This is a genomic window from Chryseobacterium sp. BGARF1, from assembly GCF_001677955.1.
Taxonomy (GTDB): domain Bacteria; phylum Bacteroidota; class Bacteroidia; order Flavobacteriales; family Weeksellaceae; genus Chryseobacterium.
Map to the genome: position 1 here is coordinate 1 of NZ_LELA01000057.1, position 57671 is coordinate 57671.

Sequence of the window (57671 nt, forward strand, 5' to 3'; positions counted from 1 at the left end):
TTAGATCATTGTCTGAATCTTTAATTTCTTTTCTTCTGTATTTATTTGGTTCCACTTCAACAAGGGCTAAATCAGCTTTATTATACACCGAAACTGTGGAGGATTTCGTCTTAAAAATAAAATAATAATTAGAAGTTTCTCCTATAAATTTATTTTCTCCGTCCCCTGTGTACATGTTATCAATTCTAATTATTTTAGAACTGTAAGTATTTTTAATATCCTTTGCTTCTTTTAATCCCCAAAAAGCATAAAATACTAAAAGCATACAAAATAACATTACATAAGACCCATTCTTCAATTCTTCAGATATAGGCTTCTGTTCTTTTTTTATTAACATTGCACATCGATAGAAAAAAGCAGGAAAAATAAGTGAAAAAATATAAAACTTTTCATTACTGAAAATTAATATTACTATAAAAAACAGAATGTAAATGGAAAATTTATAAATATCTTTATTTTTGTCAATCAAGAAATCCATATATTTTTTAAATCTGTGAAGCAAATTCCTTTCGGATAGATTTAATTTTAAAGTATTCTTGGATTTATAGATGCAACTCAAAATCAAGGAAGTAAATATTTCAAGAGCTCCCTCAATCAATCCAAAGCAAACAATTGTAAATATCAAATTTTCAATTGCAATAAAGATCACATCTGTTAATGTTATATAATATTGTATAGATATATTGAAGTATAAATAGTATGTATATTGATAAGTAAAACCCAGCAAATAAAATAATAATAAAATTGCAGGTAAATGCTCCGTGTAATCTTTAAAATATTTCTTCATGGATGTATTCATTGAAAATCTCTTCGTTTTACTAAATATTTATAATTAATCTATTGTTTTAGCGAATACTTTTTTTCTTTTCGTTCAAAGTCTGCATTAGATCTTTAATCATTTGTTTCCGTGTGATTCAAATATATCATAATAGTTCTTTAAAACTAGATAATAATTAGGATTTGATTTGTTCATACAGTGATTTTTTATTGTATTCATAAGTTCAAAATTCTTTCTAACTCTTTCGGTATTTCTGCGGTTATGAGTACAGGACATGCAGAGCTATCTAAAGACATACAATTCCAATGCAGATTGTTATTAATTTTTAAAGCTAAATTGCAATAAATTATAAACTAAGAAATTATTGATAAAAATGAATTTTGTAATTCTTGTTTAATCTGGCTCAAATGAACCAAATCATCTATAAAAGTGTTTGAAGATACGCTCGTCTTGCACTTAAGGAGACAACTATTTATTAGTTGTCTCTTTTTTTTATCCACAAACATCTCTTTGTCAAACTTTTACAGTCTGATATTTTGTGTTCGACATTTTAAATGTAAAATACTTAGTCTGTTTGGAATAAACAGTCTGAAAGCGCCACAACAGGCTTCTAATCTATAATAATTAAGTGTTCGAAATCTCCTTAATGTTAGGGCTTTTTCTTTTCTTTTGACTTATTGTAGTTTTTTGCTACTAAATATAGTAATTCTAATATATCCTTAGCTTCCTTCTCATTAACTTGAACACCATTCTTGGCTAGAATAATAATCGCTTGTTCTACTGAAACATTTCTATCAATGAAGTTCATTTTTCATATTAGTTTTTCGGTTACTCTTTTTTGAAAATATTTTTGAAAATGCTTGATTTAAATCTAAAGAAAGATCTCCTGTTTTATAATCAATATTAACTGGAGGAATAAGATTCACGACATGTGTTTTATCTGAAGTATCAAACTCTGTAAACTTTTGGAAAACCTCAACGAATGTTTTATCTATCATTTGATTCATTTTATCGATAACTCCTAATTTAAGAATAACGTCACGCTCTTCTTTTTTCAGATTCCTTGTGTTAACTTGACTTTCTTTTTTTAAATCATTATAATCATCAATTTTTAATATTCCTGCTATAAATAATTTTCTACCTCGAGAAAGAGTTAATTTTTCTTCTTTTATTTTCCTCCCTAGCAACTGTTGAGCGTACAAATAACTTGCCTTCTGAGTTCTAATATTATGATCTTCTAAAATGTTCTTAAATAATTCGATTGAACTATTTGATAGTACCAATTTTTGAAGCTTATTTTGATAGCAATTATTAAGTAAAATCGCGTCAATTCTAGTTCTGCAACCATCGTGACAATGGTAATAGGGATATCTTTTTCGCTTACCTTTTGAATAACTTCCGGTAAGTTTTCGACCACAAACAGGACAGGTTAAAAAACCTCTAAGGAAAAAGATTTCTTTTAAATCATCTCTATTAGATGTAATTTTTCTTTTTGTATTAATTATAGATTGAACCTGATAAAATAATGACTCAGAGATCAAAGGTTCGTGTAAACCTTGAATCATTTGCTCTTCTTTAGAATTTAATTTAATCGTTATGAGTCCACAATAAAGAGGATTACGTAAAATCCTGAAAAAGTATGATCGTGAACATATCAATCCTTTCTCATTAGCTATTTTACTAATCTCAGATATTCTATGATTATTCTGGGCAGCTTGATGGAATATCCATTTTATAATTTCGGCTTCAGGTTCTTTAGGTACAATTGCTTTTTTGCCGTCCATTAAGGTCACATTCGTAAAACCCATAGGTGCCTTATTAGGATATTTGCCCAACAACTTTGCACGCCGCATACCATTTGAGGTATTTTGAGCTCTCCTGGTATTTTCTGCTTCCGGAACCGCTAAATATAAAGCTAGCATAACAGCACTTTCAGGTACAGAAAAATCTATGGGTTGCTCAATAGCCATTGCGGTTGTTTTATATTTCCGGAGTTTTCGAATCATTTCATATGCACACTCTACATTACGACTGAATCTATCCCATTTTAAAAATAATATGTTTTTATCCCCTTCTCCTGATTTCTTTTTGACTTCGGAGAATAATTCTTTCCATTCAGGTCTATTGAAATTTTTTGCAGAGAAATCTTCACGATAGATCCCTTTGACCTCTATATTGTTATATTTACAATACTTTAGCAATCTATCTTCCTGTTCCGGCAAGGAGTAACCTTTTCTTTTTTGTTCTTCTGTACTTACACGAACATATAAATAAGCTGAATTCATATAATTAATGTATTTATTTGATTTACAAATTAATTATTAAAAAAACATTAAATAAAAAGCTATATATCCTATTATAATATTGAATTTATATTGCAACTGCAGACTCTAATAAATTGCTAAATACATTTTAGGAGTCAACTCAATTTGATTTCAATTACGGATTCCCATAAAAAGTTCATATAAATTAGATTTATTTTTGTGACATCAGAATGATGATCAGAAAAGAAATCAAAACGGTGTTTATACTTCCTATCCATGTCAAGGATTTTTTTGTATAATTTTCTTATGATTAATTAAACATATTAGTAATACACTTACAAGATTTCTACCATAATAAAACTTAGAATTGTAAAGAATCTACTTTTTGAGTGAATGTTGATTCCTTCAAAGTGATTGGTGAATTTGTATCAATCATACTTGATGTGGTAAAAATTAAGCTACGAAATTGCTAAATTTACTTTTTTACAGTAAAATGTATAATTCAAAATTATAGATCTAATAAAACAGTTTAATGAGAAATGCTTACAGCGGTTATACCTATCAAAAACACATGACTCAGCTTTTATTGTCCATAATGGATGTAGAGCGAAACATTTTAAAAATTGAGATTGAAGCAAAAGTTGATAATAACTTCGATGATTTATTAGTTTATATTAATAATGAAGAATATAGTTTTCAGATTAAGGATTTTGAGAACGTAAAATTAGATCAACTTGTTATTGACTATGAAAATTTAATTATTAAAGGTAAAGCTCACAAGCTTTCTAAGAGCAAAAACATTGTTTTTTTTAAGCATATCGATATTGTTCCTAATGCTAAAATTTTAGATTTTGATTGCTTGAAAAACGGCAATTTGTATATCATATCATTGAGTCGGACTGATGCGGATCTCTTTATTGATGATCTATATAGTGGGAACTTAAATAGGAAATATGAGATTGAAAATTATTTAAGCGAAACACTAGATAAAAGGATATGGCTGATTGAAAGATCTGATCTTCCCAGCTTAAAAACTTATAGTACGGATCTACAACAAGAATCGGTAAAAATTAATCATACGCTTGTTGAATTTGAAAAATTATTATTGATCGAAGGTAAACCCGGAGTTGGGAAAAGTCATTTTGTAAATTCACTTGTTGAAGAATATCCTCTAAATATATTATACCGATTTTGGGTAGGAAATCAGGAATCCGATTATCTGGAGAGATTAAAATTTCAAAACTTTGTACAAGATTTAAATGTAAAACTGTTTCACGATCTAAAATACAGGGAGATTCCTGATTTATTCAAAGAGATTAAAAGGAGAAAATTAACTTTCATCATCGATGGTTTAGATCATATTGAAAATTATAATAGCAGTGAGCTTTCTCGGTTTATAAGATTCATAGATGAACTAAAAGAGTACTGTAAAGTCATCATACTATCAAGACCATTGGTCGTTAAGCTAGATTGGCAAAAACATATTTTGGAAAACTGGAATAAAAAGCAAACTGAATTTGTTTTAGAGGAATTGTTTCATATTACAGATTACAATATTCAGAAAGAAGTTTTTTACATGACCCAGGGCTATCCCATTCTTGTAAAATATGTTTCAGAATTTTATAAACTAAATAAGAAGCTTCCGGAAACCGGTCAACTTCAAGATATTGACAGTTTTTATGAAGGTATTATAAAAAATGAAAAAGGGAAATATTCTCTTTCGATATTTTTATGTACAAATTCATACATAATGTATTCAGAATTAGATCACTTTTTGGGAGAAGCTAAATATTACGTCGAGGAGTTTATAGATGAACATCCTTATCTATTTGACATCAAGCTGAACAGAATCGCTTTATTTCATGACAGTTTCAACACCTATTTTCGTAACAAGTCGACCAGTTATAAAATTCTAAATGACAATGCTACCGACTTGGTATATGATTCAATAAGGAGCTTAGATCGAAGATTTCTTTCAAGGTTTTCTCTATTTAAACTTACTCATCAACAAACAAAAGAAATTGCAAGGAAATTTTGTAACATAACCATTTTTGAAGAAATAATAAAAGACAGCATAGATATTGAAGCCATTCGTACTTTTTATTTTGATTTAAGAGATTTGATGTCTAAATACAAGTTTGATGATTTTGAAATTTCACATTATTATGATCTCTCACTTATTATGTAAATTCCAGTGATATTGACCACCCAATTTCAATTCAAAGTGACCAGGTAATTTCGGTTTAAATTGACCACCCTTAATTTTGATAAAAACTCTTGTTTTTCATGTGTCAATTAGTATTCAAATATAATAAATAATTACTCCCTGTTAACTCCTCTCTTTTTTCTCATAGATTCCCCCTGGAGTTCCAGGCGGTGGGACTGATGGATAAGTCTGTCCAGAATAGCATCAGCAATGGTCTTTTCACCAATAATGTCATACCAGCCCTGCACCGGGATCTGCGATGTTACAATGATGGATCCGTTGTTGTGACGGTCTTCTATGATCTCCAGAAGGGTTATCCTGTTGGCACTGTCCAAAGCCTGAAGACCAAAATCATCAAGGATGATCACATCCTGTCTTTGTATTTTTGCTAGTTCGCGCAGGTATGACCCGTCTGCTTTTGCCATTTTTAATTTGGCAAACAGCTTGGAAGTATTGAAATAATTGACCTTGAAGCCTTCGATACAGGCCTGGTAGCCCAACGCAGTTCCCAGGTAACTTTTACCCACACCTGTACTTCCTGTGATCAGGATGTTCTCATTTTTCTCTACGAACTCACATCCTGCAAGACGCATTACCAGATTACGGTCGAGATTGCGGGTGTCATCGAAGTTGACACTTTCAATACTGGACTTGTAATGGAACTTTGCATTTTTGATGCTTCGCTCTATGCGCCTGTTGTGCCTCTCATCCCATTCGGCATCGATGAGCATCGATACAAACTGGTCGAGGGTATAATGGTCTGTCCTTCCGCTTTCAATGGCGGTCTTAAAGGCATTGTGCATGCCGTAAAGCTTCATTTGCTTCATTTTGCTCACTGTCGGTTCGTTCATAACTGTTGGTATTTAATGATAATATTGTTTTCCTCTGATGTTGCCGTGATCAGGCAGTTCCTGCTCCTTTTCTTCTTTTTCCGGATCGATCATCTGATCCAGATTGTTCTCCAATATCTTCTGTACGGTCTTAAAGCTGTAGATCTTAAAATCCAATGCCCGTTTACAGGCATTTATCAATCGCTCTCTTCCTACTTTTTTTTCGAAGTTCAGGATTCCCAGGCAGCTTTTGTAGGCCTGCTCGGGATGATTCCGACTGTCGATAATTTGGAGGATATATTCTCCCACTGCAGTATCAATACTGTTTGCCCAATCGATAAAGCGGGCAGCACTCCATCCGGCCACGAACTGGTGGGTGCTGGCTAAATGTTCTGTAATGGTCGTGTAGACATAAGGCTTGTAATTGCGTCTGTGCATCGCGATCCTGTTGTATTTATAGTAGATCTCCACGGTGGAAGATGTGTATAGGATCTTGATCTTCTTCTTGATATACTGGTAAGGAACACTGTAGTAGTTCTTATCCCGGCTCAACTGTACGTGCCCGTTCTGCATCACTGTTGCAAAGGATTGGTACCTGATCTCAAAACGACGCTCAGGCAGTGGGCGCAGCTGCTGCTTCTCGTCCTCTAAGAACAGCTCGTAGCGGGAGTAAGGACGTCCTGTGAGCTTGCGTTTGTTATGAGAGTCCAGCAGATCCCGGATCTCACTATTTAGTTCATCCAGGCCGCAGGATCCCTGTTGAAGGTTGGCGTAGATCCTTCTGTACAGGATCTTTACCGCGCCCTCTACCAAAGATTTATCCCTCGGTTTGTAAGCCCTGGCAGGCAAGATGGTCGTTTCATAATGTTCGGCCAGATCGGCCAGGGTCTCATTGATGGTGGGTTCAAAACGGCTGCTTTTGATCACTGCGGATTTTAAGTTATCAGGAACGATCGCTGCCGGTGTGCCTTCAAAAAAGCGGATGGCATTTTCTACAGATCGTACAAAATCTTCCTTCTGCTGGCTCATAGAGGCTTCAGCATACGTGTATTGGCTTGCTCCGAGAATAGCTACAAAAAACTGAACTTCTTTAAGCTCCCCACTTTCCTTATCTATAATGGAGAGTGTTTTTCCTGCATAATCGACATACATCTTATCACCGGATTTGTGATTCATATGCATCACCGGGTTCACACTCTTGCCCCAGATCTTGTAATGATGCCGGAACTGTGAACTCTGAAAACCATCAGGATACAGTACAAGATACTGCTCCCACATATGATTTACCGTGACACCTACCTTTTTGAGCTCACGTTCCATCTTGGGAAAAAAATCGTACAGGGATTGTAGTTTGGGGCTGATGGACTGGACGGTGGTATTGGAAAACAAAAGTTCCAGCTCGGCGTCTGTCTTGGCATTGATCGCATCAAGGTTTAAGCCCAGGATCTCATATAATGAGATGTATTTTTTTACGGTATTTCTGGAAAGGGATAAATAGCTGCTTATAAATAACTTGCTCTTTCCAGTACTGTAGAATTTTATGACTTTTCTAATCTTACTCATGTCTGTTATTTTATTTGCCATAATCCGCTTTTTTTAACGAATGTATGACGCTAACATCATGAAAAAATCAAGTCGTTTTTATCTCAAATATAACCCAGATAACAGGTGGTCATTTTGGACCGGAAAGTGGTGGTCACTTTGCTCCGAAATCAGTGGTCAATTTACTCCGAAATTAGGTGGTCAATTTGACCGTCTTTTCCACTTATTATAAATCTAATTTACAGAAATCACATTTCAACACCGTATGGCTTTCTCTACACTTATACACAATCACTATTATTTAACGGATATACGGAGGAGGACATCACTAGTTCAGGATACTTATTTGGAATGTTGTTGTATGTAAGAAGCAATAATCCAATTTTGCTATACAATAAGGTATCAAATGATAATTACTCCACCGACCATTTTCATATAAGATTGGAAGGGGATGTTAATAAAGAAGAATATTTTTTTAGCAGGAATAAAAAAGCCATTACAAAAACAAAAATCGTTAAAGCTCTGAAAGATAGACGGTATTTTAGTGATTATTTGAAATGGATCATGGAAAATCTATTCCTCCATCAAAAAAGGTATAAGGGGCTTGAAGAATTAAGTGACTCACTCGATATTTTTCTGGATGGCTTTGAATCAAAAGGTGCAATTAAATTAGCTGAGTTTTTAGATAAATATCCTGATTCTTATTATTATGCTGATTGGTATTTAAATGATGTAAAAAAGAATTTAATTGCTGCTGGTCATGAGGTGAGCAATATTGAAAAGAATGAATATAATTATCTGTCATTGGAAGAACTCATATTAAAAAATAAAGAGACAGGGAGTTTCAATTTAGGTAATAAAATTCATGAATATATTACATTAGCCTTACATCGAAAGCAGAAAATAGATTTGGCAAGTATATCGTTGTTCTGGACTAAATATTATAACAGAAAAGATTATACATTATATGGATTACCCAAAGCATTAAAGACAATTCATACAAATAATCTTTTGACACTGGAGGAATGCATTTTTACGATTACAAAAATCCAAAATATTTCTGAGAAGGGGTACCGGTATTTATTAGGGGAATTTATAGAATTGTATCAACCCTCTGAAATAATGCCTTATATTGAAAAGCTTAATCTAAGTCATCTTTCATTACAATGGTTTCTGCTTCCAAGCAAATACATTAATTCTTTTTCAGATAAACTGTATAACTTCGCTATCAATCAGTTATTAAAAGTTAATAGAAGCGGATCAATTGAAATTGATGAAATAAGAAATGGCTTGCTTTCTACTCGATTAAAAGATATTGAACTGGAATTTAGTATCATTAAAACAAAAATAAGAGTAGAAAAATCAGACAATATTATTAGAGAACTAAAAAATTCTAAAATATTGTTTCAGGTATATGTAGATAAAGAAAAAGATAGATACAAAGAAACAAGTGAGGAAAGACTTAATAAAGGCTACATTTACCCTAGTGATTTTGATTTAATTAAAGAAAGAAAAATTAGCTCCATAGATGCAGCTAAATTTGCAGATAGTGAATCATCCAGTTTGGTTTTTACAGAGCTATTTGAAATGTACGAAAAAGAAGAGGTAACTGTTAATTTTAAAGAAATATTGTATAATGCTGTGATTGGAAAAACGTGGCGGGGAGAATATAGTTTTCTGCTGTATTATACATCTGGTCATATCTTGTATATGATTGAAAAGTATCGAACTAAAGATGAATTTGAGAAAGCGGTAAAAAGTTTTAAAAAATTTATTCAATTATCTTTAATCGACATTAATTGGTATCGGTAAAAGATATTAACTGATAAAACTTAAAACTTCGACATTAATCAGGACGGAGAAAAATTCTTTAACGAAGTAAAAGATTGGTATTGAAATAATAAGAAATATAAATATCTAAAACCAAAGGAAAAATGAGAAGAAAATAAAATATATCCTTAAAAGCCTTTAACTTTAGAGATTATGTAAAAACAATAAGAATGGCTGTTTCAGATAAAACTAGAAAATTTCTATGGGCAAAATCAGGGAACAGGTGTGCTATCTGTAAAACTGAATTAATAACAGGCAAAGATGATTCAGAGGAATTCAATGTTGGTGAAGAATGTCACATAATAAGCTCAAAGAAAAATGGTCCAAGACATTTACCAAATCTTGAGGAATATGACAACTATGAAAATTTATTGCTTTTATGCAGAAATCATCATAAAGAGATTGATGAACTGATGGACACTTACTCTGAAGAAATTCTGAGGTATATGAAAGTCAATCATGAAAATTGGGTGAGAACAGTAATAGCAAATGCTATGCAGGATGATAAAGCAGAAAAACCTAAATTTTTGATGCGGATAACATCAGGAAAGGAATTATTGAATATTATTAACGAGGCGCATGGATACAATACTGACTATGATGAATTAAAAGACAGAGCCGAAGCAGAATATATTGGAGGTATTATACAAACTTTTATTGATTTTGGAGATATATGTGGAATGGTTGAAGCTTATGACAAAGTTCAAATAGGCTATGATTTGCAAAAGCTTCTTGATGAATTAGAAGAAAAAGGATATTATGTTTTTGGAGAAAGGGATCCGAATACCATTCTTCCTCATATTTCTGGAACAGATAAATGGACCGTAGCAACTTTAGTAATAAGAAAAAAAGAAAATCCTGAAATTTATAAAGTTAATTTATAAGTGTATTAATTGCTATATCATTTCTGGAGTTATGCCGTTTGAGCTATATAGAGTCTTTATGCCCCCCTGCTTACGATTTGGAAATCAATAAATACATTATAGAATTCTCGTACCAAAATAATTATTATATTTAATCAAACTAATAAATTATGAAGGGATATACGATTGTAGATTGCCAAAACATCGAATCGCACATAAAATTTTTAAGGATTAATCCGACTGATTTCAAACTTACCCTTAAACATATACTTGATTCATTGATGAACCTAAGCTGGATATCCACATTTGATCGAGAGTTTCTTAAATCCAGTTATGAGGAACGTGCAAAACCCACAGTAGCATATATAGCTACAAAAATTATTAAGAAAGATGATGATGCTGTAACAACTAGTTCCGGGGAATATATTGTTTCAGAACTTGCACGCCAATCAATTATTGAAAGTTATGCATATTTAGATATCCCTCTCGCTGAGTTATTTAAGAAAAAAGTTATTGGGAATCATGGCTTCGATTTTTATTCCCTGAATTTGAATAAAAACATTCTTTTCGGTGAAGCTAAATATATTGCCAGCCAAAATGCGTACGGAAGTGCATTAAACCAGATTTTCCAATTCTATAACGATAAGCAGCACATCACAGACATTGTAGATATTCAAAACTTTTTTTGTGACGAATCACTTGAAAATTGCCATAAGAATGAGATCGGATTTATTGCAGCGTTTTCTTCTAAAAATATAACAACAGATATGTTAATCGAAAATATAAAAAAAAACAAAGCTTATACATCCCTTTATTCTTCGAAAGAGATCATCCTAGTTGCTGTTAACGTATGAGTCATAATTTTATACGTAGAATACAGGAAAATGATAATATTCAAGATATATTCGCATATGTCCTGGACAATATATATAGAACTGGACCGAACAAAACATCAGATCTTGAAATACTGACCCTACTAAGAATCTATCATCCTGACGAATTTACTGAGCATCTTAGCAAAATATTATATTTCATCGGTATATTTTACAAGCATAATTTACAGACCACTTCACTTGAGGAAGTGATTTTTGGTCAATATCGCAGGCATATTAAAAAGGAATATGACCACTACTACACCCCTGTCCAGGCAAAAATTCTGTATAGTATCCAAAATAAGAGGTGCTTTAGCTTTTCAGCCCCAACAAGTACTGGAAAATCATTTGTTTTTTTTAATCAGATTAAAAAATCACGCGGTGATGTTGTAATTATTGTACCCTCCCGAGCACTAATTAATGAATACCTAATCAAATTAGATTACGCCCTCCAAGATAAGTCAATAAATATTCTAACTTTTATTGACAAGATCAATACAAAAAAAGCTACACGAAATATTTTCATTGTAACACCTGAGAGATGCAGAGAATTATTTAAACTTAAATTGCAATTCAATATCGATCTGTTTCTATTCGACGAAGCCCAATTGTCCAATGAAGAATCAACTCGAGGATTATTATTTGACGGTATGGTAAGACGTTGTTATAAAAATTTTATGAATTCTACTTTTGTATTTGCACACCCTTTTGTTAGAAATCCTGAAGCTCAATTTGTAAAAAACAATATCGAATTTAATACTGGAAATTTCAGTCAATTTGTTCAAAAAAACGTCGGTCAAATTTTTTTTTATCATGAAAGATCATCCGGTAGCTTCCATCATTTTGGAATAGATAAGTCCGTTATGGGAAATTTTAAAGTTCTCTCACCTTTTGATCCTATTGAAGCTATACTTATTGCGTCGGGATCCGTACTTTTTTATGTATCCAAAGCATCAATAAAAAATAACAAAGTATTTACAGAATTTCAAGATTACATAAAGTTATGTAAAGAATACAGCGACGAAATTGTTCATGATTACATACAAGATCTTACTGAATATACGGGAGGTTCCGTAGACAGGAATAAGGATTACTATTCGAAACTTATCAGCTACCTAAAACGGGGAATTGTAATTCATCACGGTTCTCTCCCTTTAAAAATCAGAAGCATTCTTGAAAAGTACACAAATGCGGGATTGTGCAAAATTTGCTTTGCAACGTCGACCTTGGAACAAGGCGTAAACATGCCATTTGATATTGTTTATCTGAATAAATTAGAAGGCTCAAAACCCCTTTCCGTAAAAAACTTAATTGGTAGAGCCGGCCGTTCAACGATAGATTATAAATTCGACTATGGTTTTGTGGTCGTTAAGAACATTCCGAACTTTAGAAATATAATGGTTCAAGATGAAGAATTAGAAACCATTTCTTTACTTGATGTTGAAGAGCCTGAAAAAGATGATGATTACAATGATTTCAAAGATGCAATTCTAAATGAAACTTTTGATGATGAACTATATTTAACAGAAAATCAGGTTAGGAAACTGAGTTCACAAGAAATATTCTCCATTATTGGACAACTATTAGATTCAATTTTTGAAGGTGATGACATTATATCATTAGAAACATTAAATGAGGATATTAATGAAAAACACTCTTTATATGATAAATTTGAACAAATATATTCTGGTTATTTAGGTCGTGAACTAAGTCATGGAGAACAAAATGTTTTCAATACTGCAATAAAAATTATTATTTGGAAGGTTCACGGTAAAACATTTAAAAATATTTGTTGGTACAGGTATAGTCACACTAGTTTATCAAACTTAAGGCGGCTCCATAAACATAATCATTTAGTTTTAAATCGACTTCAAGCTAAATGGTACACTGAATGTCCTACCGAATTTCCTAATAAAAATCTTCAGGCTTATAACGCATTGAGCATTGATGGCAGGAATATTTTAGCAAAGGATGTTGATTATGACTTTATCATCAGTGATACTTATGACTACATTGATAAATTGATAGGCTTCAAATTATCAGATGTATTTTATGCCGCATTTATCAAATATTATGATCAATATGAAGACTCAAGAGCAGTAAAACTTGCTAAGTACATAAAATATGGAACGGACAATGAAAGATATATTCTTTTATTGAGATATGGTCTTACCTTTGAAGACATAGATGTTTTAGATGATTACATTACAGATGTCTCCGAAGAAGAAATAATAGTTAAAGATACAATTTATGACTTAACGGAAAAACAAATTGAGCCTCTACGAAGATACATTTAATTTGGCATCCATCAATATTGATTATATTTAGAACATCTGTGTTATGGCTAAAAACTAATGTCAAAGCTAAGTTAAATCTTATTACTGTCGAACTAGAATTACTCTTGATTTTTAAGCAGCAATATCAAAACTTCATCCATAGCGTATTTTATTTGTTATTAATAACAAACTTTATGGCTCCAATAAAAAAAACACTACTTCTTTGCTATTCATATTGATTGATCTATTAGACAATTAAGAACCTCCCAATTGCTACACCATAAATATCTCAAGGTTAAATTTTGCTATCTTAAGCCAAATCCACGAAAATTCGCTACCATTTTCATAATTTGTCCAATCTTAAGTGCTGAATTAAATAACTGTAATGATTTGTTTAGGAAATCAATATATTGTATTGTAAATTCCTGAGAAGATCTGTTTTCGAGGGGAAAATAAGTGATTAATTGAGTATTGGCGTCAATTTTAACTTTGAAATGGTTAATTCCATTTCTAAGTCTACTATCAAAACAATTTCTGTAAATTCTTTTGAAATTTTCTTCGGTAGATAATTCTATAATGGACAATTTTAGACCATTTTTTAGAAGAGCGAAGGAATCCGCATCTGTAACATTTCTTGGTGTCCCAGGAGGAACACTATTCTGATTCCCCCTCTCATAGATATTCTGTAATCGGAAAACGTACTGACTAGTTCTTCCCATAAATTCAAAACAATCTGTATAAAAAGTTTTTAAATGATCAAAGTTATTTATTGCAGCAAATCCATCCTTTCTTAAGTCCTCAGGATTAGCATATAGAAAGTAATCCTTTAAATCGATAAATCTAATCAACAATCCCCCCATATCTTCCCTAATCTTTTCACAAACATACTCATCAAATACATCAACAAACTCTTTTAGTTCTTCTACATTATTCTCTACAAAAACATTTTGAGTAAGCCACAAAACGAAATCCCGATGATTATCAAAATCGATCCAGGGATAAATTATATGATTTAATGAAAGGAAATATATTCTATGAAAATCTGGCTCTATCTTACATTCTAAATAATCAACATAATCATTCTTATTTCCAAGAATTTTTCGACCTACTTTTTCAATATTAGACATGTCAAATCTTATGTATGCTCGAGTAAGATCTTTCAAATCAGTCCATATATCCTCCGAAAAGAATAATCGCAGGTCTTTCCTATCTTTCAATGCATCAAACTGCTTGCGAGGTAATCTAAATGTTGGCAACATTATATTGTGAAGCTCTTCAGACGGTTTATTAGTAATAATTGTATCACTATATTCGTAAAAATAATCACCTTGATTTGGGTGACCATAAACTAAATTTCCTCTCTTCATATCTAAATAGAAACTACCTTCCTCCAAATTGACGTGAAGGACACCTTTGATTTCGGAAGAACAATTAGGACAATTAAATGAAAGTTCCAGTTTCTCTTTTTCTGGTATATGCAACCTCAGATTTGTAACTTTTTCACAGGTTTGACAATTGATTTTATATCTATTCCACATTTTCTAAAATTATATTATTATACTAACTATTCATAATACATTTAGCAAATTAACAACATTGAAGCGCAATGTATTTGCGTAGTTTTGTTTACTTCTAATAATTTTTCACATGAAGAAAATATTGGTATTATCGGCGACAGTCTTTAAATTAAATCACTTCATTTTCATTACTATTGATACAAGCGGTACTAGTTTTCAATCGTCAATAATATATGGCGGGATTAATTTATGCTAATATTTCTTTAGAACATGTGTTTGTTTTGCTACACAATTTAGTGACTTTAAATGTTTTAAATTTTATGTTTAGAAAAGTTATTTTAGAAAAGATAATAGTTATTTTAGCTCAAATAAAAAACTTTAACTAATGACTACGAAAGATGAAATTGAAACAGTACACGGCAGTGGTACGCACGTACTATTACTAGGAGCTGGTGCCTCATTTGCATCAACGCTAAAAAATCCTGAAAAGAACGAAAAAAAACTTCCCTTAATGTGGAATATTGTAGATATTGTTGGGCTAAACAGCATCATTGATCATTTACCAGATGATTATAAAGCATTGAAGCAGGACTTTGAGAAGCTATACAGTAAGATCTCTAATGAAGGTAGATTTCCAGATGAAAAAGAGGTTATCGAACTTGAGGTTTACAAGTACTTTGAACAGCTTGACCTACCCGATGAACCAACAATTTACGATTATATGATATTGGCTCTAAGATCTAGAAAAGATGTCATAGCAACTTTTAATTGGGATCCCTTTCTTTATAAAGCATATGTCAGAAATGGAAAGTTTACAAAAAGCCCAGGTATATTGTTTTTACATGGATGCGTCTCTTTAGGGTTTGACAAATCAAATGGCACTATTGGACCTGCTGGAATGTACTCAAAAAAAACAGAGCAACTTTTTGAACCAACTCAGTTATTGTATCCGGTTGATAAGAAAGATTATAATACTGATCCTTACATAAAAGGTCAATGGGATTCTCTTGCTGATCAATTGGAAATTGCAGAAAGAGTAACAGTTTTTGGTTATTCAGCTCCTATTAGTGATGTTGAAGCTATAGATTTATTAAGTGAGGCTTGGGGCGATGTTGAAGATCGAGCAATGGAAGAATTTGAATTAATAGATATCAGACCCGAAGATGATGTAAGAAATGCATGGAATAGATTCATACATACGCATCATTATCATTATTGTACAGATTACTTTAAAAGTTCTTTAGCTCTTCATCCTAGAAGAACGGTCGAAAGCTATCATCATTGGGCAATGCCACTTAGTCCAGGAGAAATGTTTCAGGAGGGAAATAAAATACCCGATAGTTTTCAGACACTTGAGGAACTTTGGGAATGGCACCTACCATTAATAAAAGCTGAAGAAGAGTTTTACAATAATGCCGAGTAATGAAGTAAATATATAGCTTTGAAAACAAAAAACATAATTATTTTTTTTATTGCTGTGGTTGTAGGGATTCTTGGTGCATTATTCTTATACTACGAAGGACCTGAGTATGTCCAGTCAAGATATTTCTATGAGGTAGACAGAGGAACCAGAGGTGCGATTGGTGATGCATTTGGTGGAACGGTAGGTCCGATAATAGCTTGGTTTGCTTCCATTCTAACGTTTTTAGCATTCTATATTCAGTACGATGCTAACAAAGATCAAAGAGATCAATTTAACAAGCAAGCAAATGATATTGTCATAGAAAGGTTTGAAAATAGGTTTTTTGAACTTGTAAGATTACACAGGGAAAATGTAAACGAACAAAACATTCAAAATAAAATCTTTGGTCGTAAGGCATTTACCACATACTACTTTGAGCTAAGGTATATTTACTTCGTTTTAGAATCTATGCACGACAATTTTCCAACGGAAACAAGATTAAATAAAGAACAGTTAACAAATTTGGCTTATTTAATTTTCTTTTATGGGATTGGTCATGCTAGTGACAGTGTATTTTCGCACATCTTACCGCAAATAAATTCTAAGCAATTTTTTAAGGACACAATTGATAAGCTGGAAAAAGAAAAAAAAATGTATTCAGATTTTCTTAGAGAAAAAGCTAGATATGAATCTGAAAAAAAAGTAAAAAACACCAAATTAAAAGATCTGGAAATAGTTCATAATGGTAAAAAAGCAGTTTTTATTCTTCTCTACGAACCTTTTACCGGGCATGGGACCAAAATTGGTCATTACTATAGACATTTGTTTCAAACTGTTAAATACGTTGATTCCCAAAAACACGACGTTTTTAAGCATAAGGATAATGAAATTAAATATTCTTATGTAAAAATATTAAGAGCACAGTTGTCGAACTTTGAACAAGTAATATTGTACTACAATTCAATATCTGTTTTAGGAAAAAACTGGATTTCAGATGGGTATATCCAAGAATATCATTTATTAACTAATTTACCGCTTTCATTTGCAGATTTCGGAGTACAACCCGATAAAAAGTTTGAGGTGGAAATTGCGGCTGATCCAACTTTTTTTGATTGGGAAATGCTTAAAGATTCTTTTCATTAGTCAAGATTTTTTTTGGAATATTCTCACTCGATTTATAGAAATTTCTAAAAGACTATCTAAGCCGGCTAAAGTCCAACTAAATTAAGAATTAGTTAAATCTAAAATTTTCGAGATTCTCTCTAAATCTTTTACCAAATAATTCGATATTTCTTCGGTTATGGCTACAAGACAAGGCAAGCCATCTGAAGACTAATTATTCTAATCCGCATTATTAATAATTTTTAAAATTAAATTGCAATAGACAAAAACTAAAACAATTTATTTTATAATAAAGGGTTATATAATTCTTTTTTAATTTGGCTCAAACGCACCAAATCATCGATAAAAGTGTTTGAAGATACGCTCGTCAAGGTCACAAGACAGGATCATAAAATTTCTGAAATTTGAGAAATTCTTTCCAAATCTTCGATTAAATGTTTCGATATTTCTTCGGTTATGGGTACAAAAAACCTCTGAAATATTTTTCAGAGGTTTTTGATTTTTAGGGTGGTCAAAAAGGTAGCTATTTATGGGATCAGTCTCAAAAATTAGAGCGAAAAATAACAAATTTTGAGTTATACTCAACAATGTTACGTTACTCAAGTTATCATTGCCAAAATATTTAATCCGGATTATTATTAAAATTATTGAGAAGATTTTTTTCAATGCTATTGCGGATAGAATCTCATTTGCTCAAATACATAATTGGGGTTTGACCTCAGTAGGATAATCAGTTGCTTTAACTCAGATTCCTCCCAGGACTTCTGGAACATTTCATCGTGAATGAGCATCACCACATTATTTTTCGTGAAAGTATTTCCTGAATTACAAAGATTTTGTACCCATTTATACATCTCATCAACCGATTGTATTGGTGTACCATCATTTTCATGATGTTGCCATTCGACATCCCATCCCACTACTTTATATCCTAGTTTTACCAATTGATCAGCAGTTTGAATTCCATTAGAGACATCATTTTTAGATTTCCCATTTAAGCGCCACATATTACGGCCTGGAAGTCTAACAATTTTGTAGGGAAGCTTCAACAGGCTCTGATTATACACAATATCATTAACCGATTTTTGAACATCATTGTAAAATGCCTCATAATGATTATTAGCGTGAGTAAAACTATGATTATATTCATCGATGTAAGGATTCTCCTCATAATATTTGGCATACGTATCCATTTGTTTATTCTTAATCACATGCTCTCCCACCATAAAAACACTTATTTTCACCTTCTCCTTTAAAATAATATCGTTGATATTTTCACTTCCATTCAATGGTCCGTCGTCAAAGGTTAGATAGATATAGCATTTATTTTGTGCCTGAATTTGATTAAAAATCATCAATACAATGATGGTAAAAAAAGAGACTGTTTTCTTCATAAAAATGGTTTTTATAAAGATAATCAAAATCAAAATATTTTTAATTATTTTTGATAAGAACACTACTCCACAATTTCATTAATAAAAATGTTATGAAAATCGTCAAATTATCGAATATCATCAGATTAATTCGGTGGAAAGAAGTTGTAGCAATTATTGTTTTGCTCTTAGCATTTGTCTTTTTCAGGAGTGAAAGGCACGAGCTTTCATCTATTGGTCCTCAACTAAAAAATTCAAAAATTGAATGGGTTTTCATAGGAATTCTTTTAGTTTTTATATATGTCTTCCTTCAAGGCTTGATGTACGTTACCAGTTTCAGAAGCGTTAAATTAGATGTTAAACTTTCAGATTCAATTACTTTATTTTTGAAACGTAATTTTCTAAGTATTTTTTTACCTGCCGGAGGAGTAAGTTCTCTAGCCTATCTTCCTCGCAATATTAGAATTAAAGGATATAAATCTTCTAAAATCCATCAAGCAAGCGCAATCTATGGATTTGTAGGCTTCCTTACAGTGCTTATTGTAGGAGTTCCTTTGATTTTATATGCAGTTTCTGTTAATAAAGCCTTTGATAATAGTTGGTTTGGTATTGTTTCATTATCAATATTGCTATTAATCCTTTATGGGATTTTTATTTCATTTAGAAAAAAGAATTTCCTTTATCTGTTCATCGAAAAAAGATTTCCGAAAATCATCAGCTCCATTGATGAAATCTTCAATAACGAAATTGATAAAACATATTTTTGGTATACTGTTGCTATATCAGTAATTATCGAGTTTTGTGGGGTTTTTCATCTGCTCATTGCAATGTATGCTTTTGGTGTAGAGCCATCATTTACTGCAGCAGCAATATCATATATTATTTCAATCCTACTGATGATTGTTTCTCCATTTTTAAGGGGATTAGGAGCTGTTGAATTTTCATTGACTTACATTCTTACCAATTTTGGATATCATCATACCGAAGCTCTAGGCGTTACATTACTTTATCGTTTTTTTGAATTTTGGCTGCCTTTACTTTTAGGTTTTATTGCTTATTTATGGAGCGGTAGAAAACTATTTGCCAGATTATTACCTGTTATCATGATATTCTTTTTGGGTATTATTAATATTCTATCTGTAATTACACCTGCATTAACCAATCGTTTATCTATTGTAAAAAGCTATCTCTCGCAAGATTTCATACACATTTCGAAGATGTTTACACTTTTGTCAGGGATATTATTACTCATTACTTCAGCAAATTTGTTTAAAGGAAGTAAGCGGGCTTGGTATTTTGCTTTGATTCTTACAATGAGTTCGATTATTTTCAATCTTATCAAAGCTTTAGATTACGAAGAAGCTCTTTTTGCATTATTTACTTTTGGATTACTGATTTACAGTCGTAAAGAATACACATTCAAAGTCAATAAAGTTTTTTTTCAACGTGGATTTAGTTGGTTTTTAGGGATTTTCGCGAGTATTTTCATTTTCAATTATCTGAGTTTTTATTTTATAGATAAATCTCATTTCGGAATAGATTTCACAAAAAAAGAAGCCCTTTATTATACACTACACACCTTTCTTTTATTCAAAGATTCTGGGTTGACTCCGCACACGGGTTTCGCAAGAGATTTCGAACAATTGAATTATATTTTGGGAATTGTTTCCTGGTTGGTTCTGATTCTTTCGTTTTACCGAACAAATAAATTGATTGAAGAGAATGATTTGGAAAACCAAAATGATGCAAAAAACCTTGTTGAAGAATATGGTGTATCCTCATTGGATTATTTTAAACTAACTTCTGATAAACAATTGTTCTTTGCAGAAAACCGGGAGGGCTTTTTATCATACAGAATAGCCAATAGTTTTGCCGTGATTTTGGAAGCTCCGGTTTGTGCAGAAAGTGATAAAATCAGTTTGATTAAAGAATTTGAAGATTATTGTAAAAACAATGGACTGAAAACAACGTATTATCGAGTTGGTGAAAGTGAACTCATCTATTTTTTACCATTCAAAAAGCAAAAATTGTTTATTGGTCAGGATGCAATTCTTGATACTGAAAAATTTAGTCTAACAGGTAAAGACAAGAAATCTATCCGTAATGGAATCAATGCTTTAGAAAAATCAGGATTTATAACGGAAATAAAACATGCTCCACATAATGATGAAATTCTGGATAAAGTTGAGTTGGTTTCAAATGAATGGTTAAAGGAATTTGATAAAAAAGAAATCGTTTTTGCAGAAGGTATGTTTGAAAGAGAAGTTGTAAAAGAGCAGGATTTAATTATCATTTCTGATGAAGAAGGACATTGCATCGCTTTTCTTAATATTATTCCATATTGTGCTCCAGACGAATGCAGTTATGATATGATAAGAAAAACAGAAAAAGCACCAAATGGCAGTATTGATGCTTTAATTATAAAGCTTATTGAATATTCAAAAGACAAAAAACGGCAATTTATTAATATGGGAATGACACCAATGGCAGGTTTGGATGAGCCCAATAATACAGCAGAAGAAGTTTTGAAATTTGCCTACCAAAGAATAGGAAGCTTCCAACAGTATCAAACCCTAAGAAATTTTAAAGAAAAGTATGCTGACCTTTGGGAAAATAAATATTTGATTTACAATAACGACCTAGATTTATTACAAATTCCAACAGTCTTAAACAAAGTGATGAAACCGTGAAAAAAATATTAAAAACAGTAGCCATAATTCTTAGTTTATTAATCATTGGATTTACAATCTTTAAGCTAACCTCTAAGAGTGATTTCCTAGTCACAGAATGGAATTCCCATTCCGACAAGCCTATTATTTTCTACATAAGTGGTGACTCTGGATTTAATACTTTTTCAAATGGGATGGGAAATAATTTACATGCTTTAGGGTATGATGTTTTTGCATTAGACACCAAATCTTATTTCTGGAAACACAAAACTCCTAAAAAAGCATCTCACGATATTGAAAAATACATTAAAAAACAGCTGAAAGGTCGAAAAAATCAACATGTTATCATTGTTGGATTTTCTTTTGGTTCAGAGGTTGCTCCGTTCATTTATAATAGATTTAGTGACGATTTAAAGAGCAAAATACAGAAAGTATTTATCATCGGACCTACAACGACTAATAATTTTAAAATTCAATTAAATGAATATATTAATGACGGCGAAAAAAGTCAACAAAACCTTTTGGTAATTCCTGAGATTAATAAAATGGGAAATGTTCCGGTAATGGTCGTTCTGAGTGATGACGAATTTACCGTTTTTCCGTATAAACAAATTACTTTAGGGGGAAATTATCAAATGCGACATATCGCAGGAAATCATCATTATGGCGGAAATACAAAAATGCTGGCTGATTTTATAAATAATAATTTAAAATAATTGTGTGGTTTATAATATCTCTCCGTTATGGTTTGCCTTCAGCACATGAGTCTTGCATTCAGTCGTTTGAAAAAGTTCAAAACCTTCCTTCCACCAAATTGCCATCTCTTCTTTATCAAATATAAAAGAATGGGTCGTCAATATTCTCTTTATAAAATAAAAGTTAATATTTACATTGCTAGTGGCGGCTTCCAGTTGAGAAATAATCAAGTCATCATTGGCGATTTGGTTGAGCATAAAATCTGTAGTTCGTGCAAAAACATCCAATATATTTTGTAAAGGCGGATTATTATAGAAAGTTTTTTCTAATCGAAGTACGATTGCATCAATAGATGTAGCGCCTTTTACAAGTGCTTCCTGCAAAGGTATAAGATTTCCAAAACCACCATCAGCATACTCACTTCCATTTTTTTGAAAAAGACTCATCAAAGGTACCATATTGGAAGATGCCCAAATCCAGTCGCAAAAATCTTCATAGCTATAATCATTAGATGATTTATATTCTATTTGCTGATTGGTAAGGTTCGCAACGGTGACCACTATTTCTTTTTTTAATGTTTTTATCCTTTGAAAATCTTCTTCTGAAAAATTATCCCGAATAAGATTTCTAAGATTGGTGCTATCGCCTAAAGTCTTTTGTTTTTTTATAAATTGTTTTATAATGCCAAAATGATTAATCCCTATTTTAACCTTACCATTCTTTTTCTTAATCTTAAATGGACAGACGGTAAAAATATCTGACTGCTCAATTGAGGTATAAAGTTTTTTAATTCTTTCTATATCACCAAGCGCAAGAAAAGGAATCAGCAGGCTTCCTGTTGAAGTTCCCACAAATAGTTGATATTCTTTCTTAGAATACTTCAGAAGATATTCGGCAACACCTCCCGCAAAAGCACCCTTACTCCCTCCGCCTGAAATGACCAATGCCTCCATAATTTTGGTTTAAGTTTATCTCGAATTTAAGAAGAATATGTAATAATAGCTTTAAAAATTAAACCTTATTTCTTCCACTATCAATTCTCAGCGAGACCATTAAAAATAAATCTGAGTATTCGGCATTTGTTTCCTTAGATCTTCAACTTGAGCCGTAGTCAAAGGATTGCCCGTAAGAATAAGTGTTTTTAAGTTTTTTAAATCGGAAATTTCTTTTGGTAATGATTTTAATTGGTTATTAGCCAAATTAAGACTGACAATTTTCTTTAAATGCTTTATTTGAGGTGGAATTTCAGATATTTTATTCTCTCCTACGTTCAGGAACTCAAGATTTTTTAAAGTCAGAATGTTTTTTGAGACTGTAAGCAACATATTTTTTTGCAGCTCAAGATATTTGAGCTTATTCGGAAATCCGGTTTCATTGAGATCATTAATCTGATTCGACGAAAGATTCAGAAACTTAAGATCTTTTATTTTCTCAACATCAGAAACCACACTGATCTGGTTACTGTGCAAATTTATCTCTTCAAGTCCGGAAATTTCCGTCAGAGCCTTTGGGAAAATGCTGAGGTTATTCGCGTCGAGCTGTACTACTTTAAGGTTTTGAAGTTTGGCAAACTCAGGATTAAGCTCCGTCAACTGGTTAAGATTCATAGAAAATGTAGTCAGTTTTTTAAGCTTACTTATTTCATCCGGAATATATTTAATATTGTTTTCGTTGATATTAAGAATTTCAAGTTGTGAAAGTGAAAAAAGTGCTTCGTCTAGTTTTTCAAAATTATTTCCCATCATATTCAGAAAAAAAACAGAATCCATTTTCTTAATGTCAGGCGGTAAATTAAACAAACCTTTATCTCTGAAACTTAAGCTGTAAACAGTTTTATCAGACTTCAAAGCAGCCTCAATATCTGTGTAGGTAGGATATTTTACAGGATCAATCTGTGCATTGATATTAGCGATACACAAAAATGACAAAAGGCAAATATATTTTTTCATAAACAAAAAAAGGTCGCCGAAAAAACTCCGACGACCATTATAAAGTATTAAAACTATTTTTTAAGAATCTTAGTTGTCTTCTGGAATCCGTCTGCTTCAATATTTAATATTAAAACCCTTGATGCCAGAAGTTCATTTGTAAAATCTAGATCTAAACTTGTGGTAGAACCAGTAACTTTCTTTTTATACACAACTTTTCCGTCAATGCTGTACGCAGTAATTTCAAGATTTTTCAGTGCTTTTGGAGAATTGATCTTTACAATTCCAGAAGTAGGATTCGGAGCAACCGTTACATCATTTTCATTAACAACTTCTACCGTACCCAAAGTTCCTGAAGTGCCTAAAAACTGTTGTAAAGCAACTACGATTGTAGCAGATTTTCCTCTGTAATCTATTGTATTTCCTGTAGCATCCACATCCGTAGAGATTGTAGAATTCGGATGTTGAATTGAGAAGAAACCAAATTTCTTATCCGGTGTGAAGGTAAGACCAGTAGGTTCTGATCCTGCAGGCATTGAGGCAAATAATCTCACATTAGGATTTGCCTGTGTGTGATCTGGGCCAATCACCCAAATGTAGTTTTTACCACCATCCTGAAGTACCCAAAGGTTCCCAAGTTCATCAAAAGTAAGGTTGTCGTTTCCGTCTCCCCAAGCTTCAGTTTTTACACCTTGAGCCGTATTGAATGAATAAGTAGTTGATGCACCTCCAACGAAAGTTTCTACATTTGAAAGCGTCATTCCGTTATCTGTCATTCTATACACTTTGTCTAAACCTTTTGCTGTAAAATAAATTTTACCGTCTAGTGGGCTTATCTCAACATCTTCTACTCCATTGAACGAAGTACCACCAGCTGACTGAGCCAAAGAAGCTGTATTATTTTGGTCTGCCTGAAGTTTATTTGGAATCTGAATCCACTGTCCTGTAGTAGCAACCGGATTTCCACCGCTTAAACCTTGATCAAGTTTTAAAACATATAAATTCCCTGAAGCCAAATTATTTGGAGTATCCATCACATATTTATAGACCATGTGAGTTCCGCCATCTTCTCCATAATAAGCCGTAGTACCAGCATCGTTTACAACCACATTCTCATGATTCATAATTCCCATCTGCCAAAGCTTGTCTTTAGTTCCCGCTTGGTTATGAGACATTACTTGTGCTGTTGCAGGATCAATTTCTACCAACCATCCATAATCTTTGTATCCATCAGCATTAAGATCATTTGAAGTAACAGATTCTTCAGCCGTTACCACAGTTCCCCAAGGTGTAACACCTCCCGAACAGTTTCTGATAGTCTGCACAAGGCTCGGTGCTGAAAAGCTCACTGCTCTTGATTTTGTCAACTGCCAAAGTTTGGTTGAAGTATTATAATTAATTTCTGCCATGGTAACACCACCTGGGTTAGTTTCATGGTTTACAGAAAGATATCCGTCGGTACTGCTGTTATTTTTAGCCACATAAGCGGTAAAGTCATTAAGACCACCAACCAATCCGCCACCTTCTGTATAATTATCTCCTTCTTTTAAGATTAACTGATATTTGTGTTCAGCAGGAATAATTAATTTTGATGTCTGCGTTGTCGGAACAATTGATGTAAAACAGCTGATATGAGTTCCTGTACAATTGGTAACCGGTGGAGTTACAGTTGCAGTTGTTTTAAGATAAGCATCGATGGTTAAATCTGAACTTGAAGCACTTCTGTTATGTAATTCAATTGAAATTCTGTTAACTCCCTGTACAAATTTGTTTTTGGGAATAGAAAATAAATTAATCGCTGTTTCTGCAGCTCCGTCAATCGTTGTACTCGAGAAAGTACCATGAGAAACAGCTCCAGCAGGCATATTGTCTCTTATTACCTCTTCTCCGTTCAGATAAACAATGATTCCGTCATCTCTTCTCACGCCAAATTCCATCGTATTGGTAAGGTCTGCCAAATTCACGGTAAAATCTTTGATAAGATAAGCGGTATCTACACCCGAGATGAAAGAAGTCGTAACAGGATCACCGTAACCTAATGGTCCGTTTCCTACCGCCCAGTTTGAAACATCATAATTGGAACTTTTCCAGGTTGCAGGCAATGCAACATCTGCGTCGTTATACTTCCATGCACTTTGTAATGCAAAAATTGTCGTCTGTGCCTGGATCATCGATGTCGTCATCAATGCCAAAGCTGCGATACTAAGTAGTTTTCTTTTCACTTTTATTAAAATTTCATTTACGATGCAAAACTATTTTTTTTACTTCGGCATTGCGTTACGCCATCTTTAATTAAATCTCGATGAATATTAAGATAACTCAAAGTAAATGTTACGAACTTTAACTTATTATTAAATTTAAAATTCATGTAAAACCGAAGCTTTATTTCACTAATTTCTTAGCCTTGCTGATATCTGTTAAAGTATTTAGAAAACTGATGAGTTGCTTTTTTTCAATTTCCGTCAGATTAAGTTTATCTGCAGGAAGCGTTTGATTTTTCATTGGCAATCCTAAACCTTCGCCACCTCCTTCATTATAAAAATCAATCACTTCTTCAAGCGTATTAAAAGCTCCGTTGTGGAAGTAAGGTTTTGTTAAGGCAATGTTTCTCACGGTCATGGTTTTGAATGAGTTTTCATAGATCCATGAATTTTCTTTTTTCACATTAGAATTTATTCTTCCTCTGTCGCCATCGAGTTCTATAGGTAAATTTGAAATTGGCTTTTTAGTCACTCCTAAAACTTCAGATTCATTTTCATTAAAGAAAGGCGGCACAAGCCCCGAAAAATGCGGTGCAAAATGGCAAGTCGCACAATTGGCTTTCCCCATGAATAGATTATACCCTTTTTTAGCATCTTCAGAAATTTCTTTTTCATTTCTCATAAAACGGTCAAAATCACTTTCAAATGAATACAGAGATGCTACAAAAGAACTTAGCGCTTTCGAAAAATTCTGTTTATTGATTTTTCCGTCTTTAAAAACCTTTTTGAACTCTTTTTTATACTCTTTATTGCCATTCAGTTTTTGTACAATTTTTTGATAATCGGTATTAAATTCATCCTGATTATAAATCACATGTTCAGCCTGTTGCTCAAGATAAAAAGCTCTCATATCATAAAAAAACCTTTTTGCAAAAACTGCATTATACAAAGAAGGAGAATTTCTTAAAACCGTTTTTCCTTCTACATTGCTTGCCGATTTCTGTTTCAAATCGGTGTATGCATTTTCTGGCAGGTGACAACTTGCACAACTCATCGCTTCATTCGCACTGAAGCTTTGGTCATAGAAAATCTTTTCACCCAAATTTTTCAGTTCTTCAGAATCTTCAGAAGGTTTTAAAATCGTATAAAAATAAGGATCAAAAAAATCTGCCTTAAAAAAATCTTTATTTGAAACATTCCAGCCTGAAAAGTTTTTGAGATCATCAGGATTGCCATCCCAACTGCCCAATTCTGCATATAAAGGCTGAACAAATTCTTTATAAAATTGTATTCTGTCGAACGACTCAAAATCGGTATTCTTCCCAAGATAAGTAATTGCCTGTTGAATAATTAAATTAGCTTTTTCTGTTTTAAAATTTTTAAAATAAGCCTCATCATTGATGTATTCACTCATTCCTTTTAAAGCATGAGCCGCTTCCTCCGAAATATTAAGCGAACCCGGAGTATCAAAACCTGTCACCCCCAAGCTGTAAATTCTAATAAGTTCTATTCGCAAAGGCAATGTTTTATTATTTCCTGAGCTCAACCCATTATTCAAAGCACTTAAATAAAAGTTTGCATAACTGTTGTAAAGAAAATTGGTAATTGTACTTATTTCTTCTTTCTGTTCACTGGCTTCGTCAGAAAAAATAAGTTCATCTAAAACCTGCAAACCTTCGGGAGGCAAAGTATAAGCTGAAGTTCCGGCGGCTTCAATATGAAAAAGTGGCGCAGCATTAAGATGGGTTTTGGTAAATTCAGGATAATAATAAGCGACGAAAAATTCTACTTCTTTAAAAGAATTTCTGGTATTCCTTAAAGTTTGCTGAAGCTTTTCTAAGGAAATTCTTTCTTGCGAATAAAGCTCAACATCGTTTTTTAAGTATTCTAACTCAATTTTAAAATCACGTAAGCCTCTGTTTATAAATTTATTGTCATTTTTCACACCTTTATTAACAGGGTTAAAAGACATTGCAGAAAAAATGAAGACGCATGGAATAAGCAGTAAAAGATAATATCTCACAGTTTTAATCGCAAAAGTAGCCTGATTAGATTACAGGAATTTTACGCATAGATTAAATAATGTTTACCATTTGCCCGACAAACCGCACCTTTTTTAATATTGTAAATACAAACAGTTAAAAAAGAAAGACTATTTTACAAAATGAATTTCTGATTTTACAGATTTTCATCTAAAATACTTTGTACTTTTTCTCCAATTATTTTCAGCCTCACAATACTTTCAGAGGTGATTCTGTCTGCAAATATGATTCTGAAATGATGACTGTATGCATCGGTGTAAGAAAATGTATCTCCGGGTGTAAAAGCAATTTTTTGACTTTCACAAAATTGATAAAAATCTGACATATCCGCTTCTTTAGGAAGTCTACCCCAAATGCTGTAACCGCCTTGAGGCCTGTGAAAATAACAATCTTTTGGAAAGTAGAGTCGTAATGCATTAAGGAGTTCTACACATTGTATTTCAAGCTGTTTTCGAAAAGAACGAAGATGTAGATCATAAGAATTTTCTTCTAGCAACTGTATCATTAGTTCCTGAAAAATGGGAGCAACAGACCTTCCCAAAGAAAACTTCATTCTTTCAGCCTGTTCAAAAAAACGACCTGCATTCAACCATCCCAGACGAATTCCCGGTGCCAAAGTTTTTGAAAATGACGAGTAGGTCATCACCCAACCTTCTTTATCAAACTTACAGATCGTTGATGGCCTTTCTCCACCAAAATAAAGGTCACCATAAATGTCATTTTCAATAATCGGAATCTCATTACTTTGCGCAATCAATGCAAGTTCTTTCTTTGTTTCGTCTGATATTAAAATTCCTGTGGGATTATGAAAATTGGATGTTAATACAACAGCACGAATATTATTTTTAGTTACAGCATCTTTTAGATAATCTATATCAAAACCGTTTTTATAATGCACTGGAATTTCAATTATCTTCAGTTTTAAATTTGAAATTACCTCCAAAACAGAGAAAACACACGGACTTTCTACTGCAACCACATCTCCAGATTGAGTTACTGAAGCCAACGCAATATAGAGCGCCTGTAACGCACCGTCTGTAATAATAAGCTGTTCTGCATTTATTTTACAACCCAATTTTGTTGACCGTGAAGCAATTTGATCTCTTAAAACTTCTGTTCCGTTAGCCGGATAATACCTGAGAATGGAAGCTCCTTTTTTCCGAATTACTTCCTGCATTTTTCTTAAAATCAATTTTTGAGGAATCAGTAAATCGTTTGGTGCAGCAGTATTAAATGAAATCTGTTCAAAAGACTTGTTTGATTTTGAAGTAAGTTTTACCTTTTCATCAAAATCCGGATTTCTTACAATTGGCAAAAATTTCGATAACTTTTCGGGAATATCTTCACTCGTTTTTATAGCAACAAAAAATCCTGAGCGAGGGCGATTTTCAACCCAGCCTTTCATAACAAGATAATCATAACCATTTTGCACGGAAGTAATGCTCAGTTGATACTGTTCTTTAATTTCCCTTACAGAAGGTAACCTATCACCCGAAGTAAAAACTCCACTTTTAATCTTTTCCTCGATGACCGAAGTAAATATCTGATATTTAAAATTCTGCATTATTCTACAATGAATCTGTTCTGAACAAATTTACAAAATTTCAATCTGTACCGTTTTATTAGCTTAAAACTGTACCGATATTATCATTCTCAAATAACCTAGATTTGAAAAAAAATAAGAATGGAGATTGTTTCAAAATTTGTGGTAGGTTCAGATCAGGGAGTTGATGAATTTTTTGATGTTAAAAAAGCTTTTATTAAAAACTTATACAAAGAGATTGTTGCACCGGAAATTATCGTGAATTATATTAAAGAACATTTTGATCACAGAAAAATGATCAATGTTTTAAATGATTTTTCCAATCAATTAATTATGGTTTTTGCCGATCAGCAACCTGTAGGATATTGCTTTTTTCAAACCGGATTTTCTTATCCTGAGGCTAATAAAAATCAAAAAATGACAGCTATCAAAGAATTTTGTATTCTTCAGGAATATGATTTACCAGAAGTGAGGCTTTCTCTTTGGAATAAAGTAAAATCCGCAATTCAATTTGCAGATAGTCTTTGGATTAATATTAGAGAAAACGATTCACAAATTCAGTTTTTTAAAGATCAAGAATTCGTTTTTGTAAAAGATATGGTTTCAGAACCATTCAATCTTCCGTCGTTCATTTATAAATTAGATTTAAAGAAATTATAAATCATTCATTATAGATCCACATCAGTAAAGGTTTTTCAGAATTTTGAATAATCGGGTCTAATTCCTTCATTGCATTATTGGAAATCGTAGGACAACCCCATCCTTCTGGAGAACCTTTTGGATAAATTTCTTCATCACTCATCAAGCCCCATGAATGAAAAACAATGAATCTTTTTAGCGCATTGTTATTGGTTTGCTCTAAACCGTGCATCAAATATTTTACATGAATTCCCCAGTCGCTTCTTCCTCTTTCTCCCAATTGATATTTTCCTAAAGCCGAAAGATGACTTCCGTCTTCGTTACTGAATTTTGGATCATCTTTTGATCCATCGCTGCTCCAACTATTGCTTCCACAACCGTGACCTACTAAATATTTATTCGTAATTTTATTTTCCTTAAAATCCCAGATCATAAAACGGCTCAATCCGGAATGCAGGCTCATATCAATTAAAATACAGATATCAGTATTCAATTTTTTGCTTTTACAAAATACTAAAGCCTCTTCTGCTTTCTTTTTTGTTTTGATTAAATCTAATTCAGGTTTTATAATTTCATTGGTCTTTTCATTTTCAGAAACACTATTGTCAGAAATTTTTTTCGATTCATTTTGACAAGACGAAAAAATGGTAACTACGAAAATTAAATAAAAAATTCTCACAAGATCTATTTATAATGTAAGAAAATACCATAATCTGTTGGCGTCCACCACGCTGCTTTTTGTCCTGCAGCTTTTAATGCATCATTTGCCCAAGTATTGCATGTATTTAAGAAGCTATAACTACCTTTTGCGTCATAAAATGCATCATTATCACTGTAAACAGCTTTCGTAGGAATTAATATATAATTTCCGTTTGCATCTCTGTCAAATTTGGCATCAATAAATTTTACTAAGTCTGTGTACTGTTTTTTACTGATCATTATTTTTTTGCAGTCAGCAGCTTCGGTCATCGTATGGTAGAACGAAGTGTGCATTGCAGATTCGCTCATCCAAAAGGCGGCTTTCACGGCTGTAGAAAATTTCAGGTCTGCCCAAGTTGGTGTATCCAGATAAAAACCTTTGTCGCCCCACCCAATTCCTACATAATTGTAATCTGATTTTTTCGAGGTTGTATTCGCAAACGGAATTTTTGCACTCCAATCATGCAACTCATTTTTAATAGGCATTACAATATCGGTATGAACACCATTGGTATAGATATAAATTGGAATTTCCTTTTGCTCACCATCGTCTTTTGCTGAAACTTCGATAAAAGGAAGCAGATACCCAAGAATTGCATATAGAACGACGATTCCAAGAATGATTCCGAGGGTTTTCAGGAAATAGATCAGTATAATTTTCACACTCATGTTTTCTGATATTGAAGTTTAATAAAATTTAATCTAAATTTTTTCTAAAAGTATTTATTTTAATTCAAAAATTAATTAAATTTAACTAACAAACATTCACAAATATGCTTAAAAATACGAAATCCCAAAAAAGATTTAAAGTAAGAGTAAAAACAGCTCCTAAAAGAACCCAGAAAAAACGTTGATTTTCTTAAAGACATTCTCTTTTTGAAAGTCAATTTTTCTTTTGTAGGAAAGGCTTTTTTAATTTTTTCGAATAGTAATCTTTCATTTCTTTAAAACTAAAGTTTTAAGGAATAATACAATAACCTCATTATTTTTGGAGAGTACAATTTCCAAACAGATTTTTTCACCTTTATATTTTACTATAATTCTTTTGAAGACTGGTTTAAAAATTCAATATTTCTTTTTAAACCTGTAAATTTTGTACGCTTAACAGGGGATTTTCGGAATATTTCAGAGAATATTTCCTGAGTTAATTCTTTCCATTCCCCTTTTTTAAAACTTTTCAAAGCTTCATTGGGTTTAAATTTAGCCTGAAGATTCGGCGCTGAAAAACGATTCCACGGACAGACATCCTGACAAATGTCGCAACCAAACATCCAGTCTTCCATTTTATCTTTAAAGTAATCTGGAATTTCAGTTTTTAACTCAATCGTTGCATACGAAATGCATTTACTTCCGTCAACAATTTTCTCCGAAACAATAGCATCTGTTGGACAAGCATCAATACATTTTCTGCAGCTTCCACAATGATCTGTTGTTTCATGATCCGGAATTAAATCTAAATCACAAATAATTTCAGCTAAAAAATAGAAAGAACCGCTTTGTTTGGTTATTAAGTTGGCATTTTTCCCAACCCAACCAATTCCTGATTTTTTTGCCCAGCTTCTTTCCAAAACCGGAGCTGAATCTACAAAAACACGAAAACCAAAGTCTCCAATCTCTTCTTGTAATTCAGAAACCATATCGCGCAAAATTTCTTTTACCACTTCGTGATAATCTTCAGCATACGCATATTTTGAAATTTTAAAATTCTCTAATGCGGAGATTTTTTCTTCAGGAAAATAGTTATAAGAAAGCGAAATCACAGATTTGGAACCTTCTACCAACAATCTTGGGTCTAATCTTTTATCAAAATGATTTTCCATGTATTTCATTTCGCCATGGAAGTTATTTATGAGCCATTTTTCTAAATTACGTGCATCTTCTTCCAGAAAATCTGCTGTGGAAATTCCACAATTCTGAAACCCAAAACTTTTAGCTTTAGACTTGATTAATTGAGAATATTTTTCGGCAGTTGAATTCATAGATTTCGCATTGCAAAACTAAGATTATTTTATAAATTTGTTGGAGTTTGAATGGATGAAAGTATTCATTCATCTAACTTGTTATTTTAACTCAAAAATTTTAAACATTATGTCATTAGCAGATGTATTACAATCAGGAAATTATGCATTAATCGACGTTCGTGAGCCAATGGAGCTAGAAATGGACGGAAATATAGACGGAGCAATCAACATTCCTTTGGGAGAAGTTGAAGACAGACAAGACGAGATCTTATCTATCGAAAAACCTGTAGTTTTGTTCTGCAGAAGCGGAAACAGAAGCGGAAAAGCTCTAGAATTTCTAAACGCTCAAGGTTTGAAAGACGGCTATAACGGCGGAGGCTGGGCTGATTTGAAAGCTAGCTTATAATAAAACAAAAGGAACTTTTTTAAGTTCCTTTTTTATTTAATCCAAATGAAGATTCTATGATTTTAAAAGATAGATTTGAAAAACTTTGCCTGAATTTTACTGAAAATAAAATTTTAGTCGACAAATTTTGGATTGAAATTGAGAACAATTATTCCGGAAAAAGCAGGCATTATCACAATCTTCAACATTTAGAAAATATGTTCGAAGAAATTGATTCTGTAAGAAATCAGATTGAAAAATTTGACAATATTTCATTTTCAATATTTTATCATGATATAATTTATGATGCATCTTCAAAATTAAATGAAGAAAAAAGTGCAGATATTGCAAAAGAAAGACTTGAGATTTTGAGTGTAAATAACGATGGTATTCAAAGAATTTACGAGCAGATTTCAGCTACAAAATCTCATAAAAAATCAGATAATGAAGATACCAATTTTCTTTTGGATGCTGATTTATCAATTCTTGGAAAAAGCAGTGAAGTTTATTTAGAATACACAAAACAGATTCGAAAAGAATATTCTATTTATCCTAATTTTCTTTATAAACCGGGACGAAAAAAGGTTTTACAACATTTTTTGGAGCTGGAAAGTATTTTTAAAACGGAATATTTTAGAGGAAAATATGAAATTCAAGCGAAGAAAAATATTGAATTTGAATTGAAAAGTTTATAGATTTTGGCTAAAGCCTTTTTCTCATGTAAAAATTAAGCGGGCTGAAGCCCGCTCCTATTGATATTATTAAAGATGTATATATTTTGATGGTATCACTTTTTACCACCCCGTCAAAAATTCTTTGAATTTTCACCACCCCTCCAAAGGAGGGGAATTTTTTTAGCGAATTAATTGATTACAGAATTTATAAACTCAATCGATTTATTTAAAACTATTTCCGGAGATTCTTTGTGCGGAGTATGTCCAATATTTGGAATGATGAATTTCTCCGCTGTTCCTGTAACTTGATAAACTGTTTTGTCAACTTGGTCCAAAGTTCCGTATTCATCAGCTTCTCCTTGAATAAACAATAGCGGGCTTGTAATATTTTGCAGGAAAGATTCAATATTCCAGGTTCTGAATTTTTCACTGAGCCAAATTTCAGTCCATGCTTTGACAATCATTTCTACTTTGTCTCCGTGATACTTTTCCAGACGTTGAGGTAGATTTGTAGTGTTGTAAGCCTTCAATGCATCTTCAACACCTTTTACCGTGATATCTTCAACAAATATATGCCCGGCTTCACAGATTACAGTTTTTACTTTTTCAGGATATTTTGAAGCAACAATTAAAGCAATCGTTCCGCCATCGCTGTGACCGAAAAGAATGGCATCGTTAATATTTAATTCAGAAAGTAAATCATTTAATCCATCCGCTTCCAGTTCCATATAATTATTTTCCCTTTCATGAGTAATCATCGGAAAAGACTTCCCGTATCCTAAACGGTCATATGCTAAAACATTACACTGAGTCGCTTCAGCCAATTTTTCAGGAAAATCTCTCCATAGCTCAACCGAACCTAAAGAATCATGCAAAAAAACGATGGTGGGTTTATTTTCGAATGAATTATTAAATTTTATAAATAAGTTTTTCCCCTTTACATCAATTACCTCTTCAATCATTATTTATAAGCTCGGGTTTTTTGTTTCATTAAATTCTTTTAAAAGATTCGCAAAAACAGTTTCCACAGGAAGAACTTCGTCAATTAAAGCAGAAACCTGACCGATTTCCAGTTCACCTTCTTCCATATCACCTTCAAACATTCCTTTTTTTGCTCTTGCTCTGCCTAAAGAAGCGACCAAAGCTTCAGCATTTCTTCCTACATTATATATTTCTTCAAGTTCGTTGAAGAATTTATTTTTAACCATTCTTACAGGTGCCAATTCTTTTAAAGTAAGAAGTGTATCACCTTCATTCAGTTCTGTAATTTTCTTTTTCCAGTTTTCGTGAGCACTTGCTTCTTGTGTTGCTGCAAAACGGCTTCCAATCTGTACTCCGTCTGCTCCTAAAATCATTGCTGCTTTCATCTGAGAACCCAAAGCAATTCCTCCTGCAGCAATTAATGGTTTAGAAATATGTTTTCTCACATTAGGGATTAAGCAAAAAGTAGTGGTTTCATCTCTTCCGTTGTGACCACCAGCTTCAAAACCTTCTGCAACAATCGCATCCACTCCTGCTTCTTCACATTTAACAGCAAATTTGGTTGAAGAAACTACATGTGCAACTTTTAAACCTTCTTTTTGAAGAGTTTCGGTATAAGTTTTAGGACTTCCTGCTGAAGTAAAGACTATTTTCACACCTTCTTCCAGAATAATATTGATGATTTCTTCTAAATTTGGGTAAAGCAAAGCGACATTTACACCAAAAGGTTTATCGGTAGCTTTCTTACATTTCTGAATATTTTCTCTTAAAATGTCGGGATACATGCTTGCTGAACCAATCAAACCCAAACCACCACAATTTGAAACTGCCGAAGCCAACTTCCAGCCTGAATGCCAAATCATACCAGCCTGAATTATGGGATATTTAATATTAAAAAGTTCTTTGACTCTGTTTTTATTTTCGTTCATTTCATGAAGCTTTTTAGCGGAATTGAAATCTATAAAATTACTCATAAGGTAAAAATACTAAAAACGCAGATTCTATGCTACATCTGTGAATTATTTTCATAAAAAAACCTTCAGAAAGTTCTGAAGGTTTTTTTATTATTTTTTTAAAGATTCTTTTTTCCAGTTCCCTTTAAAATCACAAGAGTCATATCGACCGTCAATAGAAATAAATGTGGTTGGAAGTTTTGAATTGACAAACTTTTCAATCATTTCACTTTTTTTCTTATTAAGAGCCATCTGCTTGATTCTGTCGTAATCAGTTTCTAGAGTAATCTGGTGAGCAGGAATAACATCTTCAATTTTAATAATCTTTACTACTTTTCTTTTTCTTTCGTCTTCATCATCAAAAGCAGTGGTAATATCATTTTTATTAAGACCAGCAAGTTCATAACTGATCACTCCCGGAATACTTTCTCTTTCCATTTTACTAGAACCATCTTGACCAGTAATAACACCCGCATTGAATTTAGTTTTTTTATCATCTGAAAACTTAAATGCGGCATCTTTAAAACTCAATTTTTCAGCTAAAACCAAACCTCTGATACTGTCTAATTTTTGTTTTGCAGTCGTAATTTCCGCATCTGTAGGCGTAGCCATTAAAAGAATATGTCTCGCATCATACGCTTTACCCGACTTTTTCACCAACTGAATAATGTGATATCCAAATTCAGATTCCACAGGGTCTGAAATTTCACCTTCCTGTAGATTTAATGCTGCAGCTTCGAAAGGCTTTACCATTTGTCCTTTAAAGATATTTTTCATCAAACCTCCATTCGGAGCTGTTCCTGTATCTTCAGAGTAAATTCTTGCCTGGCTTTCAAAGCTTTCACCAGCTACAATATCAGCCTTTATTTTTTTAAGCTTATTAATCAATTCATCTTTATGAGCTTCAGTAAGCTTAGGATACATCATGATTTGAGAAAGGGAAACCTCATCTTTGATTTCAGGAAGCTGAGACTTATACAAATTGAAAAAATCGGTTACTTCATTAGGAGTAACATCAGCTTTCTCTGTAATTCTTTGATATTTTGCCTGCCCGTAATATTGATCAGTATCAATTTTTTCGATGGCATTTTTCATCTCATACTGATTTCTGAACTTGTAAGCAGCAAGCATCGTCTTTTCATCAGGAAACTGACCTAAAAACTGGTTATATTTTGCATTTACTGTTTCTTTAATCGCTGCAGAACGGTTTTCAATCAATGTATCTCTTTTAGCTTCGTACACCAAAAGTTTATTATTAATTAAGTTTTCCAAAAACTCACATCTATCAGTCGTTGAAGCACCCTGCTGTTTTCCGTAATTCATCTGCTCTTCTACATCAGATTCCAAAACGATTTCATCACCAATTACTGCCGCAATACCGTCTACCAACTGCCCTTTCTTTAGCTGAGCATTGATGTTTCCTGAGAATAACATCGCGAAAACTCCTAAAAGGAAAGTGATTTTTAGTTTATTTGTCATTATACTATTTTAAACAAGTTGCAAATTTAGAATTCTTAATGAATTGCACTCAATTTTTTATTATAAATATTTCTTAAAAAGAGATGATTTACTGTAATTCGACGTTAAAAGTTGTCAATTCTTTAAATTGCTCCAATCTGCTAGAAATATCAGCTTCATTAACTTCTTCAATTCTTTCTGTTCCGAATTTTTCTACCGTGAAAGATGCCATTGCAGAACCTACGATCAATGCAGACTTCATTGTTTCGAAATCGAATTTACCTTTTTTAGCAAGATATGCTGCAAAACCACCTGCGAAAGTATCTCCGGCACCAGTCGGATCAAAAACATCTTCCAAAGGAAGTGCAGGAATTGCGAATACTTTATTATCATGGAACAATAAAGCACCATGCTCTCCTTTTTTGATAATTACGTAATCAGGTCCCATTGTATGAATCTTCTTAGCTGCTTTTACTAAAGAGTATTCTCCTGAAAGCTGTCTTGCTTCCTCATCGTTGATGCTGATCACGTCAGTTTTAGCAATCATATCTTTCAAAATATCCATAGCAGAATCCATCCAGAAATTCATCGTATCTAAAATAACCAATTTAGGACGTGTATTCATTTTTTCAAGAACCGAAAGCTGAACTCCAGGGTGAAGATTTCCTAATAGTAAAATCTCAGCATCTTGCATAGAAGCTGGAATTTTTGGATCAAAATTCTCCAAAACATTTACTTCAGTCGCTAAAGTATCTCTAGTATTTAGGTCATTGTGGTATTTACCAGACCAGAAAAACGTTTTTCCTTCTTTTACAATTTCTAATCCTTCGATGTTTACTTCTCTGTTGGTAAACATATCAAGATATTCCTGTGGGAAATCTCCTCCAACAACAGATACAATTCCAGATTTTACTCCTAAAATAGAAGAAGTAATCCCGATATAAGTAGCTGCTCCACCTAAAATTTTATCTGTTTTCCCAAACGGCGTCTCAATTGCATCAAATGCCACGCTTCCTACGACTAAAAGTTTCATATGTATTTTTTATTTATTTTTAATTGTCATATGCTATCTACCGATGTCATATGTATTTTTATATATTTTTAAAGCTTATTTTTTCCATTCAAAAGTATCCAGCAAATGCATCATATCTTTTTTGATGTAATCAATTGCAGGAGCTAAAGAATCTGGTTTTGGTCTGGAATTGAAGTATAAATATCCTGTTACGAAATGTTTTGTACTGTCGGTCGCATAAAACTGCAAATTGGATGCAGCCTGACCTTTCAGCTCATAAAAATTTCCGTAGACTCTTTTCTCAGGATATTCAAACGATTTTGTATCGATAGAACTTGCTTTGACAGTATGTTTGTAAACCATTTTTTCGGTTTCCATAATCTGTTGCGCAAAATCATTGTTGATAGGATAATACGTAAGGAAAATCTTCGCCTTCATTTTCGGATAGTTCAGATAATACCAACAAGGTTTCTTTGCATCATAAATTTTGGCATAATCTGAAGCTTCAAAAGAATACAGACAATTAGGCTCGAATTTATGATACTTTGGTGCCGGATATTCTAATCTCAACTCGCCGTAAGGTTTTGGAGTACTCTCTTTTCCGCACGAAATGATCAACATCGAAACAAAAATAAAAATGACTTTTTTAATCATTTTGCAAAAATACAAATTAGATTTAGATTTTGGGAGACAAATTTCAGCATTTCAATGAGTTTTGAAATTTGTTGGAAAAGATTTTTTAACGCAAAGTCCGCAAAGTTTTTTTTTTCATCACTTACTGCATATTTTTCGTTCACAAAGGCGTTTCACTTAGCAAAGACAACAAAGTTAATGAAGTAGGTATTTTTGTCATTCTGAACGAAGCAAAGCATAGGGAAGAATCTCTTTTTTAAATTAATAGATAATGTTTTAATTATAGAATTTTATATGCTATATCGTAGTTTTGAATATAATTTTCCAAAGGTTTTGGAAATGACCTTTCGTGAGAACCTTCAACATCGGTTACAATATAATTGTTTTGAGCAATAAAACTTTCCCAAACTGTTTCAGAATCAACCTCAACATTAAAAATTTCTATGCTTAAATTTTTGTGAGTAAGTTTATGATTAACCGTTTTTACACTTTTAATAAACGGTTTTAAATAATCTGAAATTATTGGTGGAAATTCAAATAATTTCTTCCAGATAAAATCGTCTTTTCTTTGCTGAATTAAAAACTGTCCGTTTCTGTGAACGAAATAATATTTTAAATCTAAATCCTGTGCTTTTACTTTCTTGGTTTTAACAGGAAATTCTGAAATTTTATTTAATGAAAAAGCAAGGCAGTCATCATTTACAGGACAATCATTACACAAAGGATTTTTAGGTTTACAGATCTCCGAACCCAGATCCATCATCGCCTGATTAAAATCACCTACATTTTCAGGCATAATCAAAGCTGATAATTCTGAAAAATAATTGAAAGCTCTCGAATTGGAAATATCAAAATCATCAGCAAAAATTCTACTTAAAACTCGGTAGAAATTCCCGTCAACTGCAGGCATTTTTCCACCAAAACAAATACTGGAAACTGCAGCAGCAGTATATTTACCTATTCCTTTTAGCTTTAAAATTTCATCGTAATCAGAAGGAAAAATTCCTTTATAATCATTAATAATTTGTTGTGAAGCTTTGTGAATATTAATGGCACGAGAATAATATCCTAAACCTTTCCAATACAATAAAACCTCATCTTCAGGAGATTCTGCCAAAGTTTTAACGTCGGGAAATCTTTTAATAAAATTATTGTAATGATTTAAACCCTGAGCAATTCTGGTTTGCTGAAAAACAATCTCGCAAATCCAAATCTTATAAGGATTTTTGGTTTTTCTGAACGGTAAATCTCTCGCATTTTTATCATACCACTTCAACAGCTTATTCCCGATGTGAAGAAAGTCTGAGTTTCTTTTATTCTTTTCCAAAAAACCAATTCATTTAATGAGACAAAGATAAAACTATTTTTTTTCGTTATCAAGAAGATAAACAGGCGCACCTTTTAGCCATTGATATTTGATCTGTTTCATCTCTGCAATAAATCTATAGCCTTTAAGCTTTTCTAAAAAAACATAAACCGAATCATTTTTTTCTTTTTTAAGATCTAATCTTTGAGTAGAAAGAAACTGAAACGGATACGGAATCATAGAATCTCTTTTGCTGAATAATAGATCTCCGGAATTGATGCTATAAATGTAAAATGCTTTACCACGCCCGGAAGAACTGTCGGATACAGAAATATCCGAGCTTGCCACAACCATATCACTAATTCCGTAAGCTTCGTCTTCAGACATTACATAAGCTTGAGCGGTATCCCTTTTTTCGTTTTTGAAAAGATCAATTTCATATTTTCGGGGTCGTTGATACTCTTTTTCGCAACTTAAAACTGAGAACAGCAGAAAAGCTAACAAAATGTAAAACGTAAAATTTTTCATTACACCGTTTTTAAAATAATTAGAAATAAAAAACCGATGTTTTTGACGCACCGGTTTCTATATTAAATATTGGGGAAATTAATCCTGGATATATTCTGCATCCCACTCGTTACCATCGTCACCTTTATGGCCATCAAGCTTGATCACAAAACTTTTTGTAGGGAAATAAGGAGTCAGTCTGATATCTAGCCAAACTCTGTCTTTGTTTACCTTATCTTGTTCAAAACGTACAATTTTAAATTTTTCAATCAATTTATCTGCTCCTTTGATGCCGTCTAAGAAACTTACAATCTGTCTTCTCAAATCGTCTTCATTTTTTGCGTTCCAGTTTTCAAAGGCTCTTCGGTTTAAGAAATCCAATAAAACTTTAGTTACATAATCGAATACACGAACTACAGAATATGTTTGAAGACCGATGTTATCTCCTGTAAACAATGTTTTTGCAGAGAATGCCATGATTTTGCCATATTCATTGACCATAGGAACTAATCCCATTTTTTCTAACTGAGAAATTTCACTTTTCTTCAATTCAAATTTCACAGCATCTACTTCGTTGATATTACCATGCTTTTTACCTGCAGCGACTTGTGACATTAAAGTTTTATGAATTTTTCCGGCCAATGAAGTTGAAGGTGGAAGTTCTACATTCTCTTCTTCACCTACCTCTTCTGCTCTGCCACGACCAACTAGCCAGTTACACGTCATGATTACATTACTTCTGTGCAATTCACCCCCTGTAAGATTTGCTGAGTGGAATAAATCTACTACATCATCCGGTTTATCTAGATTGGCAAAATCGGTAACCATCATTACTTTGTTTTCGTTACAGATTTTTGCCCATTTTTCTACAACTTTATTAGAACCTAAATATCCTGGAATTGCCAGAATAGAATAGTTATCTCTTAAATCTAAACGGTCATAATAGCTTTTAAATTCATCAGAAATAGCATCAATAAATATCGGATTATCTAAGTCTGAAACCTGCTCCAAAGTTGCATTGACAATACTTACATTGTCTACTTTGTCTAATTCTGTATTTTTATAGAACTGAGCAACCGTTCTGTAGGAAGTTTCAAGTTGACGAATAGCATCAAGAGAATTTTTAAGATTTACCTTCAAATTCTGATCTGCCTGTTGTGCTTTATTTTTGCAGGTATCTGCCATTTTTTCAGCAGAATCGTTGCTGTTTAAAAGCTCTACCCAGAGATTAATCTTTTGTAAGAGTTCTTTCCTTTCATCAGACTTGTTCCCATCATTCATGAAGATCTCTTTTCTTGCCTTTCTGGTGGGGTTCATATTGGCGATTCCGTCTACGACAGATTCTATAAAGCCAAATCCTCCAATTTTATTTAATTCTTCAAGCGGATTTCCTTTTGGTCTTCCAGCCTGCTGCTGTTGATTATGTTGTTGGCCCTCTGCAGCCTGTAATTTACTATCCATAATATTTGTGTAGGTACTTAAGATTATTTTTCAAGTTCTTGTGCAACATCTTTCAATGCTTCAATAAAAGCAGCTCTAGACTGCTCATTTTCCAACATATTGCGAAGAATCTTATTGGTTTTCAGCTGACGTACGATTTTATTGTACTGCTCCTGCTCCAAGCTGAGCTGCTGAAGGTAATCTGATTTCTGAACAAGATTTTTGGGAGTAAAGTCTCCAAGATTCTGAAAACGGAATTCTTCTTCTACCACAGTTCCTTCTTCTGTTTCGTGCTGTACAGCAACAGAAGGTTGAAAGTGTCTGAAAACATCATCTACGGTTTTTAATCCTGTAACAATTTCGGGAACATAAGATTCGTCTGTTGTAAGCTGGCTTACGATAAGAGATTTGTTCTCCTGGATTTCTTGAATAGCTTCATTAGCGTCGACCTTGACTTCGTTTCCGCCAACACCATAATTAAACATTGCCATATTATTATTATTTTGAGATTGTTGATTTTGGTTTGGATTAGCAAATTTTTGACCAATCCATTGCTTAAATTTATAAAAAAACTATAACATACAAAATTTTGTGAAGTTTTTTTTAAAATAATTCAATTTACAGGTGATAATTAAATGATTATTAATGCTTTTTGGTCTCACTAGTCTATGAATAACAAATAAAAAAACGCACCAAAATGATGCGTTTTTAACAGTAAATTATTATAGTAAAATTACCATATTTTAATTCTTTCACCCGGAGCTTTATAGAGCTTATCTCCCGGCTTAATATCGAATGCTTTCATAAAAGAATCCTGATTTACCAAAGGACCGAAAGCTCTGAAATATCCCGGTGAGTGCGGATCTGTTTTCACCTGATTCATCATGTACTGATCGGTAGATTTAGTTCTCCAAACTGTTGCCCAGCTCATGAAAAATCTTTGATCCTGATTAAATCCGCTAATCAAACCAACATTTCCTTTATCTTTTAAATACATTTGAAGTGCATCATAAGCAACCGCTACTCCCCCTAAATCACCAATATTTTCACCGCTTGTAAATTTTCCGTTTACAAAACTTCCTTTTACCGGTTCGTAAGCATTGTATTGAGCTGCCAATTGTCCCACTTTAGCGTCGAAATTCTTACGATCCTGATCAGTCCACCAGTTATTTAAGTTTCCATCGCCATCGAATCTTGAACCACTGTCGTCAAAACCGTGTGAAATTTCGTGACCAATCACTGCTCCAATTCCACCAAAATTTACCGCTGCATCAGCTTTTGGATTGTAGAAAGGAGGCTGAAGAATGGCTGCAGGGAAAACAATTTCGTTATTTGAACCGCTGTAATAAGCATTTACAGTTTGTGGAGACATTCCCCACTCTGTTTTATCTACAGGTTTTCCTACTTTTTCTAAGCTTTTTTGGTATTGCCAAGCCGAAACATTCTGAAGATTTGAATATAAAGTTGCGCCCTGAGAAGGAGCTTCTACTTTTAATTTAGAATAATCTTTCCACTGATCAGGATATGCGATTTTCACTGTAAATTTCGACAATTTTTCCTGAGCTTTCACTTTGGTTTCTGGCGACATCCAATCCATATCATTGATGTGCTTTTTGAAAGATTTTAAAATGTAATCAATGTACATTTCCATCTGCTGTTTAGATTCCGGAGTAAAATATTTGTCAACATACAGTTTACCAAAAGCTTCACCTAGAACACTGTTTACAAGCGCCAAGCCTCTTTTATCCATCGCACGCTGTTCTTTTTGCCCCTGAAGATATTTAGTGTAAAAATCGAAACGAATATTATCTAAACTGTCACCCAAATTACTTGCATTCCCATTGATGATATGATATTTCAGATAATCTTTCAACAACGGTAGGTTTTTCTGATTGATAAACTGATCCATATTCTGGTAATATTTCAACTCACCAACGATTACTTTATCGGTATTTACTCCTGCATCTTTCAGATATTTAGCCAAATTTACATTTTTCACCAAGCCAGAAAGCTCATTTACATTTTTAGGATTATATCTTAAATTGGCATCTCTGTTCTGCTCTAAAGTCAATAAATAATTAGCTAATTGCTTTTCAAAATCAACTACATTTTTTGCAGCAGCATCAGAGTTTTTGTACCCTAAAACAACAAACAATTTAGCTACATAATTTTGATATTCTGCCAATGTTTTGGTATTGGCTTCGTTTACTTTTTGGTAATAATCTCTTCCTAAACCAAGATCAGGACCACCAAGATATACGGCATTCATTTTAGAATTCTTCATATCTGCACCTACTCTCCATCCATAAAATGAATTGTCACTTAGTTTTGTTGCATCTAAAAGGTATTTCTGAAGATCATTAATATTCTTAATCGCATCAACTTTAGCTAAATCAGATTTTATCGGCGAAATTCCAGCTGCATTTCTCTTTTCAACATCCATAAAAGATGCATACAGATTCTGGATTTTTTGATCTTCAGAACCTTCTGCATATTTCTCGGTCAAAATTTTATTTAAAATATCAAGCGACGCGTCATCTACATTTTCTCTCAATGCATTAAAAGAGCCCCAACTTGCTTTATCAGAAGGGATCTGAGTTTCTTTCACCCAGTTTCCGTTTACATAACTAAAGAAATCATCCTGCGGACGAACCGTTTTATCCATATAAGATAAATTAATTCCGTTCTCAGGATAGATGGTAAGCGAAGAATTCTCAACAACGATACTTGTTGGAGTTTTTTCTACGGTCGCAGTGGTATTTTTGGCAGTTCCACAAGAATTTAAGAATACAATACCAGAAAATGCAAGTACTGTAATATTTAGCTTTTTCATTAAAATAATTTTGATGTGTAAAACAGTTTTATCAAATATAAGAATTTTGGTGGACATGCTTATGTTACCCAATACCCTCGAAAATTAGTGCGCATAAAATCAGTTTAATTCTTGGGAAAAACATTAATTTTCAACCTTACTCAAATGTTTCTTCTTAAAAGCTGTAGGAGTTTCTCCCATATAATTTTTGAATAATTTATTAAAATAAGAAATGCTTTCAAAACCCACCTGAAAACAAACTTCGGTAATGCATAAATTCTGTAACAGCAACATTTTTGCCTGGTTGATCCTGTAATTATTCACAAAATCGGTAAAGGTCATATTCGTTTGTTTTTTAAAGTACCTGCAAAAGGCCGGCGTACTCAGATTTACCATTTCAGCAATAACATTCACATTGGGATTTTTGTCGTAGTTTTCATTGATGTAATCATAAATAGTTCCCATCCTGATCTTATCATTTAAGAACCATTTTATTCTGGTGTCTTCATTATTCAATTCTTTGACTTCATTTGATTGGGCTAAAATTTGCAGAATTTCAATTAAACCCATAAAAGAGACAAATGAATTTTCATTTTTGATCTGATGTAGTTTTTCAACGACGATCGTTTTAGTTTCTCCTGAAAATGATAATCCCAGATAAGAACGTTCGAGCAAATTTTTAATACTATCGAATTCCGGAATTGGGAAAATAAGTTCCTGCAGGAAATTTTCTCTCATTTGTAAAACGAGTTGCTTGCATTCGGTATGAATTTTATAATCAAAATTAAGATGCGGAACATTTGAACCGATCAGTAACAATTCACTGTCTTTAAAATCTGAAATATTTTTCCCAACATGACGGATGCCTTTGCAGGCTTCTACATAAACAAGCTCGATCTCGGGATGATAATGCCAAAAAAAACAGTCTTTTAATGAAGGTGAAAAAAGTTTAAAAGACTTTCCTTCTTCAAACTGAATAATTTCTTTCTGAATTTTCATTAGGTTCTATTTTGATTAATATTTAATTCAAATTAAAATAAAAAAGTTAATATAGAGCAAATTTATATCATTTCTGTTAAAGTTTAAATGATTATTTCTATCGAAATTTGCGCTTTCAAAAGAAGCAATGAATAATTGCGTGAATAAGGTTTATTTTTAAATAATTTAAAATGCAGATTGATAAAAGAATTATTCCACTTGCCATTGGTGGTTTGGGAATAGGAACAACAGAGTTTACGATCATGGGATTGCTTCCCGATTTGGCAAGAAGTTTACAAATCAGTATTCCGGAAGCAGGTCATTTGATCTCTGCGTATGCTTTTGGAGTTGTTGTAGGAGCACCTCTTTTAATAGGATACTCGGTAAAATTTCCACCTAAAAAAGTATTAATCGTATTAATGATGATCTTCACATTATTTAATACGTTATCTGCAATTGCTCCCGATTACAATACGATGATGATCATCCGTTTCTTATCCGGACTTCCTCATGGAGCTTTTTTCGGAGTTGGAACCGTTGTTGCAACAAGAATGGCCGCAAAGGGGAAAGAAGCTTTTTATATTTCACTCATGTTTACAGGATTAACGGTTGCGAATTTAGCTATGGTTCCTTTGGTAACTTATATTGGTCACATGTTCCATTGGAGATGGTATTTTGCAATTGTTGGAGTCATAGGTTTGATTGCTTTATTATTTTTAAAACTTTGGCTTCCTGCAATAGATGCGAATCAGGATACTCATTTTAAAGAAGAAATTAAATTCCTAAAAAGAAAACAGGCTTGGCTGGTTTTGGCGATCACAGCTATTGGTTTTGGCGGACTTTTTACTTGGTTTAGTTATATCACTCCATTAATGACCGTCGTTTCTGGAATTGCAGAAAGCAGTATGGCATATGTAATGATTCTTGCAGGTGCAGGAATGGTAGTAGGAAATCTTGTTGGAGGATATCTGTCTGACCGATTAAGCCCTGAAAAAACCTGTATTTTATTACTTGCTTTGATGATGGTCTCTTTATCTGGTGTATTTTTTCTTTCAGAATATCAATATATTTCTTTGGGATTAACTTTCATTTGTGGTGCATTATCAATGTCTGTGGCTGCTCCCATCAATATTATGATGATGAAAGCCGCACCGAAAAGCGAAATGATGGCTGCAGCATTTATGCAGGCTGCGTTTAATATTGCCAATGCAATGGGCGCATTTTTAGGCGGAATTCCTTTAGAAAACGGGCTCTCATATAATTATCCTTCGTTAGTTGGAGTGTTTATGACTTTGATCGGTTTAATCATCAGTGTGCGTTATATGTATCTCTACCGCTCTAATAATATCGCTCAAGACTTGAAATTAGAAACTGCGAATTGCGATAAATAAAAAATCTAAAAAAGAGAAGCGATCGCTTCTCTTTTTTGTTAACTAACTTTGAACTTCATTACCGTTCTGACACCAATATAAAGCGTTGTAAAGATTTTCTTTCGGAAAAGATTTAAATTCGCCGGGCATCAAAACACTAAAAATATCTGTAAAATTCTGAACGCTTTCTTTATCTGTTACAATGGCCGCTCTGTTCCATTTGGTGATATTTTTTATACCTAAAAGAGCATCCTGAAGCCAGGCTCCCATTGTAAAATTACTTAAATCAGTATCTAAATAAAGGAGGTAATTTAATTCATCAAATTGTTCTATTTTACTCTTCACATAAGGAATCACTAGGTTCTCAAAATCTTCTCTTGTTACTTCACCAGTTGCGTTGAAAGCTGCTACATTTTCCGGAGCATCATTAAGTATTGTTATCATAATTTATATTTTAAATAGTTTTGGTGATTTTATTTTATCAATAATTAAACCATAATTAATGAATAGGTACATTTAAGGCTCAATTATTGCTGAGATTTTGAAAATAAAACTATGGACTTGAAATCTAACGAACCTTTCTGGCTTTTAAAAAATGGTTTAGTTTCTTCTTATCCTTCCCTGAAATCTGATGAAGAATGCGATGTTCTTGTGATTGGCGGCGGAATTACAGGAAGCCTTATTGCGCACCAAATGATAAAGGACGGTTACCAAACTATTTTAATTGATAAACGCGAAATCTGTAACGGAAGTACTTCAGCGACAACCTCGATGTTGCAGTATGAAATTGATACTCCGCTGTACGAATTGATTGAAATGATTGGTGAAAAAGGTGCGGTAGAAAGTTACAAAGCCTGTTCGAAATCTATAGATGACTTGGAAAAACTGACAAAAGAAATAAAAGCCCGCTCTGGTTTTAAGAGAAAACAGTCTTTATATTTTGCGTCGAAAAAGAAAGATGCGATTTGGCTGGAGAAAGAATATGAAGCCCGAAGAAAAGCAGGATTTGATGTAACATGGCTCGGAATTGAAGACATTGAAGAAAAATTCGGTTTTCAGAATACGTATGGCGGAATTTTATCTAAACAAGGTGCAAGTATTGATGCGTTTAAATTTGCTCACGAATTGCTGAGGTTTAACGTTAATAAAGGTTTGAAAGTGTATGATAAAACCGAAATGAAATCGGTGAAATATTTACGAGATCATAATTTAGCTTTAACGACCGATGGCTTTAATATTAAAGCGAAGAAAATCATTTATTGTGTGGGATATGAAAGTGCAACAATGATTAAAGAGCATTTTGTAAATCTTAAAAGTACCTTTGCCATAGTTTCTGAAATTGACAATGATAAATTTAAAAATATAGAACATACACTCGTTTGGAACACCGATGACCCCTACATTTATATGAGAACGACTGATGACGAAAGACTTTTGATTGGTGGCGGCGATGAAGATTTTTTTAATCCTGAAAAGCGTGATTCTCTATTAAATAAAAAAGAAAAAGAAATTCTAAAAAATCTTAAAAGAATAAAACCCGATTATCATTTTTACACCGATTTTGTGTGGGCTGGAACTTTTGGGGAAACGAAAGACGGACTTCCATACATCGGAGCTCATGAAGGTTTTAAAAACTCGTATTTCGTTTTAGGATTTGGCGGAAACGGAATTACTTTTTCGGTTACAGGGATGGATATGGCTTCCGCTTTTATGAAGAATAAAAAACACAAGCTTTCTGAATATTTTAAATTTGGGAGATGATTTTAAAACAATTTAAAAGTTTCAAGCTCGGCAAAACCGAGCTCGAAACAAAATAAACAATACTAACGTTCACATCATTGTTTCACGGAACTGGTGTTTGAGACCAATTCCTTTCCTAATTTTAAAAAACCGATAAAAAACGTAATATTTTTGTTGATAGGATTTCATCCTATCCTTTACTAAGTCGTCCCTTTGGGACTTCCGAACATCAATAAATAAAAAATAATTTCAAACCCTAATCTTGTACCCCGAATCCCGCATCTCGGAACTCGAATCCCAAAACTAAAAACTATATCCGTTCTTTTTTGCCAATTCTACAATAGATTTTTCAATAGCTTTTCCCAAATCATAACCTTCAGAACTTCCTCTTTTTTTGGTTTCAACATCAATGAATTCCTGTCTTTTTATTGAGAGAACTTCAATTTCTTTTTGAATCTTATCTCGGTCTTCAGATTTCTGAGCAACAATTCTCTGAATTTCCACTTTACTTTTTCCTTTTAATTCAGAAGGTAATTCTTCCTCTTTTATTGATGAAATATAGTTCTTGTCTTTCTCCACTTTATCTACCAAATCCCAATGGTCATTTTTGTAAGCGTTTTTCTTCGATTTACTTACCGCTCTTTCCACAACATTCGAAGCCGATTGCATTTCTGCATTTGAATCTTGAGTAGTCTGCTTGTTTTTCATTTCAGAACCACGTCGTCCGTAAGAGATGTAAGTGTCGTTCAATTTAGAATTGTACTGCGAAATTTTCACATCATAAGGCGTTTCAATATAAATCACTTTCTGGTCGCTGTCGATATTAAAATATTTACCGTCTCCTAAGCTCGCTCCGTTTTGCCAATGAGATTGAATGCCTTCTTCACGGCTTCCACAAAAAATCGTATTTGTGTAAATGTTTTTGGTTTTAGCTTTAGAAATAACATCTTTATAGCTGATTTTCCCTTGATCAAAAGGTTCATTTCCGACAATGTAGATCAGTTTCATACTTTTTTCGTTTCCGTCCCATTTTAAATTGGCTGATGCATCACGAATGACCGCTCCACAATATTCATTTCCGCCATTGGTTCTTAAAGCGAAAAGTTTTTCGGAAACTAAATCTAAATCCTGTGTCAACGGAGTTACTTGTCTGATGTAATTTTCATCTTTTAAACCATCATTTCCGTATTCATAAAGAGCAATTTCCACTTGCGGAGCTTGTCCGTTGTATTTTAAAGTCGTCAACGTATTGACAATATTCCAAAGCCTTGATTTTGCCTGATCAATCAACCCGTCCATACTGTTGGAAGTATCCAAAAGCAAAGCCACCTGAATTTTATTGTCTTTTGAAACCGAAATTTGTAGTTGATTTGAAATGTTACTTTCTATAATTTCTCTCTCGCTGGCTTTGCTGCTGCAACGGTTATCTGAAATTTTACCTGCACTCAAAAAAACGAATACGCTTGCTGTTACTGTTAAAACTTTTAATGTGTTCATATTGTATGATTTTTATTTTGTTATGAGTTACGAGATTCGAGGTTTGAGATTTGAGATTTGAGATTCACAACACGAATCAATCAAGTTATAATTCGAATTCCGTATCCCGTATCCCGTATCTCGAAACTATCTACTATAATATTGAATTTGCATTTCCTTCGGGTATTTTACTTCATAAGAGAAATTGATTTTTTCTGTTCCTCCGCTGTTGATTTTTCTGTTCCAAAGAACACTTCCGGTTTTGTCATCATAACTTCCGTCGCCGATGTTTAAAGTTTTGACAGTAATTTTCTGATTTTCACTTAATGGAATTTGGTCTAAAACTTCCAGTTCAATATTTTCTTTCGTATTATTTCTGATGGATATTTCGTAAGATTCTGTTTCCCATTTATTAGAATTGAAAGATTTTTGGGAGGTTTTATCTTCAAGTTTAATACGTTTTACCACGATTCTTTCATCGACTCCAAGAGAAATTGGAAACTCATCTTTTACATAATTGCTTGTAATATTGGTTTTTCCGATATAGTTATCTTCAAAATAAATATTCGCTTCACCCGAAATTAGATTTAAATTCTGCCAGTTTTTCACGAAAGCCATTAAGAAAACCTGATTGTTTAGTTTCGGAACCGTGTGATATTTGTAATTGGCTTCTACATTTTTCTTATCTAGAATCACATATTGTTCTTTTTCCTGACTTACGATGGTTTGATTGTAATTCAATTCATATAAAACATTCATCTGATTATCCGAAACCGTTGCAACAGGAATCTGACTTGGTGCAGCAACTTCAGCTCGCATTTGATAAGAATTTGAAAGTTCAGCTTTTGCCTTTTTCTCATAACCTACTTTTGCATCTTCATTATTGTAAGCGGTATATTCAGCGACATATAAAGGCGATAAAATAGGTCTGTTTTGGTTGTAAGAAGGTCTGTAAGTGGACACAAGAAGTTTGATATTGTTCCAGTCTTGTCCGGTTTTCTGATAAATTTTTCCTTTGTAGATTATTTCAAGCGGTTTTTTTGTGGATAAAGCTCTCAAATCATACGAAGGAACCCAACCTGCATTAGAAACGATATAGCTTACGCCGAGATTCAGATTCATTTCATTTTCAGCGAGAATTTCAAGAATTAATTCTTTTCTGTTTTGTGTTTTATGAGTCTGTTCTTCGGTAAATTGCTTGTTGATTTTAGCAATACTTTCATCAAACGTAGTTTTTTGTTCAGTCAGAAGAAAAACCTGATTGTCGATTTCCAGCATTCTTTTTCTGTAAAATTCAGTCAGTTTTATCAACTGTTCCTGCGGAGTCGATTTATCATTCGTTGAAACTTTAAGATTATCATTAATGATATTTTGTTCGCCCGTCAGATTTTTAATCTGAATATTCAATAAATTGACCTGTCTCTGAAATTTTTTTCTTTCATCATCCAGTTTTTTTTCGCCGTCGGTCAGTTCATCATTTTTGAGATAATTACTTTGTGGGGTAATTGATAAAAGCGTTGTGTTTTTTTCAAGATTGATTTTGTACGTGTTTTCATCTAAATCATTCGGAAGGTTAATGATTTTCACGGTGTTTCTTCCTTTTTGGAGAGTAACGTTTGTGCTTCCGAAAACTTTCGCTCCCTGCAGAAATACAGTCGCCTGTTTTACGTCGATTTCTTTTTTAATTTCCTGAGATTTAAAAAACGAAACCATCAAAATGAGTATTAAAATAGAGTGTCGCATTGTTTATTGTTTTAAAGTTCTACAGTAAAATTACTTTGATTAGAAACCGAAAATCGGAAGACTTGGTGAACTGAGCTTTTCACTTGGTGGAAGTTTTTAAGCGAAAAAAAGACAGCCATTTCTGACTGCCTCTTAATAAACTAAAGAATTTCGTATTTTGTTTTGATGCTGTATTTCAACTTGATATTTTCGATGTTGTCGAACGAATAATCCATACTTTGGTCGGCTGCTTCTAATTGTACATTCGCCATTTTACTTCTGTAAGCAACGGGAAGAATAGAATCGCTCATGTAATCTTCGATTTCAATGATTTCAATCGCATCTCCAGTCTTTTTGTTGATGCTTCCCAAAAGATAATCAGCTTTTTCTTTAGCCGCTTTTAGTGCATTGATTTTAACCGTTTTTCTGAAATCTGCAATCTTTGTGTTTTTAATTTCTGCAATACTCAGATTGCTTACCCATTTTTGGTTTAAATCTTCAAAAAGCTTACTCACATTGGTTTTCGCATTAACTTTAAACTGAAAACTCTTGGTAAACTTCGTTGTTTTCGAATATAAATTCTGGTACATCGATTTGAATTTAATGTCTTCGTTTTTTACACCGTTGTTTTTCAGTGTTTCAAATAAAAGTTTTTCGCTGTCTGCCAATTGATTTTTGTTGTCGGCTTTTATACCGATGCTAAAGATGATTTCATCTGGTTCTACTTCCATTTCGGCAACTCCCGTTACTTCAATTGCGTTTTTTTTTACTTCCTGCGCATTCACGAAGTTTGCTACAGCAAAAAGTCCTACTAATAAAAGGTGTTTCAGTTTCATATGTAATTATTTATTGTTGTTTATTTGTCATATGTTATCGCGTCTTCTTTATCAATATTTTTGTTTTCAAACCACGGCGATTTCATAATTGTTTATTTTAAATTTCTAAAGTAAAATTACCACGAATAGAAACTGAATTTTGGGAAACTTGGTGAACTGAGACTTTCACTTGGTGAGAATATTTGATAAATCATCTCTTAATCGACTAAGATGTGAAATCTATCCTGCAGTGCGTTCATTTCTTTAAAATCAACCGGTTTAGCATGAATCATTTGATTATTAAAAGAAAAAATAATTGTGCTGTCTTTCTTATTTCTCACAAAAAAATATTTGGAAATGCGATGTTGTTCATCTTGAAGGATAATTTGATTATTAAAAGAAATATCATAATGAAAGGAAGTCATTTTTTCTGAAGATTTTTCCATGAAAATCAAGTATTGGTCTTTATGAAAGAATAAATATTGATAAGGGCTTTCAGGAGAAATTATTTTATAAGCACCATTTAATGGTAATAATTTATCGTTTTCTTCTTTACTAAGATAAGGCATTCCTATTTTTACCAATACAATTCCTATAATCAAAATCTTTAGAAAATTTTTGTAAGGCAAAAATGAATTTTGGTCAAAAAAAGTTTTTTTCGGGAGACTAATGATTTTCAAAATAAGTTCCCATCCGTTTTTTCTGACCAAAAACAAGCTCATGAAAAGTAAAATCTGTGAAAATAATTTTACAGAAATATCAAAACTAATATTGATGATTAATATTTGACTAAAACTAATGATCGCCAATAATGACCCCAAAAATTGGGTACGTTTGAATAACAACAAAGCTCCTGAAAAAAGTTCAATTGAACCCATGATGATATTATAAATTTTAGACGTTCCAATCGTGCTCCAGAATAAAATATCTTTGTCTAGATTTCCGAATCTTGTAAACAGAATATTCGGTTCAGGTTCGGAAAATTGAGCTTTAAAAATTTTATCAACACCGTATTTTATCAATATAACAGAAATGTAAATTACGCAAACATATTCTGTTGTTAATAAGAAATGTTTCGTCCATTTTTTCTTAATCAGAAAACTAAAAATTAACGATGTAAGAAGTAAAATGATGATCAAAATCAACATCGAACAACTATCTGAACTGTAATCTATTCTGCTATTCTTTTTATTGAAGAAAAATTCTAAAATAAAACCAGTAAGATCACCAAAAATAAAATCCGTAATTTTTAACTGGAAATTGTTTAAAAAACTCAACGGAAAAAATAGAATGAACTGCAGAAAAAAAACACCGCAAAAAACAGTAATCTTTCTAAAAAACATTGATTTAAATTTCACAGAAATACTTTTAACGATTTTTTCTATAAATAAAAACAGACACAAACACAGCGATACTTAAAACAAGCAAATACATGATTTCTTCTTCAGATTTAAAACTCTTTAGTTCAGCAGTTTTAATTACTTTTTTAGACGTAATCAGCTTGTATTCTTTTGTTTTTTTGTCATATTTCAAAAAAACGGTACTGTCTAAATCATTTTGAAAATTGTAATCTCTTTTCAATTCTTTTTTTACAGCTTCTACATTTTCCTGGGAAAAAACGGGATGATTGTAAACAGTATCTCTTCCCGGTTTCCACTTTTCTGGATTTGAGTTTCCTCTGATTTTACAGTAGTTTGAGGTAATAATAACGCTTTTTTTATCATCAATAATAATGACGCTATCCAATTTTGAATTGGTTACATACCTTTGAGGAGCCATTCCAAGATTAGAATAATTGGTATTAAAACTATTTTCCACAATACTTTTTTCAAAATATTTCATATCTCCGCTGTGGCTTTTGTAGGATATTAATTTGGTCTGAGAAAAAATCTGGCAACTTGAAAATACCAGTGCGAAATGAACTAAATAGGATAAATTTTTCATGAGAATTAAGTTTAAATTAGATTACAAACTTATTGGTCTTTTCACAGTAATTTAAAGTCAACTTGGTGAATACCAATTTTCACTTGGTGAATCGTTTTTGGGTAAACTATATATATGTATATCTTTGCTTTATGAAAATGTTTCGAATTTTTATCTTCTTTTTATTTATGATCTTTGGGAATATACTTTATTCTCAAAGCACTAATAATGTGTGGAAAGATGTGGAATCAGAAACCGAAAAACTGAAAAAAGCCGTTGATACCAAAAACGAATCTGCTGAAGCTGAATCTTATTACAATATCGGCGAAACATTTTTTAATGATAGAAATTTTTCTAAAAGTGAAGAGTATTTTATAAAATCTAAAAATCTCTACGAAAAGCTGAATGACAAGCAAAATCTGGAAAAAGTGATCCGAAAACTGGCGCAGTCTCAGGAAAATCAGAATAAGCTGAAATCTGCGCAAAGCAACTACCAAAAAGCTTCAAAAATTGGATATTCTAAATCAAAAAGAAGTTTAAATGCTAATGACGCTTCAAGACTTTCTTCTCCGGCGCCAGAAAATAAAGCGGATGCTATTCTTAGTAATATTCAGATCAGCGAAAAGGAAAACAATAAACAAGATCTTGCCGCAAGCTACAGTCAAATGGCAGATGTAAATATTGAAAATAAAAATATTCCGAAAGCCGAAGAAAACCTCAATACAGCGTATCAGATTTCAAAAGAACAGGCGCCGCAACAGGCTTTGGCAATCAATCAGAAATTAACCAATTTTTATGTCGACAATAAAGATTTTGACAAAGCAATAGAAGCCAAAAAATCTGTTTTAAAAGAAAATTTCGTTAAAGAAAATTCGCAGAAAAAAGTAGAACAGATTCAGGAACTGGCAGAAATTTACATCAAAAAAAATGATCCGAAGGAAGCAATTGTTTTATTGAAAAATGCTTATGATATTGCTTTACAGAAAGGTCACACTTTGGAAGCTCAGAAAAGTGTAAAAAAGCTCGACAGTCTTTATAACATTTATGAAAACACCAATGCTTCGGTACAGCTTTACCGTGATTTTCTTGGAAAATTACCTGATTTGGTCTCCAAAGACAGAAGTTTAGTTGATAATAAAATCCTTGAAGATACAGAACAGAAAATTTCTCAACTTCTGCAAGAAAAGAAATTGAAAGATGAGCTAATTCGCAAGAAAAATATTTTCAATTACAGTTTAATTGGAGTGTTGGTTTTACTGACAGGTTTAATAATTTTTATTTTCAGAACTCTGAAAAAAGTTCAGATTAAAAACAAAAAAATTGCGTTGCAATCGCTTCGTCGTGAGATGAATCCGCACTTTATTTTTAACAGTTTAAATTCTGTCAATCATTTTATTGCAACCAATAATGAACTGGAAGCCAATCAATATTTAACCAAATTTTCAAAATTAATGCGTGGCGTTATGGAAAATTCCAGTGAAGATTTTATACCGTTTCAGCAGGAATTAGATTTACTTCAGAATTATCTGGCTTTAGAAAAAACACGTTTTGCCGATAAATTTGACTACGAAATTGAAGTGGATGAAAGTTTAAATACTCAAAATCTAAAAGTTCCGGGAATGTTGATACAGCCATTTTTGGAAAATGCAGTTTGGCACGGCTTAAGATACAGAACAGATAAGGGATTTTTAAGTTTAAAATTCACAAAAAACAACGACTTGCTGAAAATTACCATTAAAGATAACGGGATAGGAATAGAAGAAAGTAAAAAGCAAAAAACAGAACACCAAAAAACACGTGAAGGACGCGGAATGAAAAATACTCTGGAAAGAATCAGACTGCTGAATGATTTGTACAAAAAAAATATTGTCTGTACGGTAAAAGATTCTGAAAACGGAGTTTTTGTTGAGGTTTCAATGATAATTTAATGGAGAGAATGATGAAACTTTACACAAAAATAACAACATTTTTATTGCTGTTGATGGCTTTCTCTCTGTCGGCACAGGAATATGACGATGCGAGATATAATGTTGTATTGAAACAGTTAAAACTTAATTCTTCTGAGGTTCACAATCAGCTTTATACTGAAAAGAAAATGCCTAATCTTGAAGATTCATATATTATTATAGTTCCCGTTTTATTGGGAAAATTTGAAAATGACGGATTTTTAGTAAAAAACACCATCCTTATTACTGATTCTGAGGGGAAAATAAAAAGCAAATATATTGATGAA

Annotated in this window: 48 protein-coding genes (1 of these 48 running past the window's edge); 16 read left to right on the plus strand and 32 right to left on the minus strand. The window is 32.6% G+C overall.

Going from position 1 to position 57671, the window contains the following annotated elements; translation table 11 throughout:
• The 3 genes from AB671_RS11280 to AB671_RS11290 all read right to left on the minus strand — a co-directional run.
• A partial coding sequence (locus tag AB671_RS11280; protein WP_157444191.1) for a hypothetical protein occupies positions 1–799 on the minus strand: 799 nt, incomplete at its 3' end.
• Between the two features lie 628 nt (positions 800–1427).
• Positions 1428–1586, minus strand: coding sequence for a PTS sugar transporter subunit IIBC (locus AB671_RS11285; RefSeq protein ID WP_066680820.1), 159 nt, complete (start codon positions 1584–1586; stop codon positions 1428–1430).
• Entirely contained in the window at positions 1573–3063 is a 1491-nt protein-coding gene (locus AB671_RS11290) for a recombinase family protein (RefSeq protein ID WP_066680822.1), read from the minus strand. Before AB671_RS11290 ends, AB671_RS11285 begins: the two co-directional genes overlap by 14 nt.
• A 511-nt stretch (positions 3064–3574) precedes the next feature.
• On the opposite strand from AB671_RS11290, the gene AB671_RS11295 reads away from it, so the two are divergent.
• A complete protein-coding gene (locus tag AB671_RS11295) occupies positions 3575–5230 on the plus strand; it encodes a hypothetical protein (protein WP_066679764.1) in 1656 nt (551 codons plus the stop codon).
• Positions 5231–5361: 131 nt separating this feature from the next.
• On the opposite strand, the gene istB is transcribed toward AB671_RS11295, so the two are convergent.
• Positions 5362–6099 carry an IS21-like element helper ATPase IstB gene (gene istB, locus AB671_RS11300; protein ID WP_066679763.1) on the minus strand — a complete coding sequence of 246 codons (738 nt, stop codon included), beginning with the start codon at positions 6097–6099 and terminating at the stop codon, positions 5362–5364.
• A 12-nt stretch (positions 6100–6111) separates the two neighbouring features.
• Positions 6112–7662, minus strand: coding sequence for an IS21 family transposase (istA, locus tag AB671_RS11305; protein WP_066679762.1), 1551 nt, complete (start codon positions 7660–7662; stop codon positions 6112–6114).
• Positions 7663–8061: 399 nt separating this feature from the next.
• Between istA and AB671_RS11310 the strand changes: the two genes are divergently transcribed.
• The 4 genes from AB671_RS11310 (at position 8062) to AB671_RS11325 (ending at position 13482) form a co-directional block, all read left to right on the plus strand.
• Positions 8062–9432, plus strand: a complete 1371-nt coding sequence (locus tag AB671_RS11310) for a hypothetical protein (protein ID WP_157444192.1) — start codon at positions 8062–8064, stop codon at positions 9430–9432.
• Positions 9433–9620: 188 nt separating this feature from the next.
• A complete protein-coding gene (locus AB671_RS11315) occupies positions 9621–10334 on the plus strand; it encodes an HNH endonuclease (RefSeq protein WP_066679760.1) in 714 nt (237 codons plus the stop codon).
• Positions 10335–10483: 149 nt separating this feature from the next.
• Positions 10484–11167: a hypothetical protein gene (locus AB671_RS11320; protein WP_066679759.1), complete on the plus strand. Its 684-nt coding sequence runs from the start codon at positions 10484–10486 to the stop codon at positions 11165–11167.
• A complete protein-coding gene (locus AB671_RS11325) occupies positions 11164–13482 on the plus strand; it encodes a DEAD/DEAH box helicase (RefSeq protein ID WP_066679758.1) in 2319 nt (772 codons plus the stop codon). The genes AB671_RS11320 and AB671_RS11325 overlap by 4 nt, the downstream gene beginning before the upstream one ends.
• A 284-nt stretch (positions 13483–13766) precedes the next feature.
• Here AB671_RS11325 and AB671_RS11330 read toward each other — a convergent pair whose 3' ends face one another.
• A complete protein-coding gene (locus AB671_RS11330) occupies positions 13767–14942 on the minus strand; it encodes a hypothetical protein (protein WP_228391037.1) in 1176 nt (391 codons plus the stop codon).
• Between the two features lie 421 nt (positions 14943–15363).
• On the opposite strand from AB671_RS11330, the gene AB671_RS11335 reads away from it, so the two are divergent.
• The gene (locus tag AB671_RS11335) at positions 15364–16401 is read left to right on the plus strand and encodes a hypothetical protein (protein ID WP_066679756.1); all 1038 of its coding nucleotides are present in this window, start codon (positions 15364–15366) and stop codon (positions 16399–16401) included.
• Between the two features lie 18 nt (positions 16402–16419).
• Positions 16420–17523 carry a putative phage abortive infection protein gene (locus AB671_RS11340; RefSeq protein ID WP_066679755.1) on the plus strand — a complete coding sequence of 368 codons (1104 nt, stop codon included), beginning with the start codon at positions 16420–16422 and terminating at the stop codon, positions 17521–17523.
• Between the two features lie 647 nt (positions 17524–18170).
• Here the strand turns inward: AB671_RS11340 and AB671_RS11345 are convergent.
• Positions 18171–18896 carry a polysaccharide deacetylase family protein gene (locus tag AB671_RS11345; protein WP_082987290.1) on the minus strand — a complete coding sequence of 242 codons (726 nt, stop codon included), beginning with the start codon at positions 18894–18896 and terminating at the stop codon, positions 18171–18173.
• A gap of 92 nt (positions 18897–18988) precedes the next feature.
• Here AB671_RS11345 and AB671_RS11350 point away from each other — a divergent pair, with 92 nt between their 5' ends.
• Both AB671_RS11350 and AB671_RS11355 read left to right on the plus strand, forming a co-directional pair.
• Entirely contained in the window at positions 18989–21565 is a 2577-nt protein-coding gene (locus AB671_RS11350; RefSeq protein ID WP_066679753.1) for a phosphatidylglycerol lysyltransferase domain-containing protein, read from the plus strand.
• Positions 21562–22260, plus strand: a complete 699-nt coding sequence (locus AB671_RS11355; RefSeq protein WP_157444193.1) for an AcvB/VirJ family lysyl-phosphatidylglycerol hydrolase — start codon at positions 21562–21564, stop codon at positions 22258–22260. The genes AB671_RS11350 and AB671_RS11355 overlap by 4 nt, the downstream gene beginning before the upstream one ends.
• A gap of 9 nt (positions 22261–22269) precedes the next feature.
• Here the strand turns inward: AB671_RS11355 and AB671_RS11360 are convergent, their stop codons facing one another.
• From AB671_RS11360 to AB671_RS11380, 5 genes are all read right to left on the minus strand, one after another.
• On the minus strand, positions 22270–23193 hold the full coding sequence (locus AB671_RS11360; protein WP_066679751.1) for a patatin-like phospholipase family protein: 924 nt from the start codon (positions 23191–23193) through the stop codon (positions 22270–22272).
• A gap of 99 nt (positions 23194–23292) precedes the next feature.
• On the minus strand, positions 23293–24189 hold the full coding sequence (locus tag AB671_RS11365) for a leucine-rich repeat domain-containing protein (protein WP_066679750.1): 897 nt from the start codon (positions 24187–24189) through the stop codon (positions 23293–23295).
• Between the two features lie 53 nt (positions 24190–24242).
• The gene (locus tag AB671_RS11370) at positions 24243–26390 is read right to left on the minus strand and encodes an alkaline phosphatase PhoX (protein WP_066679749.1); all 2148 of its coding nucleotides are present in this window, start codon (positions 26388–26390) and stop codon (positions 24243–24245) included.
• 160 nt (positions 26391–26550) lie between these two features.
• Complete coding sequence (locus AB671_RS11375; RefSeq protein ID WP_228390964.1) at positions 26551–28341, minus strand: cytochrome-c peroxidase; 1791 nt, start codon at positions 28339–28341, stop codon at positions 26551–26553.
• A 206-nt stretch (positions 28342–28547) separates the two neighbouring features.
• A complete protein-coding gene (locus AB671_RS11380) occupies positions 28548–29975 on the minus strand; it encodes a PLP-dependent aminotransferase family protein (protein WP_066679747.1) in 1428 nt (475 codons plus the stop codon).
• Positions 29976–30095: 120 nt separating this feature from the next.
• On the opposite strand from AB671_RS11380, the gene AB671_RS11385 reads away from it, so the two are divergent.
• Positions 30096–30614, plus strand: a complete 519-nt coding sequence (locus AB671_RS11385) for a hypothetical protein (RefSeq protein ID WP_066679746.1) — start codon at positions 30096–30098, stop codon at positions 30612–30614.
• A 1-nt stretch (position 30615) separates the two neighbouring features.
• Here AB671_RS11385 and AB671_RS11390 read toward each other — a convergent pair whose 3' ends face one another.
• From AB671_RS11390 to queG, 3 genes are all read right to left on the minus strand, one after another.
• Complete coding sequence (locus tag AB671_RS11390) at positions 30616–31272, minus strand: murein L,D-transpeptidase catalytic domain-containing protein (protein ID WP_228390963.1); 657 nt, start codon at positions 31270–31272, stop codon at positions 30616–30618.
• Positions 31273–31277: 5 nt separating this feature from the next.
• Entirely contained in the window at positions 31278–31961 is a 684-nt protein-coding gene (locus tag AB671_RS11395) for a TIGR02117 family protein (RefSeq protein WP_066679744.1), read from the minus strand.
• A 365-nt stretch (positions 31962–32326) separates the two neighbouring features.
• The gene (queG, locus tag AB671_RS11400) at positions 32327–33271 is read right to left on the minus strand and encodes a tRNA epoxyqueuosine(34) reductase QueG (RefSeq protein ID WP_066679743.1); all 945 of its coding nucleotides are present in this window, start codon (positions 33269–33271) and stop codon (positions 32327–32329) included.
• 109 nt (positions 33272–33380) lie between these two features.
• Between queG and AB671_RS11405 the strand changes: the two genes are divergently transcribed.
• Together AB671_RS11405 and AB671_RS11410 are read left to right on the plus strand one after the other, a co-directional pair.
• A complete protein-coding gene (locus tag AB671_RS11405; protein WP_066679767.1) occupies positions 33381–33659 on the plus strand; it encodes a rhodanese-like domain-containing protein in 279 nt (92 codons plus the stop codon).
• A gap of 56 nt (positions 33660–33715) precedes the next feature.
• Complete coding sequence (locus AB671_RS11410) at positions 33716–34333, plus strand: hypothetical protein (RefSeq protein WP_066679742.1); 618 nt, start codon at positions 33716–33718, stop codon at positions 34331–34333.
• A 167-nt stretch (positions 34334–34500) separates the two neighbouring features.
• Here AB671_RS11410 and AB671_RS11415 read toward each other — a convergent pair whose 3' ends face one another.
• The 11 genes from AB671_RS11415 to AB671_RS11465 all read right to left on the minus strand — a co-directional run bounded on the left by AB671_RS11415 (position 34501) and on the right by AB671_RS11465 (position 46413).
• Entirely contained in the window at positions 34501–35274 is a 774-nt protein-coding gene (locus tag AB671_RS11415; protein ID WP_066679741.1) for an alpha/beta fold hydrolase, read from the minus strand.
• A gap of 3 nt (positions 35275–35277) precedes the next feature.
• Positions 35278–36267, minus strand: coding sequence for an NAD(P)H-dependent flavin oxidoreductase (locus AB671_RS11420; protein WP_228391038.1), 990 nt, complete (start codon positions 36265–36267; stop codon positions 35278–35280).
• 90 nt (positions 36268–36357) lie between these two features.
• Entirely contained in the window at positions 36358–37725 is a 1368-nt protein-coding gene (locus AB671_RS11425; protein ID WP_066679740.1) for a peptidylprolyl isomerase, read from the minus strand.
• 88 nt (positions 37726–37813) lie between these two features.
• On the minus strand, positions 37814–38737 hold the full coding sequence (locus tag AB671_RS11430) for a PfkB family carbohydrate kinase (protein ID WP_066679739.1): 924 nt from the start codon (positions 38735–38737) through the stop codon (positions 37814–37816).
• Positions 38738–38812: 75 nt separating this feature from the next.
• Positions 38813–39370: a gliding motility lipoprotein GldD gene (gldD, locus tag AB671_RS11435; RefSeq protein WP_066679738.1), complete on the minus strand. Its 558-nt coding sequence runs from the start codon at positions 39368–39370 to the stop codon at positions 38813–38815.
• Positions 39371–39629: 259 nt separating this feature from the next.
• The gene (gene mutY / locus AB671_RS11440; RefSeq protein WP_066679737.1) at positions 39630–40676 is read right to left on the minus strand and encodes an A/G-specific adenine glycosylase; all 1047 of its coding nucleotides are present in this window, start codon (positions 40674–40676) and stop codon (positions 39630–39632) included.
• Positions 40677–40709: 33 nt separating this feature from the next.
• Complete coding sequence (locus tag AB671_RS11445) at positions 40710–41183, minus strand: hypothetical protein (RefSeq protein ID WP_066679736.1); 474 nt, start codon at positions 41181–41183, stop codon at positions 40710–40712.
• Positions 41184–41261: 78 nt separating this feature from the next.
• Entirely contained in the window at positions 41262–42623 is a 1362-nt protein-coding gene (locus tag AB671_RS11450; RefSeq protein ID WP_066679735.1) for a DUF5458 family protein, read from the minus strand.
• A gap of 23 nt (positions 42624–42646) precedes the next feature.
• Positions 42647–43093 (minus strand): type VI secretion system contractile sheath small subunit, encoded by a 447-nt coding sequence (locus tag AB671_RS11455; protein WP_066679734.1) that lies wholly within the window; start codon positions 43091–43093, stop codon positions 42647–42649.
• Between the two features lie 242 nt (positions 43094–43335).
• On the minus strand, positions 43336–45435 hold the full coding sequence (locus AB671_RS11460) for a M13 family metallopeptidase (RefSeq protein ID WP_066679765.1): 2100 nt from the start codon (positions 45433–45435) through the stop codon (positions 43336–43338).
• 123 nt (positions 45436–45558) lie between these two features.
• Positions 45559–46413 (minus strand): AraC family transcriptional regulator, encoded by an 855-nt coding sequence (locus tag AB671_RS11465; RefSeq protein ID WP_066679733.1) that lies wholly within the window; start codon positions 46411–46413, stop codon positions 45559–45561.
• Positions 46414–46583: 170 nt separating this feature from the next.
• Here AB671_RS11465 and AB671_RS11470 point away from each other — a divergent pair, with 170 nt between their 5' ends.
• A complete protein-coding gene (locus AB671_RS11470) occupies positions 46584–47783 on the plus strand; it encodes an MFS transporter (RefSeq protein WP_185114066.1) in 1200 nt (399 codons plus the stop codon).
• A gap of 42 nt (positions 47784–47825) precedes the next feature.
• Here the strand turns inward: AB671_RS11470 and AB671_RS11475 are convergent, their stop codons facing one another.
• A complete protein-coding gene (locus AB671_RS11475) occupies positions 47826–48206 on the minus strand; it encodes an STAS/SEC14 domain-containing protein (protein WP_066676108.1) in 381 nt (126 codons plus the stop codon).
• A 111-nt stretch (positions 48207–48317) separates the two neighbouring features.
• Between AB671_RS11475 and AB671_RS11480 the strand changes: the two genes are divergently transcribed.
• A complete protein-coding gene (locus AB671_RS11480) occupies positions 48318–49523 on the plus strand; it encodes an NAD(P)/FAD-dependent oxidoreductase (protein ID WP_066676109.1) in 1206 nt (401 codons plus the stop codon).
• A gap of 282 nt (positions 49524–49805) precedes the next feature.
• Here AB671_RS11480 and AB671_RS11485 read toward each other — a convergent pair whose 3' ends face one another.
• The 5 genes from AB671_RS11485 to AB671_RS11505 all read right to left on the minus strand — a co-directional run bounded on the left by AB671_RS11485 (position 49806) and on the right by AB671_RS11505 (position 55459).
• On the minus strand, positions 49806–50999 hold the full coding sequence (locus AB671_RS11485; RefSeq protein WP_066676113.1) for a vWA domain-containing protein: 1194 nt from the start codon (positions 50997–50999) through the stop codon (positions 49806–49808).
• Positions 51000–51125: 126 nt separating this feature from the next.
• A complete protein-coding gene (locus AB671_RS11490; protein ID WP_082987291.1) occupies positions 51126–52721 on the minus strand; it encodes a DUF4139 domain-containing protein in 1596 nt (531 codons plus the stop codon).
• 140 nt (positions 52722–52861) lie between these two features.
• On the minus strand, positions 52862–53536 hold the full coding sequence (locus AB671_RS11495) for an SIMPL domain-containing protein (RefSeq protein ID WP_066676115.1): 675 nt from the start codon (positions 53534–53536) through the stop codon (positions 52862–52864).
• 197 nt (positions 53537–53733) lie between these two features.
• Positions 53734–54858 carry a hypothetical protein gene (locus AB671_RS11500; RefSeq protein WP_157444194.1) on the minus strand — a complete coding sequence of 375 codons (1125 nt, stop codon included), beginning with the start codon at positions 54856–54858 and terminating at the stop codon, positions 53734–53736.
• A gap of 25 nt (positions 54859–54883) precedes the next feature.
• On the minus strand, positions 54884–55459 hold the full coding sequence (locus AB671_RS11505) for a hypothetical protein (protein WP_066676120.1): 576 nt from the start codon (positions 55457–55459) through the stop codon (positions 54884–54886).
• A gap of 221 nt (positions 55460–55680) precedes the next feature.
• On the opposite strand from AB671_RS11505, the gene AB671_RS11510 reads away from it, so the two are divergent.
• Both AB671_RS11510 and AB671_RS11515 read left to right on the plus strand, forming a co-directional pair.
• On the plus strand, positions 55681–57366 hold the full coding sequence (locus AB671_RS11510) for a histidine kinase (RefSeq protein ID WP_228391039.1): 1686 nt from the start codon (positions 55681–55683) through the stop codon (positions 57364–57366).
• A gap of 8 nt (positions 57367–57374) precedes the next feature.
• Positions 57375–57671, plus strand: partial view of a hypothetical protein gene (locus tag AB671_RS11515; protein WP_157444195.1) — the 5' portion only. Its footprint extends 429 nt past the window's final position; 297 of the gene's 726 nt are visible here — the first part of the coding sequence; the start codon lies at positions 57375–57377; the stop codon falls past the right edge of the window.

What these genes read in the sequence shown, in the direction of transcription:
- AB671_RS11410 (WP_066679742.1), top strand. Translation starts at nt 33,716, where the DNA reads ATGATTTTAAAAGATAGATTTGAAAAACTTTGCCTGAATTTTACTGAA.
- queG (WP_066679743.1), bottom strand. Translation starts at nt 33,271, where the DNA reads ATGAATTCAACTGCCGAAAAATATTCTCAATTAATCAAGTCTAAAGCT.
- AB671_RS11490 (WP_082987291.1), bottom strand. Translation starts at nt 52,721, where the DNA reads ATGCGACACTCTATTTTAATACTCATTTTGATGGTTTCGTTTTTTAAA.
- AB671_RS11285 (WP_066680820.1), bottom strand. Translation starts at nt 1,586, where the DNA reads ATGAACTTCATTGATAGAAATGTTTCAGTAGAACAAGCGATTATTATT.
- AB671_RS11505 (WP_066676120.1), bottom strand. Translation starts at nt 55,459, where the DNA reads ATGAAAAATTTATCCTATTTAGTTCATTTCGCACTGGTATTTTCAAGT.
- AB671_RS11450 (WP_066679735.1), bottom strand. Translation starts at nt 42,623, where the DNA reads ATGGATAGTAAATTACAGGCTGCAGAGGGCCAACAACATAATCAACAG.
- AB671_RS11320 (WP_066679759.1), top strand. Translation starts at nt 10,484, where the DNA reads ATGAAGGGATATACGATTGTAGATTGCCAAAACATCGAATCGCACATA.
- AB671_RS11325 (WP_066679758.1), top strand. Translation starts at nt 11,164, where the DNA reads ATGAGTCATAATTTTATACGTAGAATACAGGAAAATGATAATATTCAA.
- AB671_RS11345 (WP_082987290.1), bottom strand. Translation starts at nt 18,896, where the DNA reads ATGAAGAAAACAGTCTCTTTTTTTACCATCATTGTATTGATGATTTTT.
- istB (WP_066679763.1), bottom strand. Translation starts at nt 6,099, where the DNA reads ATGAACGAACCGACAGTGAGCAAAATGAAGCAAATGAAGCTTTACGGC.
- AB671_RS11500 (WP_157444194.1), bottom strand. Translation starts at nt 54,858, where the DNA reads ATGTTTTTTAGAAAGATTACTGTTTTTTGCGGTGTTTTTTTTCTGCAG.
- AB671_RS11480 (WP_066676109.1), top strand. Translation starts at nt 48,318, where the DNA reads ATGGACTTGAAATCTAACGAACCTTTCTGGCTTTTAAAAAATGGTTTA.
- AB671_RS11315 (WP_066679760.1), top strand. Translation starts at nt 9,621, where the DNA reads ATGGCTGTTTCAGATAAAACTAGAAAATTTCTATGGGCAAAATCAGGG.
- AB671_RS11475 (WP_066676108.1), bottom strand. Translation starts at nt 48,206, where the DNA reads ATGATAACAATACTTAATGATGCTCCGGAAAATGTAGCAGCTTTCAAC.
- istA (WP_066679762.1), bottom strand. Translation starts at nt 7,662, where the DNA reads ATGGCAAATAAAATAACAGACATGAGTAAGATTAGAAAAGTCATAAAA.
- AB671_RS11385 (WP_066679746.1), top strand. Translation starts at nt 30,096, where the DNA reads ATGGAGATTGTTTCAAAATTTGTGGTAGGTTCAGATCAGGGAGTTGAT.
- AB671_RS11455 (WP_066679734.1), bottom strand. Translation starts at nt 43,093, where the DNA reads ATGGCAATGTTTAATTATGGTGTTGGCGGAAACGAAGTCAAGGTCGAC.
- AB671_RS11425 (WP_066679740.1), bottom strand. Translation starts at nt 37,725, where the DNA reads ATGACAAATAAACTAAAAATCACTTTCCTTTTAGGAGTTTTCGCGATG.
- AB671_RS11420 (WP_228391038.1), bottom strand. Translation starts at nt 36,267, where the DNA reads ATGAGTAATTTTATAGATTTCAATTCCGCTAAAAAGCTTCATGAAATG.
- AB671_RS11290 (WP_066680822.1), bottom strand. Translation starts at nt 3,063, where the DNA reads ATGAATTCAGCTTATTTATATGTTCGTGTAAGTACAGAAGAACAAAAA.
- AB671_RS11295 (WP_066679764.1), top strand. Translation starts at nt 3,575, where the DNA reads ATGAGAAATGCTTACAGCGGTTATACCTATCAAAAACACATGACTCAG.
- AB671_RS11465 (WP_066679733.1), bottom strand. Translation starts at nt 46,413, where the DNA reads ATGAAAATTCAGAAAGAAATTATTCAGTTTGAAGAAGGAAAGTCTTTT.
- AB671_RS11485 (WP_066676113.1), bottom strand. Translation starts at nt 50,999, where the DNA reads ATGAACACATTAAAAGTTTTAACAGTAACAGCAAGCGTATTCGTTTTT.
- AB671_RS11335 (WP_066679756.1), top strand. Translation starts at nt 15,364, where the DNA reads ATGACTACGAAAGATGAAATTGAAACAGTACACGGCAGTGGTACGCAC.
- AB671_RS11375 (WP_228390964.1), bottom strand. Translation starts at nt 28,341, where the DNA reads ATGTCTTTTAACCCTGTTAATAAAGGTGTGAAAAATGACAATAAATTT.
- AB671_RS11360 (WP_066679751.1), bottom strand. Translation starts at nt 23,193, where the DNA reads ATGGAGGCATTGGTCATTTCAGGCGGAGGGAGTAAGGGTGCTTTTGCG.
- AB671_RS11460 (WP_066679765.1), bottom strand. Translation starts at nt 45,435, where the DNA reads ATGAAAAAGCTAAATATTACAGTACTTGCATTTTCTGGTATTGTATTC.
- AB671_RS11445 (WP_066679736.1), bottom strand. Translation starts at nt 41,183, where the DNA reads ATGAAAAATTTTACGTTTTACATTTTGTTAGCTTTTCTGCTGTTCTCA.
- AB671_RS11365 (WP_066679750.1), bottom strand. Translation starts at nt 24,189, where the DNA reads ATGAAAAAATATATTTGCCTTTTGTCATTTTTGTGTATCGCTAATATC.
- AB671_RS11415 (WP_066679741.1), bottom strand. Translation starts at nt 35,274, where the DNA reads ATGATTGAAGAGGTAATTGATGTAAAGGGGAAAAACTTATTTATAAAA.
- AB671_RS11405 (WP_066679767.1), top strand. Translation starts at nt 33,381, where the DNA reads ATGTCATTAGCAGATGTATTACAATCAGGAAATTATGCATTAATCGAC.
- AB671_RS11395 (WP_066679744.1), bottom strand. Translation starts at nt 31,961, where the DNA reads ATGAGTGTGAAAATTATACTGATCTATTTCCTGAAAACCCTCGGAATC.
- AB671_RS11470 (WP_185114066.1), top strand. Translation starts at nt 46,584, where the DNA reads ATGCAGATTGATAAAAGAATTATTCCACTTGCCATTGGTGGTTTGGGA.
- gldD (WP_066679738.1), bottom strand. Translation starts at nt 39,370, where the DNA reads ATGATTAAAAAAGTCATTTTTATTTTTGTTTCGATGTTGATCATTTCG.
- AB671_RS11350 (WP_066679753.1), top strand. Translation starts at nt 18,989, where the DNA reads ATGAAAATCGTCAAATTATCGAATATCATCAGATTAATTCGGTGGAAA.
- AB671_RS11430 (WP_066679739.1), bottom strand. Translation starts at nt 38,737, where the DNA reads ATGAAACTTTTAGTCGTAGGAAGCGTGGCATTTGATGCAATTGAGACG.
- AB671_RS11380 (WP_066679747.1), bottom strand. Translation starts at nt 29,975, where the DNA reads ATGCAGAATTTTAAATATCAGATATTTACTTCGGTCATCGAGGAAAAG.
- AB671_RS11495 (WP_066676115.1), bottom strand. Translation starts at nt 53,536, where the DNA reads ATGAAACTGAAACACCTTTTATTAGTAGGACTTTTTGCTGTAGCAAAC.